This window comes from Flavisphingomonas formosensis (genome assembly GCF_009755815.1).
Lineage (GTDB): Bacteria > Pseudomonadota > Alphaproteobacteria > Sphingomonadales > Sphingomonadaceae > Flavisphingomonas > Flavisphingomonas formosensis.
In genome coordinates this window covers 165,499-220,841 of the sequence record NZ_WRPK01000001.1, presented here as the reverse complement: position 1 = coordinate 220,841, position 55,343 = coordinate 165,499, and the positions used below count along the sequence as shown (strand labels likewise).

The 55,343-nt window shown below is 67.3% G+C and carries 56 protein-coding genes and 1 tRNA gene (2 of these 57 only partly in view); 25 read left to right on the top strand and 32 right to left on the bottom strand.

The window, feature by feature from the left end; all coding sequences use genetic code 11:
• On the top strand, positions 1–455 hold the 3' portion of the coding sequence (locus GQY20_RS01140) for an SDR family NAD(P)-dependent oxidoreductase (protein WP_157215203.1). 379 nt of this gene lie to the left of the window's left edge; 455 of the gene's 834 nt are visible here — the last part of the coding sequence; the start codon falls outside the window, past its left edge; the stop codon is at positions 453–455.
• A 46-nt stretch (positions 456–501) separates the two neighbouring features.
• On the opposite strand, the gene GQY20_RS01135 is transcribed toward GQY20_RS01140, so the two are convergent.
• Genes GQY20_RS01135 through GQY20_RS01120 form a run of 4 tightly spaced genes read right to left on the bottom strand, consistent with a single transcriptional unit; the run spans position 502 to position 4,239 of the window.
• Positions 502–1,761, bottom strand: a complete 1,260-nt coding sequence (locus GQY20_RS01135; protein ID WP_157215202.1) for an adenosylmethionine--8-amino-7-oxononanoate transaminase — start codon at positions 1,759–1,761, stop codon at positions 502–504.
• Positions 1,758–2,384, bottom strand: a complete 627-nt coding sequence (gene bioD / locus GQY20_RS01130) for a dethiobiotin synthase (RefSeq protein WP_157215201.1) — start codon at positions 2,382–2,384, stop codon at positions 1,758–1,760. The genes GQY20_RS01135 and bioD overlap by 4 nt, the downstream gene beginning before the upstream one ends.
• A complete protein-coding gene (locus GQY20_RS01125) occupies positions 2,381–3,118 on the bottom strand; it encodes a methyltransferase domain-containing protein (protein ID WP_157215200.1) in 738 nt (245 codons plus the stop codon). Before GQY20_RS01125 ends, bioD begins: the two co-directional genes overlap by 4 nt.
• Complete coding sequence (locus tag GQY20_RS01120; RefSeq protein WP_157215199.1) at positions 3,115–4,239, bottom strand: 8-amino-7-oxononanoate synthase; 1,125 nt, start codon at positions 4,237–4,239, stop codon at positions 3,115–3,117. The genes GQY20_RS01125 and GQY20_RS01120 overlap by 4 nt, the downstream gene beginning before the upstream one ends.
• A 156-nt stretch (positions 4,240–4,395) precedes the next feature.
• On the opposite strand from GQY20_RS01120, the gene GQY20_RS01115 reads away from it, so the two are divergent.
• Entirely contained in the window at positions 4,396–5,064 is a 669-nt protein-coding gene (locus GQY20_RS01115; RefSeq protein WP_157215198.1) for an esterase/lipase family protein, read from the top strand.
• Between the two features lie 17 nt (positions 5,065–5,081).
• Here GQY20_RS01115 and GQY20_RS01110 read toward each other — a convergent pair whose 3' ends face one another.
• Both GQY20_RS01110 and GQY20_RS01105 read right to left on the bottom strand, forming a co-directional pair.
• Entirely contained in the window at positions 5,082–5,477 is a 396-nt protein-coding gene (locus GQY20_RS01110; protein WP_157215197.1) for an acyl-CoA thioesterase, read from the bottom strand.
• A gap of 186 nt (positions 5,478–5,663) precedes the next feature.
• Positions 5,664–7,718 (bottom strand): S9 family peptidase, encoded by a 2,055-nt coding sequence (locus GQY20_RS01105; RefSeq protein WP_157215196.1) that lies wholly within the window; start codon positions 7,716–7,718, stop codon positions 5,664–5,666.
• A 77-nt stretch (positions 7,719–7,795) separates the two neighbouring features.
• Here GQY20_RS01105 and GQY20_RS01100 point away from each other — a divergent pair, with 77 nt between their 5' ends.
• The 3 genes from GQY20_RS01100 to GQY20_RS01085 all read left to right on the top strand — a co-directional run bounded on the left by GQY20_RS01100 (position 7,796) and on the right by GQY20_RS01085 (position 10,701).
• Positions 7,796–9,577 (top strand): aminopeptidase P family protein, encoded by a 1,782-nt coding sequence (locus GQY20_RS01100; RefSeq protein ID WP_157215195.1) that lies wholly within the window; start codon positions 7,796–7,798, stop codon positions 9,575–9,577.
• Positions 9,578–9,733: 156 nt separating this feature from the next.
• A complete protein-coding gene (locus GQY20_RS01095; RefSeq protein ID WP_157215194.1) occupies positions 9,734–10,348 on the top strand; it encodes a glutathione peroxidase in 615 nt (204 codons plus the stop codon).
• 278 nt (positions 10,349–10,626) lie between these two features.
• Positions 10,627–10,701, top strand: a tRNA-Thr gene (locus GQY20_RS01085).
• A gap of 178 nt (positions 10,702–10,879) precedes the next feature.
• Here the strand turns inward: GQY20_RS01085 and GQY20_RS01080 are convergent.
• A complete protein-coding gene (locus GQY20_RS01080; RefSeq protein WP_157215192.1) occupies positions 10,880–11,566 on the bottom strand; it encodes a hypothetical protein in 687 nt (228 codons plus the stop codon).
• Between the two features lie 689 nt (positions 11,567–12,255).
• Between GQY20_RS01080 and GQY20_RS01075 the strand changes: the two genes are divergently transcribed.
• Positions 12,256–13,086: a hypothetical protein gene (locus GQY20_RS01075; RefSeq protein WP_157215191.1), complete on the top strand. Its 831-nt coding sequence runs from the start codon at positions 12,256–12,258 to the stop codon at positions 13,084–13,086.
• A gap of 144 nt (positions 13,087–13,230) precedes the next feature.
• Here GQY20_RS01075 and GQY20_RS01070 read toward each other — a convergent pair whose 3' ends face one another.
• Positions 13,231–13,830, bottom strand: a complete 600-nt coding sequence (locus GQY20_RS01070; RefSeq protein WP_157215190.1) for a hypothetical protein — start codon at positions 13,828–13,830, stop codon at positions 13,231–13,233.
• Between the two features lie 176 nt (positions 13,831–14,006).
• On the opposite strand from GQY20_RS01070, the gene GQY20_RS01065 reads away from it, so the two are divergent.
• The 3 genes from GQY20_RS01065 (at position 14,007) to GQY20_RS01050 (ending at position 17,667) form a co-directional block, all read left to right on the top strand.
• Entirely contained in the window at positions 14,007–14,975 is a 969-nt protein-coding gene (locus GQY20_RS01065; RefSeq protein ID WP_157215189.1) for a magnesium and cobalt transport protein CorA, read from the top strand.
• A gap of 376 nt (positions 14,976–15,351) precedes the next feature.
• Positions 15,352–16,809 (top strand): hypothetical protein, encoded by a 1,458-nt coding sequence (locus tag GQY20_RS01055; protein WP_157215188.1) that lies wholly within the window; start codon positions 15,352–15,354, stop codon positions 16,807–16,809.
• A 93-nt stretch (positions 16,810–16,902) separates the two neighbouring features.
• On the top strand, positions 16,903–17,667 hold the full coding sequence (locus tag GQY20_RS01050) for a metallophosphoesterase family protein (protein WP_157215187.1): 765 nt from the start codon (positions 16,903–16,905) through the stop codon (positions 17,665–17,667).
• Between the two features lie 3 nt (positions 17,668–17,670).
• Here the strand turns inward: GQY20_RS01050 and GQY20_RS01045 are convergent, their stop codons facing one another.
• The 3 genes from GQY20_RS01045 to GQY20_RS01035 all read right to left on the bottom strand — a co-directional run bounded on the left by GQY20_RS01045 (position 17,671) and on the right by GQY20_RS01035 (position 20,092).
• Positions 17,671–17,967 (bottom strand): hypothetical protein, encoded by a 297-nt coding sequence (locus GQY20_RS01045; RefSeq protein ID WP_157215186.1) that lies wholly within the window; start codon positions 17,965–17,967, stop codon positions 17,671–17,673.
• A complete protein-coding gene (locus tag GQY20_RS01040; RefSeq protein ID WP_157215185.1) occupies positions 17,948–18,472 on the bottom strand; it encodes a hypothetical protein in 525 nt (174 codons plus the stop codon). Before GQY20_RS01040 ends, GQY20_RS01045 begins: the two co-directional genes overlap by 20 nt.
• Positions 18,473–18,601: 129 nt before the next feature.
• Positions 18,602–20,092 carry an aldehyde dehydrogenase family protein gene (locus GQY20_RS01035; RefSeq protein WP_157215184.1) on the bottom strand — a complete coding sequence of 497 codons (1,491 nt, stop codon included), beginning with the start codon at positions 20,090–20,092 and terminating at the stop codon, positions 18,602–18,604.
• A gap of 259 nt (positions 20,093–20,351) precedes the next feature.
• Between GQY20_RS01035 and GQY20_RS01030 the strand changes: the two genes are divergently transcribed.
• Positions 20,352–20,597, top strand: a complete 246-nt coding sequence (locus GQY20_RS01030; protein WP_157215183.1) for a type II toxin-antitoxin system ParD family antitoxin — start codon at positions 20,352–20,354, stop codon at positions 20,595–20,597.
• Between the two features lie 122 nt (positions 20,598–20,719).
• Positions 20,720–20,899: a type II toxin-antitoxin system RelE/ParE family toxin gene (locus GQY20_RS32380; protein ID WP_232475825.1), complete on the top strand. Its 180-nt coding sequence runs from the start codon at positions 20,720–20,722 to the stop codon at positions 20,897–20,899.
• A 20-nt stretch (positions 20,900–20,919) separates the two neighbouring features.
• On the opposite strand, the gene GQY20_RS01020 is transcribed toward GQY20_RS32380, so the two are convergent.
• From GQY20_RS01020 to GQY20_RS01000, 5 genes are all read right to left on the bottom strand, one after another.
• Positions 20,920–22,527 carry a GMC family oxidoreductase gene (locus tag GQY20_RS01020; protein ID WP_198350801.1) on the bottom strand — a complete coding sequence of 536 codons (1,608 nt, stop codon included), beginning with the start codon at positions 22,525–22,527 and terminating at the stop codon, positions 20,920–20,922.
• Positions 22,528–22,534: 7 nt separating this feature from the next.
• Positions 22,535–23,356, bottom strand: a complete 822-nt coding sequence (locus tag GQY20_RS01015) for a class II aldolase/adducin family protein (RefSeq protein ID WP_157215181.1) — start codon at positions 23,354–23,356, stop codon at positions 22,535–22,537.
• Positions 23,353–24,207, bottom strand: a complete 855-nt coding sequence (locus GQY20_RS01010; RefSeq protein ID WP_157215180.1) for an SDR family NAD(P)-dependent oxidoreductase — start codon at positions 24,205–24,207, stop codon at positions 23,353–23,355. Before GQY20_RS01010 ends, GQY20_RS01015 begins: the two co-directional genes overlap by 4 nt.
• A gap of 13 nt (positions 24,208–24,220) precedes the next feature.
• The gene (locus GQY20_RS01005; RefSeq protein ID WP_157215179.1) at positions 24,221–24,541 is read right to left on the bottom strand and encodes a DUF4286 family protein; all 321 of its coding nucleotides are present in this window, start codon (positions 24,539–24,541) and stop codon (positions 24,221–24,223) included.
• Between the two features lie 157 nt (positions 24,542–24,698).
• Positions 24,699–25,916 (bottom strand): DUF1214 domain-containing protein, encoded by a 1,218-nt coding sequence (locus GQY20_RS01000; RefSeq protein WP_157215178.1) that lies wholly within the window; start codon positions 25,914–25,916, stop codon positions 24,699–24,701.
• 165 nt (positions 25,917–26,081) lie between these two features.
• Here GQY20_RS01000 and GQY20_RS00995 point away from each other — a divergent pair, with 165 nt between their 5' ends.
• The 7 genes from GQY20_RS00995 to GQY20_RS00965 all read left to right on the top strand — a co-directional run bounded on the left by GQY20_RS00995 (position 26,082) and on the right by GQY20_RS00965 (position 32,159).
• Complete coding sequence (locus tag GQY20_RS00995) at positions 26,082–27,089, top strand: alcohol dehydrogenase catalytic domain-containing protein (RefSeq protein WP_157215177.1); 1,008 nt, start codon at positions 26,082–26,084, stop codon at positions 27,087–27,089.
• On the top strand, positions 27,086–28,276 hold the full coding sequence (locus GQY20_RS00990) for a sulfotransferase family protein (protein ID WP_157215176.1): 1,191 nt from the start codon (positions 27,086–27,088) through the stop codon (positions 28,274–28,276). The genes GQY20_RS00995 and GQY20_RS00990 overlap by 4 nt, the downstream gene beginning before the upstream one ends.
• A 30-nt stretch (positions 28,277–28,306) precedes the next feature.
• A complete protein-coding gene (locus tag GQY20_RS00985) occupies positions 28,307–29,071 on the top strand; it encodes an SDR family NAD(P)-dependent oxidoreductase (RefSeq protein ID WP_157215175.1) in 765 nt (254 codons plus the stop codon).
• Between the two features lie 101 nt (positions 29,072–29,172).
• Positions 29,173–30,018, top strand: a complete 846-nt coding sequence (locus tag GQY20_RS00980; RefSeq protein WP_157215174.1) for an NAD(P)-dependent oxidoreductase — start codon at positions 29,173–29,175, stop codon at positions 30,016–30,018.
• Between the two features lie 70 nt (positions 30,019–30,088).
• Positions 30,089–31,309, top strand: a complete 1,221-nt coding sequence (locus GQY20_RS00975) for a cytochrome P450 (RefSeq protein ID WP_157215173.1) — start codon at positions 30,089–30,091, stop codon at positions 31,307–31,309.
• Entirely contained in the window at positions 31,306–31,632 is a 327-nt protein-coding gene (locus GQY20_RS00970; protein ID WP_157215172.1) for a 2Fe-2S iron-sulfur cluster-binding protein, read from the top strand. Before GQY20_RS00975 ends, GQY20_RS00970 begins: the two co-directional genes overlap by 4 nt.
• Entirely contained in the window at positions 31,629–32,159 is a 531-nt protein-coding gene (locus tag GQY20_RS00965; protein WP_157215171.1) for a MarR family winged helix-turn-helix transcriptional regulator, read from the top strand. Before GQY20_RS00970 ends, GQY20_RS00965 begins: the two co-directional genes overlap by 4 nt.
• 112 nt (positions 32,160–32,271) lie before the next feature.
• Here GQY20_RS00965 and GQY20_RS00960 read toward each other — a convergent pair whose 3' ends face one another.
• Entirely contained in the window at positions 32,272–33,018 is a 747-nt protein-coding gene (locus tag GQY20_RS00960) for an SDR family oxidoreductase (protein ID WP_157215170.1), read from the bottom strand.
• Positions 33,019–33,280: 262 nt separating this feature from the next.
• Positions 33,281–34,471 carry a cytochrome P450 gene (locus GQY20_RS00955; RefSeq protein WP_157215169.1) on the bottom strand — a complete coding sequence of 397 codons (1,191 nt, stop codon included), beginning with the start codon at positions 34,469–34,471 and terminating at the stop codon, positions 33,281–33,283.
• Positions 34,472–34,561: 90 nt separating this feature from the next.
• Between GQY20_RS00955 and GQY20_RS00950 the strand changes: the two genes are divergently transcribed.
• Together GQY20_RS00950 and GQY20_RS00945 are read left to right on the top strand one after the other, a co-directional pair.
• Positions 34,562–35,413 (top strand): FadR/GntR family transcriptional regulator, encoded by an 852-nt coding sequence (locus GQY20_RS00950; RefSeq protein ID WP_157215168.1) that lies wholly within the window; start codon positions 34,562–34,564, stop codon positions 35,411–35,413.
• A gap of 41 nt (positions 35,414–35,454) precedes the next feature.
• Positions 35,455–37,263, top strand: coding sequence for a UGSC family (seleno)protein (locus GQY20_RS00945; RefSeq protein WP_157215167.1), 1,809 nt, complete (start codon positions 35,455–35,457; stop codon positions 37,261–37,263).
• Positions 37,264–37,384: 121 nt separating this feature from the next.
• Here the strand turns inward: GQY20_RS00945 and GQY20_RS00940 are convergent, their stop codons facing one another.
• The 9 genes from GQY20_RS00940 to GQY20_RS00900 all read right to left on the bottom strand — a co-directional run bounded on the left by GQY20_RS00940 (position 37,385) and on the right by GQY20_RS00900 (position 45,225).
• Positions 37,385–38,239 (bottom strand): SMP-30/gluconolactonase/LRE family protein, encoded by an 855-nt coding sequence (locus GQY20_RS00940; protein WP_157215166.1) that lies wholly within the window; start codon positions 38,237–38,239, stop codon positions 37,385–37,387.
• 19 nt (positions 38,240–38,258) lie between these two features.
• Positions 38,259–39,047 (bottom strand): SDR family NAD(P)-dependent oxidoreductase, encoded by a 789-nt coding sequence (locus GQY20_RS00935; RefSeq protein WP_157215165.1) that lies wholly within the window; start codon positions 39,045–39,047, stop codon positions 38,259–38,261.
• Positions 39,048–39,134: 87 nt separating this feature from the next.
• The gene (locus tag GQY20_RS00930; protein ID WP_157215164.1) at positions 39,135–39,665 is read right to left on the bottom strand and encodes a hypothetical protein; all 531 of its coding nucleotides are present in this window, start codon (positions 39,663–39,665) and stop codon (positions 39,135–39,137) included.
• A gap of 98 nt (positions 39,666–39,763) precedes the next feature.
• Positions 39,764–40,210 carry a nuclear transport factor 2 family protein gene (locus GQY20_RS00925; protein ID WP_157215163.1) on the bottom strand — a complete coding sequence of 149 codons (447 nt, stop codon included), beginning with the start codon at positions 40,208–40,210 and terminating at the stop codon, positions 39,764–39,766.
• A gap of 27 nt (positions 40,211–40,237) precedes the next feature.
• The gene (locus GQY20_RS00920; protein WP_157215162.1) at positions 40,238–41,311 is read right to left on the bottom strand and encodes an acyl-CoA dehydrogenase family protein; all 1,074 of its coding nucleotides are present in this window, start codon (positions 41,309–41,311) and stop codon (positions 40,238–40,240) included.
• Positions 41,312–41,316: 5 nt separating this feature from the next.
• Positions 41,317–42,501, bottom strand: coding sequence for an acyl-CoA dehydrogenase family protein (locus GQY20_RS00915; RefSeq protein ID WP_157215161.1), 1,185 nt, complete (start codon positions 42,499–42,501; stop codon positions 41,317–41,319).
• The gene (locus GQY20_RS00910) at positions 42,498–42,896 is read right to left on the bottom strand and encodes a PaaI family thioesterase (protein WP_157215160.1); all 399 of its coding nucleotides are present in this window, start codon (positions 42,894–42,896) and stop codon (positions 42,498–42,500) included. Before GQY20_RS00910 ends, GQY20_RS00915 begins: the two co-directional genes overlap by 4 nt.
• Complete coding sequence (locus GQY20_RS00905; RefSeq protein WP_157215159.1) at positions 42,893–44,440, bottom strand: FadD3 family acyl-CoA ligase; 1,548 nt, start codon at positions 44,438–44,440, stop codon at positions 42,893–42,895. The genes GQY20_RS00910 and GQY20_RS00905 overlap by 4 nt, the downstream gene beginning before the upstream one ends.
• On the bottom strand, positions 44,437–45,225 hold the full coding sequence (locus tag GQY20_RS00900; RefSeq protein WP_157215158.1) for an enoyl-CoA hydratase/isomerase family protein: 789 nt from the start codon (positions 45,223–45,225) through the stop codon (positions 44,437–44,439). The genes GQY20_RS00905 and GQY20_RS00900 overlap by 4 nt, the downstream gene beginning before the upstream one ends.
• 190 nt (positions 45,226–45,415) lie before the next feature.
• Between GQY20_RS00900 and GQY20_RS00895 the strand changes: the two genes are divergently transcribed.
• Positions 45,416–46,030, top strand: a complete 615-nt coding sequence (locus tag GQY20_RS00895) for a TetR/AcrR family transcriptional regulator (RefSeq protein ID WP_157215157.1) — start codon at positions 45,416–45,418, stop codon at positions 46,028–46,030.
• Positions 46,031–46,062: 32 nt separating this feature from the next.
• Here the strand turns inward: GQY20_RS00895 and GQY20_RS00890 are convergent, their stop codons facing one another.
• From GQY20_RS00890 to GQY20_RS00870, 5 genes are all read right to left on the bottom strand, one after another.
• Positions 46,063–47,781, bottom strand: coding sequence for an N-acyl-D-amino-acid deacylase family protein (locus GQY20_RS00890; RefSeq protein WP_157215156.1), 1,719 nt, complete (start codon positions 47,779–47,781; stop codon positions 46,063–46,065).
• On the bottom strand, positions 47,778–48,560 hold the full coding sequence (locus tag GQY20_RS00885; protein ID WP_157215155.1) for an alpha/beta fold hydrolase: 783 nt from the start codon (positions 48,558–48,560) through the stop codon (positions 47,778–47,780). The genes GQY20_RS00890 and GQY20_RS00885 overlap by 4 nt, the downstream gene beginning before the upstream one ends.
• 8 nt (positions 48,561–48,568) lie before the next feature.
• A complete protein-coding gene (locus GQY20_RS00880; protein ID WP_157215154.1) occupies positions 48,569–48,991 on the bottom strand; it encodes a Zn-ribbon domain-containing OB-fold protein in 423 nt (140 codons plus the stop codon).
• The gene (locus GQY20_RS00875) at positions 48,988–50,196 is read right to left on the bottom strand and encodes a thiolase C-terminal domain-containing protein (protein ID WP_157215153.1); all 1,209 of its coding nucleotides are present in this window, start codon (positions 50,194–50,196) and stop codon (positions 48,988–48,990) included. Before GQY20_RS00875 ends, GQY20_RS00880 begins: the two co-directional genes overlap by 4 nt.
• A 166-nt stretch (positions 50,197–50,362) precedes the next feature.
• On the bottom strand, positions 50,363–51,334 hold the full coding sequence (locus GQY20_RS00870; protein ID WP_157215152.1) for a Rieske 2Fe-2S domain-containing protein: 972 nt from the start codon (positions 51,332–51,334) through the stop codon (positions 50,363–50,365).
• A 208-nt stretch (positions 51,335–51,542) separates the two neighbouring features.
• Here GQY20_RS00870 and GQY20_RS00865 point away from each other — a divergent pair, with 208 nt between their 5' ends.
• The 4 genes in view from GQY20_RS00865 to GQY20_RS00850 are tightly spaced (at most 18 nt apart) and all read left to right on the top strand, a layout consistent with a single transcriptional unit that may run on beyond the window.
• Complete coding sequence (locus GQY20_RS00865) at positions 51,543–53,237, top strand: class I adenylate-forming enzyme family protein (RefSeq protein ID WP_157215151.1); 1,695 nt, start codon at positions 51,543–51,545, stop codon at positions 53,235–53,237.
• Positions 53,237–54,106 carry an amidohydrolase family protein gene (locus GQY20_RS00860; protein WP_157215150.1) on the top strand — a complete coding sequence of 290 codons (870 nt, stop codon included), beginning with the start codon at positions 53,237–53,239 and terminating at the stop codon, positions 54,104–54,106. The genes GQY20_RS00865 and GQY20_RS00860 overlap by 1 nt, the downstream gene beginning before the upstream one ends.
• Before the next feature lie 18 nt (positions 54,107–54,124).
• Entirely contained in the window at positions 54,125–55,228 is a 1,104-nt protein-coding gene (locus GQY20_RS00855; protein WP_157215149.1) for a Rieske 2Fe-2S domain-containing protein, read from the top strand.
• Positions 55,225–55,343, top strand: the 5' portion of a protein-coding gene (locus GQY20_RS00850; protein WP_157215148.1) for an acyl-CoA dehydrogenase family protein. Its footprint extends 1,042 nt past the window's final position; only the first 119 of its 1,161 coding nucleotides appear in the window; its start codon is at positions 55,225–55,227; its stop codon lies off the right edge, out of view. Before GQY20_RS00855 ends, GQY20_RS00850 begins: the two co-directional genes overlap by 4 nt.

Genomic DNA, 55,343 nt, shown 5'->3' with positions numbered 1-55,343 from the left:
AAGCGGTGGCGCAGGACATGCTCGGCCGCCAGCAGGGCAGCATCGTCAACATCTCGTCCAACGCTTCGCTGCTTGGCGAGGCGGCGAACGGCACCGTCAATTACGGCGCGACCAAGGGTTATGTGAACAGCTTCTCCAAGGCGCTCGCCTATGAATGGGCGAACCGCAACGTGCGGGTCAACACGATCGCGCCGGGCTGGATCGTGCCCTATGAGGACGACCAGATGGGCCCGGGCAGCTTCTGGAACCGGTTCGGCAAGGATGTCATCGGCACGCCCACTGCGATGGTGGAGTCGATGGAGCAGGGCACGCTGCACAATATCAGCAACCTGCCGCTGAAGCGGCTCGGCCGGCCGGAGGACATCGCCTATGCCGCGCTGTTCTTCGCGTCCGACCGGTCGAGCTACATGACGGGGCAGCTGGTCAGCGTCGGCGGCGGCGCCTGGATGTTCTGAACCATCGTCCCCCGTTGCCCCGCAGCAGCAGGAGGATGAAGGCCGCTTATGCCCAGTCCCGCTCCGCCGCCTCGCCGATCGCCGCATAGATGCGATCGAGATCGTCCGTCTCGATGCAATAAGGCGGCATGACGTAGATGGTGTTGCCCATCGTCCGCAGCAGCAGCCCCCGATCGCGGAAGAAGGCGGTGAGCCGGGGGCCGAGCCCGGCGAGATAGCCGCCATCGTCCACCGCCATCTCCATCGCCGCGATCGTGCCGCAGCGGCGCAGGTCGACCAGCCGATCGTGGCCGGCAAGTCCCCGCAGCCTCTCCTCCTGCATCGCGCCCAGCGCCGCGATGCGCTCCCGCACCGGCTCCTCGCGCCAGATCGCCAGATTGGCGTTGGCCGCCGCGCAGGCGATCGGATTGGCGGTGTAGCTGGAGGAATGGAAGAACATGCGAGACCGGTCCTCGGAGCGATGCGCCTCGAAGATCGGCGCGGCGGCGAGCGTGACCGCCAGCGGCACCGAACCGCCGGTAAGCCCCTTCGACAGGCAGAGGATGTCGGGCGCGACGCCCGCCTGCTCGCAGGCCAGCAGCGTGCCGGTGCGGCCCCAGCCGGTCATCACCTCGTCGAGGATGAACAGCACGTCGTGCGCGGCGCAGATCGCGCGCATCTCGCGCAGCACGGCGGGCCCGTACATGCGCATGCCGCCCGCGCCGAGGACGAGCGGCTCGACGATGAAGGCCGCCGGCCGCTCGGGCGCGCGGCACAGCCGCTCGAGCGCGTCGAGGGTCGCCTGCTCGGCTCCCGCGACCGGAAAGGGGATGCTGTCGACGTCGAACAGCAGCGGCGCATAGGCGCGATTGTAGACCCCCCGCTCGCCGACCGACATCGCGCCGATCGTATCGCCATGATAGCTCGATTCCATGACGATCAGGCGGTGCCGCGGCGCGCCGATATTGGCCCAGTAGCCGAGCGCCATCTTGATCGCGACCTCGACGCAGGTGGAGCCCGAATCCGAGAAGAAGACATGGGCGAGCGGCGCTGGCATGATGTCGATCAGGCCGCGCGCCAGCGTCTCGGCCGGCTCGTGCGTCCAGCCGGCGAAGATCAGCTGGTCCAGCTGCTCGGTCTGCGCGCGGATCGCCGCCATGATCCGCGGATGGCAATGGCCGTGCGTCGTCACCCACCAGGAAGAGATGCCGTCGACGAAGCGGCCGCCATCCGCGGTGTGGAGCGTCGCGCCCTCGGCATGCGTAACCAGCGGGATAGGCTCGCGCAGGCCATGCTGGGTGAAGGCGTGCCAGACGGGCGAGCTCATGCGGCGAAATCCCCGATGTCGAAATGGACGGCGAAGGCGGCGGCCAGCCGCTCGCGGTTCAGCGGGTCGACGCGCGGCAGCCGGCCCAGCCGCCGGACCCCGCCGATCGCGCAGATGATCTCCTCGTCATCCTGATGCGGCTCGCCGATGAAGGCGAGGCCATGGATGGAAAGTCCGCGTGCGCGTAGCGCCTCCACCGACAGCAGCGCATGGTTGATCGAGCCGAGCCCGGTGCCGACGCACAGCACCACCGGCCAGCCCCAGCGCGCGAACAGATCGGCGAAGAGCGTGGTGCGGGTCAGCGGCACCAGCAGGCCGCCAGCGCCCTCGATCACCAGCAGGCCGGGACAGGACGGCGGCTCCAGCGAGCCGGGATCGATCTCGACCCCTTCCACCGCCGCTGATCTATGCGGCGACGCCGGCAGCTTGAGCCGCCACGCCTCCGGCAGGATGCGCTCCGGCGCGAGGCCGGCGAGCGAGGCAACCGTCTCGCTGTCTGTCGCCTCCTCGAGCCCGGACTGGACGGGCTTCCAGTAAAAGCCATCCAGGGCGCCCACGAGCGCGGCGGAAAACACGGTTTTGCCGATGCCCGTACCGGTGCCGGTAACAACGAAGCCCTTCATTCTCCATCCACCACCACATAGGCGACATGATAGGTCACGCTCGCGCCGCCCGCCTCGAACGCCGCCATCACCCGCCGCAGTTCCGCTGCCGTCGCCGGCCGATGCCCCGCACGCGGGCTCTGCGCGCCGATCCCGCGCAGCGCCGTCAGGAAAGCCCGCGCGTCGGCATGCCGCTCGACGATATGCTCCTCGGCAATGGCGGCGTCGGACAGCGCCGCCAGCTGCGTGATCGACGGATAGAGCGGCGTCGCCGGCTCCAGTCCGGCGAAAACGAAGGCGGCCCGCCATTCCGCGAAGCTCTCCTCCGCCATGGTCGCAAAGGCGATCCGGCCGCCCGGCGCGAGCAGCGCCATGAGCCGCTCGAGCGCGCCCTGCAGATCCGCGAACCATTGGAAGGCGAGGCTCGAACAGATGAGATCGAAGGATTCGGGGGCGAGATCGGGACGCTCACCATCCAGCAGCCGATAGCACAGACCCGGCCCGTCGCCGATACGCGCCCGGCAACGGGCGAGCATTTCCGGCGCGAGGTCGGTCACCGTCCAGTCGCCGCCGATACGCGGGCGCAGCGCCGCGGTGAGGAATCCCGTGCCGCAGCCGATCTCCAGTACGCGCGGCGCCTTCGGGAGGGGCAGCGCGGCGATCCGGCCGGCCAGCGCCTCGGCGACGTGGCGCTGCGTCTGCGCATAAGCGTCATAGGCTTCCGCCCGGCCGAAGGCGGACAGCGGATCGCTCACAGCGCGGCCCCGATCGCCGCCACCAGCGCCGCGACATCTGTTTCCGATACGTTGAGCGTCAGCGAGACGCGCAGCCGCGCGGTGCCGTCCGGCACAGTCGGCGGGCGGATGCCGCGCACGTCGAAGCCCGCCTGCTGCAAGGCACCCGCGACCCGCATGGCGCGGCCATTGTCGCCGAGGATCACCGGCTGGATCTGCGATCCGCTGGCCGCGACGCCCAGTTCGTGCTCGAACAGCGCGGCCGCGGCGGCGACCAGCGCGGCCAGCCGGTCGCGGCGCTCCGGCCGGTCGCGCACCAGCGCCAGCGCGCCGCGGGCGACCGCGGCCATCAGCGGCGACGGCGCGGTCGAGAAGATGAAACCGCGTCCCTGGTTGACGATATAGTCGGTCAGCACGCGCGGGGCCGCGATCAACGCGCCCTCGCAGCCCAGCCCCTTGCCGCAGGTATGCAGGGTGACGACATTCTCGCGCCCTTCCAGCGCGCCGGCGAGCCCCCGCCCATCCGCACCGAACACGCCGGTGGCGTGCGCCTCGTCGATCAGCAGATATGCCTCGTGCCGGTCCGCGATCGCGGCCAGCGCGGCGAGCGGCGCGCGATCGCCATCCATGCTGTAGAGGCTCTCCACCGCGATCCACGGCCGCCCCATGCCGCCCCGCGCGCGCCAGGCGGCGATCGCATCGGCGAAGGCGTCCGCGTCGTTGTGCGCCGCCGGCACGGCTTCGCCGCGGGTCAGCCGCAGGCCTTCATGTGTGCTTGCGTGGATCAGCGCATCGTGGACGATCAGGTCCCCGCGCTGCGGCAGGGTCGCCACCAGCATCGAATTGGCGCCATAGCCGCTGGACAGCCAGAGCGCGCTTTCCGCGCCGAAAAAGGCCGCGGCCTCGGCTTCCAGCGCCTCATGCTCGGGATGGTTGCCGCGCAGCAGGCGCGATCCGCCCGAGCCGAGCGGCACGCCGCGCGCCAGCGCCGCTTCGGCCACCGCCCGCAGCTCGGGGGAAGTCGCGAGGCTGAGATAGTCGTTGGATGCGAAGTCGAGCCCGGCCCGCGGCGCGAGCGCACGCAGCCGATCGCGGCGGGCGAGGCCTTCGAGGTGGCGGCGATGGGGATCGTGCGGGGCCATCGCCGCGCCCCTAGAGCGCTTTTCGCTCCGGCGAAACCATCAAGCCGCATGCGATGCCGGCGGCGGAGATCGGCGGGGCCGGAAAAGCGGGTGCAGCCGGGGGCAAACCGGGCCTCGTTCATTGACGGGAAAGCCGATTTGCCGTTTGAAGAGGCCATGGCCCGTCATCAAATTGTCACTGCCAGGACCGAAAAGCGTCATGCCGTAGCGTCATCGCCCGCCACGGCGCGATTCGCGCCGGCGGTGGTCCGCGGCCGCGGGCAGCCGGTGATGGTGATTCCGGGCTTTCTCGCCACCGATCTGTCCACCGTGCTGATGCGCCGCGCCCTCGAACAGGCTGGCTATCGCGCCTATGGCTGGCGGATGGGCATCAATTTCGGCACGCGCGCCGATACGCTGGTGCGCCTGTCCGCCCGGCTGGACCAGGTTCGCGCCGAAGCGGGCGAGCCGGTCGCGCTGGTCGGCTGGAGCCTCGGCGGCCTGTTCGCGCGCGAGCTTGCCAAGGAGCGCCCCGATGCGGTCACCCGGGTGATCACCATGGGCAGCCCCTTCTCCGGCGATCCGCGCGGCAACCGCGTCTGGCGCCTCTACGAGCTGATCGCCCGTCACCCCGTCGACGCGCCGCCGCTGCCGGTGAACCTGCCGGAAAAGCCGCCGGTGCAGACCGTCGCCATCTGGTCGGCCCGGGACGGTGTGATCGATCCCGCCTGCGCCCGCGGCGAAACCCATGAGCGGGACGCGGCGATCGAGGTCGGCTGCAGCCATCTCGGCATGGTCCGCGCGCCCGACGCGCTGGCCGCGATGATCGGCGCGCTCGCCGGCTGAACCTTATCCGGGACGGGTCATCCCGCCAGGAACGGCGCCGCCACCTCCGCCGGCACCCGCGCGGGCCGGCCGCTCGCCCGGTCGATGATCGCCCACGTCGTGCGTGCCCGCACATGCAACTGGCCGTCGGTGCCGACGAATTCCATATGCCGGTCGAAGCGCGCGCCCTTGGGCGGCTCGGCGATCCAGGTGCGCGCCGTCACCCGCTCGCCCTCGCGCAGCGGGCGCAGATAATCGATCTCGTGCCGCGTCACCACCCAGAGCCACGCCGCGACATGCGCCGGATCGGCGACGGCGAGCCAATGCGCCGTCGCGACGTCCTGGATCCAGCGCACCCACACCGCATTGTTGACATGGCCGAGTTCGTCGATGTCCTCCGCCGCAGCGACGATCTCCTGCTCGAACGGCGTCATGGCAGCGCTCGCGTCATCGATTCGCCTCCAGGACGACTCTCACACCCCACACCCGTTCGGTTCGAGCGAAGTCGAGAACCTCGCCCGAGCGAAGTCGAGGGTTCTTTTCCCTTCTCGGCTTCGCTCGAAGGGGGTTCTCGACTTCGCTCGAACCGAACGGGAGAAGGGGGCGACAGACGTCCACCCTTACCCCGCCATCCCGAGCTGCCACAGGATGAAGGCCTGCTCCTCCGCATCCTCGCGCAGATGCTCGAAGCGGCCGGACTTGCCGCCATGGCCCGCGCCCATATTGGTCTTGAGCAGCAGGATATTGTCGTCGGTCTTGGTCGCGCGCAGCCGCGCGGCCCATTTCGCCGGCTCCCAATAGGTGACGCGCGGATCGTTGAGCCCGGCGGTGATCAGCACCGGCGGATAGGCCTGGGCGCGCACATTGTCATAAGGCGAATAGCTGAGGATCAGGTCGAACGCGGCCTTGTCGGTGATCGGATTGCCCCATTCCGGCCATTCGCCGGGGGTGAGCGGCAGGCTGTCGTCCAGCATCGTGTTGAGCACGTCGACGAACGGCACATGCGCCACCACCGCGCCCCATAGATCGGGATCGCTGTTCATCACCGCGCCCATCAGTTCGCCGCCCGCCGAGCCGCCGGAGATGGAGATGCGCCCCGGCGCGGCGAAGCCCGCCGCGATCAGCCCCTTCGCCACGTCGACGAAATCGGTGAAGGTGTTGGTGCGCTTGGCCAGCGTGCCGTCGCGATACCAGCGATAGCCGAGATCGTCGCCGCCCCGGATATGCGCGATGGCATAGGCGAAGCCGCGGTCGAGCAGCGAGAGGCGCACGGTCGAGAAGCCGGGCGGGATCGCGATGCCATAGGCGCCATAGCCGTAGAGGTGCAGCGGCCCCGATCCGTCCCTGGCGAAATCCTTGCGATAGACGACCGACACGGGCACCAGCGTGCCATCGCGCGCCGGCACGTGCAGCCGCTCGGTCGCATAGGCCGACGCGTCATAGCCGCTCGGTATCTCCTGCACCTTCAGCGTCTCGAACGCGCCCGTCGCCACCGCATAGTCATAGACGGTCGGCGGCGTCACCATCGACTGGTAGGAGAGGCGCAGCGTGCCGACATCATATTCGGGATTGGCGGCCAGGCTCGCGACATAGCTCGCCTCCGGGAAGGGAATGCGCGTCTCGCCGTCGGCATAGCCGCGCAGCAGGATCTGATCGAGCCCGTCCTCGCGGCCCGACACCACGTAGAAGCCGGCGAAGGTGGTGAGCCCGCGCACGTAGAAATGGTCGGACGGCGCCATCACCTCGCGCCAGTCGCCCGGCGCCTCCAGCGGTGCGGCGGCGATGCGGAAATTGGGATGAGTGTCGTTGGTGCGGATGAAGAGCGTGCCGTCATGCTCCTCCACCTCATATTCGCGCCCCGGCTGGCGTGGCGAAACCAGGATCGGCGCCGCCTCGGGATCCGCCAGCGGCACCAGCCGCACCTCGCTGGTGACGTGATCGCCGGTCGAAAGGATCAGGAATCGGCGCGACTGGCTGTGGCCGATGCCCACCTGGAAACCCTCGTCCGCCTCGCGGTAGAGTTCCACGTCGCTGTCCACCGGCGTGCCGATGCGATGCATCCTGGCGACGTCGATCCGCCAATTGTCGTTGACGAGGCCATAGACCAGCGCCGCCGAATCCGCCCGCCAGACCACGCCGCCGAGCGTGCCGGGAATGACGTCCGGCAAATCCTCTCCGGTCGCCAGGTCGCGGATGCGCAGGGTGAAGCGCTCCGATCCATTGTCGTCGACCGCATAGGCGAGCAACCGGCCGTCCGGGCTCTGCGCCATCGCGCCGAGGCGGAAATAGGCCTTGCCCTCGGCCAGCGCCGGCTCGTCGAGGATCAGCACGTCCGGCCCGCCCGCGACGGGGCGGCGATACCAGCGGCGATATTGCTCGCCGGGCCGGTACGCCCACCAGCTCAGCCAGTCGCCATCCTTCACCGGCACGCTGGCCTCGTCCTGCTTCAGCCGGCCCTTCATCTCCTCGAACAGCGTCTCGACCAGCGCCGCGCGCGGCGCCATCGCGCCTGCGAAATAGGCGTTCTCGGCCTCGAGATGGGCGAGGATCACCTTGTCCTCCACCGCCGGATAGCCGGGATCGCGCAGCCAGGCCCAATTATCCTCCACGGTCACGCCATGGCGGGTGAAGCTGTGCGGGCGTGACGGGGCGGTGGGCGGCGCGGGAAGGATCATGGCGAGGGTTCCTTGTCTGGCGCGGCGAGGCGGACGCGCCTATGTTCTATCCCACGCATTTAGGCAGGTATGAGTTCATGTCCACTTACCAGGATCGATTGCAGGCGCTTCGCGAGGAACTGACCAAACGCAGGCTCGACGGCTTCGTCGTCCCCCTCACCGACGAGCATATGAGCGAATATGTCGGCGCCTATGCACAGCGCCTCGCCTGGCTGACCGGATTCCAGGGATCGGCCGGCTCGGCGGTGGTGCTGCCTGCCGAGGCCGCGATCTTCGTCGACGGGCGCTACACGCTGCAGGTGCGCGAGCAGGTGGACGGCAGCCACTGGAGCTACCAGTCGGTGCCGGAGACGAGCGTGGCGAGCTGGCTCAAGGGCCATGCCGCGGAGGGCGCGCGGATCGGCTATGATCCCTGGCTCCACACCAAAGGCTGGGTGAAGCAGGCGCGCGCCGCGCTCAAGGACAAGGGCGCCGAGCTGGTGGCGGTCGACACCAATCCGGTCGACGCGATCTGGCCGGACCGGCCGGCGCCGTCCGAGGCCAAGCTGGTCGTCCATCCCGACGCGCTGGCCGGCAAGAGCGCGGCCGCCAAGCGGCAGGACATCGCCGAATGGCTGACCGCGCAGAAGGCCGACGCGGCCGTGCTCAGCGCGCTCGATTCGATCGCCTGGACGTTCAACATTCGCGGCAAGGATGTCGATCGCACCCCCGTCGCCCTCGCCTACGCCCTCGTCGGTGCCGACGGCACGGCGGACCTGTTCGTCGAGCCGGGCAAGCTCAGCGACGATGTCGCCCAGCATCTCGGCAATGCCGTGCGGCTGCATCCGCGGGATGCCTTTGCCGGCCATCTCGCCGGCCTGTCCGGCAAGCGCGTCATCGCCGATCCCGAGCGCGCCGTCGCCGCGATCTTCGAGGCGCTGGACAAGGCCGGCGCCACCGTGATCGAGGCGCGCGATCCCGCCGTGCTGCCCAAGGCGATCAAGAACGAGGCGGAGATCGCCGGCACCCGCGCCGCCCATCACCGCGACGGCGCGGCGCTCACCCGCTTCCTCCACTGGATGGCGGTGGAGGCGCCGGAGGGCGGCCTCGACGAGCTGACCGCCGCCGCCCGCCTCCAGGCCTTTCGCGAGGAGACCGGCCGGCTCGAGGATCTGAGCTTCGACACCATCTCCGGCGCCGGCCCGAACGGCGCGGTCGTCCACTATCGGGTGAGCGAGGAGACCAACCGGCCGATCGAACCCGGCTCGCTCTTCCTCATCGATTCCGGCGGCCAGTATCAGGACGGTACGACCGACGTGACCCGCACCATCGCGATCGGCACGCCCACCGCCGAGATGCGCGATCGCTTCACCCGCGTGCTCAAGGGCCATATCGCGCTCGCCCGCGCGATCTTCCCGCAGGGCACCCGCGGCGGCCAGCTCGACATCCTCGCCCGCCAATATCTCTGGCAGGCCGGCCTCGATTACGCCCACGGCACCGGCCACGGCGTCGGCAGCTATCTCGGCGTGCATGAGGGGCCGCAGCGCATCGCGACCTTCGGCGGCGGCGACGAGCCGCTGCAGCCCGGCATGATCCTCTCGGACGAGCCCGGCTATTACAAGGCCGGCGAATATGGCATCCGCATCGAGAATCTGGTGCTGGTGACGCCGCAGGCGATTCCCGGCGCGGAAAAGGCGATGCTCGCCTTCGAAACGCTCACCCTGGCGCCGATCGACCGCACGCTGATCGACACCGCCCTGCTCGACCCCGCCGAGCGCGCCTGGGTCGACGCCTATCACGCCCGCGTCCTCGCCGAGATCGGCCCGCTGGTGCCCGAGGACACGCGCGCCTGGCTGGCGGAGGTGACACGGCCGCTCTAGCATGGCGACGAAAACTCACCGTCATCCCAGCGAAAGCTGGGATCACTCTCAACCTCGAGCCGGGCGCGTTTAGAGAGCGATCCCAGCTTTCGCTGGGATGACGAGAAAATCCGCCTGCTGACGATGAAATCGACCGACTTTCGAGAGGAACTGACGATGCGCAAGAAGACCCTGATCCTGTCCGCCGCGGCGGCGCTCATCCTCGGCGGCGGCGCCATCGCCTGGGCCGAATTCCCCGTCGCCCCGCCGACCCCGCCGCTCGCGGGCGCGGCCAGCAAGACGCTGTCCAGCTTCAACCTGGTGGCGATCGACGGCGCGCCGATGCCGCTTTCCAAATATGCCGGCAAGGTCGTGCTGCTGGTCAACACCGCCAGCTTCTGCGGCTTCACGCCCCAATATGAGGGGCTGCAGAAGCTGCAGACCGATTATGCGGCGAAGGGCTTCACCGTGATCGGCGTGCCCTCGGGCGATTTCATGGATCAGGAATATAAGACCAACAAGGAGATTTCGGGCTTCTGCAAGGCGAAGTTCGGGATCAACTTCCCGCTGGCCGAGAAGGGCGACGTGGTCGGCCCCAAGGCGCTGCCGGTCTATCGCTGGGCAGCGGCGGTGCTCGGCCCGGACAAGACGCCGCGCTGGAACTTCCACAAATATCTCGTCGGCCGCGACGGCAAGCTGATCGCCGCCTTCGGCACCAAGACCCCGCCGGGCGACCCCAGCGTCACGGGCGCGATCGAGGCGGCGCTGAAGGCCCCTCCGAAGAAGGCGTAACCTTTCACCCCTCCCCTTTAGGGGAGGGGACGGGGGTGGGGCCTGTCCCAAAGCGCGGCGTTTGCTCATCCCCGCACACGACATCCCGCCCCCGCGCCTGGGCCTTGCGGCGCCGGAGATTCTCCCTGAGCGCCGCGGCGAGCCGCGCGGCGCGTTCCTCATCCTTGGTCGGCATGACCCGTTCGATAGGGCCGTCGACGGCATCGCGGCAAGCGCCTTGACGGACGCGTCCACATTCTCCATAGCGCCGCCTCACCCCGACAGGGGTCGAATCCGGTGCTGCCGTAGCTCAGTGGTAGAGCGCATCCTTGGTAAGGCTGAGGTCGTGAGTTCAATCCTCACCGGCAGCACCATTTTTCCCTAGTAAAACAGTGGTTTAGATCATCCCCGTAGGGGAATCGCCGGTAGGCCCAGCCTCGCCGGTAGGTCACTGCCAAGGACCGGCAAAGGACGTTTCGGCGATTTCCGCGCCAGATACGAAAAAGGGCGAGCCGAAGCCCGCCCTTTTGACGTTCGCGACGATCGCGCCGGTTAGGCTTCGATCTTCAAATCCAGCTTGATCGAATCCGACGACATGCCGGACAGGCGGGCGATTTCGCTTCGGGCGAATGCCAGCACGTCGCCCACGGTTGAGAATGCAGGCGCTTCGTTCACTTCCTCGCGTGCGACAGGCGTTTCAGCAACAGCCTTCTCGGTCGCGACCGGCGTTCCGGTTTCCAGTTCGTCAATCGTGAACCGGACGATTGCGGGATACTCGACAGCCAAGCCCGCCCCCGCCTGCGTGGGAAGATCGGCGTCCGCTGCGTCCAGCTTCACCCACATGCCGAAATCGTCACGAACGGTATGGCCATTTTCGATCCTCGCGGCATAGGATGCGTCGAACCGCTGGCGAACTACGTCCGCCGGGAACAGATACACGTCTACATTCTGCGGGTTTTCGTGATCGTCCACGGCGGACACGATCACAAGTTCAACATCATCCAGCGTCTTCCAACGGGTTCCGTTATCGAGCGGCGGGAAGGCGATCCAACGATCGCGCGTCGTGCGGATGGACGCGACCTTCATTTCGCCGCCCTTCGACGCTTCCCACACGTTGCTCAATCCGCGCCCCGGCTGGCGCTTCATCGAATAGCCCGCCTTCTTCGCGCCTTCGACGGCTGCGCTCACCATCAACCGCCACGAAGCGGTTTCGCCCATTTCCTTCAAACGGTTCGTCATCGTCTTGCCCCTTCGCCAAATCGTTCGGCGCGACCGCTTCGCTCCATATGCGAACCGTATGACTGAATGTGCCGCATACGTCAAACGGTTTGATATGGTATGGCGATATGGTTTGAACCAATTGGTGCGACGAATGCGATCGAACCTCCGGCAAGGCGAAAAAACCCCGATCCCGAAGGACTGGGGGCTGTTGGCCCAACGCAAGCAATTTGGATGCCCCCGGCTCGCACGCATAAAACAAACCGGGGGCACCCATCCCCGCGAGGCAACGGACGAAGGCCCTGCGGGAATTACGGTGACAGTGCACTAATTAGCCCTTAACGGCCTTGCTATCGGATTTGCAGCACTGTTCGAAACAGCGGAGGACGAAACGTGGCTCCTGCGACAAGCCTATCGATCGGCGGTGGCTTCGATCAGGCACAGGCACGCGGGACGGTGTAGGGGCGCCTCCACTCAAGGGCGGCGCGGGCTGAAGTTTAAATAAATGCACGTCACCGTAATAGGTATCTGGATTTCCGGCTTTGCTGTAGCGATGCACAATTCAATGGCGCGAACCGAAGTAGATGCCATTAGCTTGGGTACGCGGCCATATTTGCTTTTAGGAAGCCGGAGCGCTGCGAGTGTATCAAAAGCAGTGCGCACCTGATATCCGACTCCACAAGTCGGAATGACTGCGGCATGATAGCCAGATGGAAGTCAAGAAGCGGCCAACCGCCCTGTTGCTAGCAACGGCTTACGCCGCTTGGCAACTCATCATCCAACCTATCTGGAATCTCAACGTCGAAAATCTGGCTCAACAGGGGAATGTGGATAAGGCCTTTGTTCATGGCCGCGTTGTTGTGACGTGGCTATCAGACATGAGCGCATATGTCCCAAGCTCATTTGGGCTCGGGTTTGTATGTGGGTCTCTGCTGTTCGCATATTGGGATGCGCTTTCCCGGCGCTTCCGAAAACATGTACTAAAGCGAGGTGAGACGGTGTTATCGGACGAGCCGGTAATTCGCGCTTGGCTGGGGAACATGGTCCCACACTTTGACCATGAAGAGAGCGCGTCACCCAGCATTTATCTAACAGTCCTAAACTTCGGAGCGATACCGTTCAAAATTCGCGCGATAGAAGGATTTATTACGCTGTCACATGATAACGGCAATATGGAGAAGGTGGAAACGCGACTGCCACACGCATTCATGAATAAAGAAGATATGGAACGGGAAGTTCCTCCAAATCATCAAATTCTACTAAAATTAATACAACCATTTCCTCCAAGCATTTTGCGGTTAATGCCTGATATATTTAAATCGTCTATACGGCCATATTATGATTTTACAAATTTAAAGATCATACTTTGCTCAGATATTGCTCCGGACAGGGACTTAAGGATTTGGGAGTCTATGCGCCTTACTACTGGAGCATGGTCCGTAAGAGGCGACGAGACTTTCAAGATGTTCAAGACGCCAGAGGAACGAAAACAGTTTGTCGAAAGCTGGACCGCACTGACGAAGTTGCTCATTAAGAGATAAGAGCTGCTAAAGAAAGCATGTATGTGATGGTGAATTCTAAATAACGGTGATGGTGTGAACGGCGCTCTGAGGGAGGTTTGATTCGGTGATGCCGATCCTCCACGGTGTGACTGCCGAAGGTCTGTCACCATAATTACTTTTATCTCATTGCGTCGAGGCCGGAAGATGCCCCGCGACTATATTGATTTCCATCTGCACGCCCTCTGCCAAGCTCGCGTCAAAACCTAGGCTTTTTATATGAGCCCGCCCCAGAAGCGGGGGATTAGCGGCTGCGTCGAGTGTTTTCCGCATGATATATTGTGAAAGGCCATTCGCTGAGGTTGCAGTTCGTGCGACGTGGGTAGCCCAGCCCTGCGAGACCATTGCGTCGAGCAGTTCTTGGTCGGTTTGAGCACCGCGAAACCCGGTTGCGACCACATCGCAGGTCGAGGCTGTGACGACAGACCACGCTTCACCGCCTTCGCCGCCGAAGCGGAAGAAGGTGTTTCTAAAATCGACAGCCGCCTGGGTTCGTGACCGAACATATCGCTTTAGGAGGTCGGGAACAGCCGACAGCGGTTGAGTGCTCCCCGAAGGTGGAAGGTCAACATACATAGTCGCGCCGGCTGGGACGACAACCTGTCCGCCTGCGGCTGACTGCTCGCAAACCGAGATAGCCTTGGAGATTGTCTCGGTGCCTTGCTGCGTCGCCGCTGCCGGAGCGGCCGCAACGACCGCCAGTAAACTCGCAGCGAAAGCTCTCACCAAATGATCCCCTGCCGCTGTGTTCGCGCCTTAGGAGTCTGCCCTGCCAGACGGGAGACGGTTGTCAATCCACAGCATTTTCACCCTCTACCGCGATCGATTCACCTGCCGCGCTGACATTCCCGCATCGCCCGCAACCGGATAGGATCGCCCCTCGAAGAGAATCGGGAGATCCCATGACCGTCGTCGCCGCCTATCTCTACCGTGACGGCAAGCGCGTCCGCGAGATCGCGATCGACGAGAAGGTCGATTGCGCGCACGACAAGTCCGAGTTCATCTGGGTTGGCATCGCCGACCCGCTGGAAAGCGAGCTGCGCACGCTGCAGCAAACCTATGGCCTGCACCCGCTTGCCGTCGAGGATGCGCTCAAGGCGGATCAGCTTCCCAAGGTCGATATCTATGGCGACCAGCTCTTCGTCGTCGCGCGGACCGCGCATCTCGAGGACGATGGCATCGCCTATGGCGAAACCGCGATCTTCGTGGGGCACAGCCATATCATCAGCGTGCGCCATGGCTCGGCGCGGGCGCACACCACGCTGCGCACCGGGCTGGAAGCCGTGCCGACGCAGCTCGTCCACGGCGTCGACTATGTGCTGCACGCGATTCTCGATTTCATCGTCGACGGCTATCTGCCGATGGTCGAGACGATCGAGGACGAAGTGCTGATGATGGAACGCCGGGCGGTCGACACGTTTCTCGAGCGTGAAGAGATCAACCGCATCTTCGCGCTGCGCCGCGAGCTGATGCGCTTTCAGCGCGTGCTCGGGCCGATGAGCGAGGTCGCGGCCAAGTTCGTGCGGATGGAGCTGCCCTGCATCGATGCCGCGGCGCGGCCCTATTTCAGCGACGTGCTCGATCATGTCCGCCGCGTCCAGACGATGGTCGACGATCTGCGCGAGGTGCTGACCTCGGTGTTCGAATTCAGCAACCTGCTCGAGGGGCAGCGCACCGGCGCGATCACCCGCCAGCTCGCCGCCTGGGCCGCGATTCTCGCCGTGCCGACCGCGATCGCCGGCATCTACGGCATGAATTTCGAGCATATGCCCGAGCTCAAGACGACCTATGGCTATTTCGTCGTGCTGGTGGTGATCGCGGTGATCTGCGCCACGCTCTACGCCCGCTTCAAACGGATGAAGTGGTTGTGATCCTGAAACCAGGAAGAGGGCCATCTCAGTCCCGGCGATTGCGCGTGATAACGGCTTCGGCGCCAGCGAGGCATAGCTGGATTCGGGCGCAGCGAAGGCGCGGTCCAGCTCCGCTTTCAGGCGTGCGAACTGCTCCGCCTCGGCCCGCTCCTTGTCGCGCCGGATCAGGTTGCGGACATATTCGCTGACATTGTCATAGGCGCCCTGATCCCCGACGTTCGAAGCGACGAAGTCGCTCAACGCGCCACCGATGCGTATGTTTAGGGTCATGGGCTTGTTCATGCCAACGCACCTTTCGTCCCAATATGGTGGAATATGATGGACGGCCGCAAGGCGCCCTCCCGGCAATCCCCCCGCCCATGCCAGCCTCGCTGCCATGACCGACACGCGTCCCTACAGCCCCGCCCTGATCCCAGCCGCCCGCAACCTCGCCGCGCGCGGCGCGCTCGACAAGGATCTCGCCATCGCCTTCGGCGTCCCCTTCCAGACCATCCGCGCCTGGAAGCAGGTGCATCCCGACTTCGCCGCCGCCTGCCGTCTGCCGCCCGACGCCGCCGACGAAGCGGTCGAGCGCGCCCTGTTCCGCAAGGCCACCGGCTATGACCGCGAGACCGAGCGCGTCTTTCTGCGCGACGGCACGCTCGTCCGCACCACCGTCACCGAGCATGTCCCGCCCTGCGACAAGGCCGCCACCCTCTGGCTGCGCGTCCGCCGTCCCGAGCGCTGGGGTCCGCCCCCGCCGGTGATCCTGCGCGCCGGGGACGACGCCCTCTCATCCACCGAGGAGGCGCTGCGCGACATAGAGGAGGCTGCCTATGAGGCCATGTGCGCCGCGCAGGATGGCGGGCCGGAGATTGACGGCGACGACGACGCGATGGCCCGGATCGATGCGCTCGATCCCGGGCCCGGCGCGCCCGTGGACGAGGGCGATCCTCTCGTGGGTGTCGAGCCCCGAGGCTCTCCCGCGAACGCCGTCTCCACCTTTCCCGTTCGGTTCGAGCGCAGTCGAGAACCCGTTTCGAGCGTAGTCGAGAAAGCCGACGTGGAAACTCTCGACTTCGCTCGGGTTGGATTCTCGACTTCGGCCGAATGGCCGAAGTTTACCCTGAGCGAAGTCGAAGGGCTCGAACCGAACGGTGGAGATAAGTCGACGTCAACGCGCCTTCGCTGGGATGACGGGCAGTGCGCGCCGGATCGCGATACCCTCCCTCATCGCATACACCCCCCGCTGCCCGGCCTCACCCAAGCCATCCCCGTCAACCCGATCGACATCGACCCGCCGCCCCCGCCCGGCCCGCAATATGATCCCGCCTTCATCCCCCTCGCCCGCCAGCTCGCCGATGGCGGCGCGCTCGACCGCGATCTCGCCCGCGCGTTCGGGATCAGCGCCACCACCCTGCGCCAATGGACGCTCCGCCACACCGCCTTCGGCGCCGCCTGCCGCCTCGCCCCTGCCGTCGCCGACGATGCCGTCGAAGCGGCCCTCTTCGCCCGCGCCATCGGCTACACCTATATGCGCGAGCGAGTCCTCCTCACCGACGACGGCGATCTGCTCCGCACCGAAAGCCGGGCCGAGCTGCGACCCTCGCTCTTCGCGGCACGGTTCTGGCTGCTCCGCCGCACCGACCGCTGGTCGCACCACTGCCAGCGCCTCGACCTCGATCCCGCCGAGGCCGCCCGCCTGATCGCCGAGACCCGTGAGCGCGTCGCCGAATATGACCTCCACCGCCGCCACTGGCGCACCCACGGCTGCGCCCCGCCCGGCCGCGCCGAACCCGCGCCCCCGGACGAGGATTGGGACGAGGCCGGCCTCATCGATGACGATGACGAATGATCCTCCGGCATCGAGAATGGCGCTTACCCCCGATATCGCACCCTAAAGAGATGATTCGTTGCAAATCGGCGCGACAGGACGCTTTCTCCATCCATGAGGTTCGCTGCGGTCTCGGATATCCATGGCAATCTGCCCGCGCTCGAGGCGGTGATCGCCGACATCGCCACGCGTGGCATCGGGACGGTCGTCAACCTCGGCGACTGCCTGTCGGGCCCGCTCTGGCCACTGGAGACCGCGCAGCGCCTGATGGCGCTCGGCTGGCCCACTTTGGCCGGCAATCATGAGCGGCAGCTGCTCACCCAGAGCGTCGCGGAAATGGGGATCACCGACGCCGGCACCTTCCCGCAGCTCACCCCCGCGGTGTGCGACTGGATACGCGGCCTACCACCCTCGCTCGCTTATGGGCCGGACATCCTTCTCTGCCACGGCACGCCCGCCAGCGATCATCGCTACTGGCTGCACCGCGGCCGGCGCGGCGCGATGCGCGAGGCGACGCTGCGCGAGATCGAGACGGACGCCGCGGACGTCGCACTCACCTTGTGCGGCCATACCCATCTGCCACGCGCGGTGAGCCTCGCCGACGGGCGCATCGTCGCCAATCCGGGCAGCGTCGGCCTCCCGGCCTATGAGGATGATCTGCCGAGCTACCATGTGGTCGAAATCGGCACGCCCCACGCCCGCTATCTCGTCGCCGAGCGCGTGGCGGGCCGGTGGACGATCGAGCTGGTGGCGACCGCCTACGACTTCGAACGCTCCGCCCGGAAGGCCGAGCGCGCCGGCAGGCCCAGCTGGGCCCACGCCCTCCGGACGGGACGCGTCATGCCCGGCGGCGAAGGCGGGACGGGCAAGGGGCGATAGCCGCTACCGCGAACCGTCCTCCTCGTCTTTCGGCGGGAGACCGAGCGCAGCGCGATCTCGGCGTTCGATCCAGCGATCGAGCCGTCGGAAAACCGCTTTGATGAAGCCCACCGTCGCCAGTTCGAACCCGATGTAGAGCCCGAGGAGAACGATGAGGAGTATCGCTGCGCCGATCGTCATTCTGCTCCGGTCTTGCCAGCGGCTAGAACATCGTGCGGAAAAGTGGGAACCGGTTTTCCGCGCAAACGATGCGACCACAAAGGCCCGCTCGAGCGAGCCGTCAGTGATCGCCCGTGTCATATGTCTCCAGCGCCTGGCGATCCTCGCTCGACACGAACTCGCAGGCGAGCAGCGTCTTGCCCTCCATCGCCGGCCCCTGCCGCGCGACGATCGAGATCAGGCCCATCTCCTTCATCGCCTGCTGATCGTCCGGCAGCGGGCGCGCGAAGCCGAGGGTGGAGGCGCCGAACAGCCGGCTCGTCTCGGGCGCGAGGCCGTAGCGCTTGGCCGCCTGCGCCGCGACCTCGCCTTGCAGCAGCACGCCCACCGCGGTGCCGGCGAACACCACGTCCTGCGCGACGAAGCCGTCCCGCTCGATCGGCCTCGGCAGATGATAGACCGCCGCGCCCAGCCCGGACGTGTCCGGCTTGGCGAGCTTCTCGGCCGCCTCGTAGAGCGCGGTCGCGCTATCCATCGCATAAGGCGGCTGGCACAGCGCCGCCCCGAAGAAGTCCGGCGCGGGCTCGGCGGCCATGGCAGGCATGGTTGCGATCAGGGCGGCGAGCACACAGAGGGGACGAAGCATCCGCGCAATTTGCACCCGCCGCTGTCTTCGATCAAGCGGGGCGATCCTCTCGTCATCCTGACGAAAGTCAGGATCCATTCGCCGCAGCGTCGCGTCCTATCGGCACCGCTGCGGCCCATGGTCCCCGGATCAGGCCAGCGCCGCCAGATCCATGTCCGCCGGCACCGCGATCGTCTTGGTCTCGAGATATTCCTCGAAGCCCTCGACCCCCATCTCGCGCCCGACGCCCGACTGCTTGTAGCCGCCGAACGGCGCGTTGGGCGCGAAGAAGTTGGCGCCGTTGACGTTGAACGTGCCGGTGCGGATGCGCCGCGCCACCTTCATCGCGCGCGCCGGCGAGGCGGAGATCACCGCGCCCGACAGGCCGTAGATGGAATCATTGGCGATGCGGATCGCATCCTCGTCATCCTCGAACGGGATGGCGACGAGCACCGGGCCGAAAATCTCCTCCTGCGCGATCGTCATGTCGTTGGTGACGTCGGCAAACAGGGTCGGCTGGACATAATAGCCCTTGGGCAGGTGCGGCGGACGCCCGCCGCCGGCCACCACGCGCGCGCCCTCGGCCTTGCCCTTCTCGATATAGCCGAGCACCCGGTCGCGCTGCACGGCGCTCACCTGCGGGCCCATGATCTGGGTGGGATCGGTGGGGTCGCCATAGGGGAAATGGGTGAACATCGGCTCGAGGATGGCCAGCGCCTCCTCGTAGCGCGAGCGCGGCAGCAGCAGGCGCGAGGTGATCGCGCAGCCCTGGCCGCTATGGTAGCAGACCACCGCCGCATTCTGCAGCGCCTGCGTAAAGTCCGCATCGTCGAGGATGATCAGCGCGGATTTGCCGCCGAGCTCCAGGAACACCTTCTTGATCGTCTGCGCGGCATTTTCCATGATCCGCCGGCCGACGCCGGTCGAGCCGGTGAAGGAGACGACGTCGACCCGCGGATCGCCGGTCAGCAGCTCGCCCACCGCGCGCTTGTCGGCCGAGGTCAGCACGTTGAACACGCCCGCCGGCAGATCCGGGCACGCCGCGGCGACGCGGCCGAGGATCGAGGCGGACCAGGGCGTCTCGGGCGCGGGCTTCAGGATCACCGTGCAGCCCGCGGCGAGCGCGGGGATCACCTTGGCGATGTTGATCTGGACGGGCACGTTCCACGGCGTGATCGCCGCGACGACGCCCGCGGCCTCCTTCACCACAAGCCGGCGGGTCGGGCCGCCCATGCTGCCGAGATCGTCTATCTCATGCTCGAACTGGTACGTCTCGAGCAGCTCGATCGCATAGTCGATGCTCGCAATCGGCCCGTCGAGCATCGGCCCGTAGGTGACGCCGATCGTGCAGCCGCTCTCGGCCATCACCTGCTGACGCCATTCCTCGCGCACCGCGTGGATACCGTCGCGCAGCTGGCGCAGCACCTTGAGGCGCAGCGCGGTGTCGGTCGCCCAGTCGGTCTCGTCGAAGGCGCGGCGCGCGGCGGCGATCGCCTTCTCGGCGTCGCCGACGCTGGCATCGGCCGCGACGCCGGCCACCTCCTCGGTCACCGGGTCGATCACCTCATAGGTCTTGCCGCCTTCGGCCTCGACCAGCTTGCCGTCGATGAACAGCCGGGTTTCGGGATTGAGGGATGCCATGCCGATCGCTCCAGAATCGATGAACCGCGCCTCCCGACGCGCGGGAAAGCCATGCTCCCGGGCAATAGGTTCGCGGACGCCCGGCGGCGAGGGGACGCAGCTTGTGCCGCGGCGCTTTGCATTTTGCTGCGTAGTCGGGGCCTCCTTCATCCGGAGGGGGGCCGGCGAGCCCGATTTTCTGGCTCCGCCCTTCACAACCCCGGGCAATAACAATAAATGCACAATAGCTGTTATCGATGTGCTGAATCGGGAGGCGGCCATGAACGTATCGATCGGAAAACGTTGGGAGGATTTCGTGGCCGGGATCGTCAGGACCGGCCGCTATGGCTCGGCGAGCGAGGTGATGCGGGAAGGTTTGCGGCTCGTCGAGGAACGCGAAGCCAAGCTGGATGCGCTGCGGGAAACGCTGAACGCATCGATCGCGCGCGGCGGCGAGCGAACGGACGACGAGGTTGCCGACCATCTGGCCAGGGAGATGGAGAAACTGGCCGCCCAAGGCTTCTGAGTGCGTCGGCTCGTCTATCTCCTCTCCGCGCAGGACGATCTGGCCGATATACTTCGTTATGTGACGCAGGAGAGCGGCAGCCTTGCGATCGGTGCTGCGTTCGTAGGGAAACTCCGCGAACGGTGCATGAGGCTGGCGGCCCTGCCGGCCTGCTCGGAACGCCGCGCCCCGAACTGGGGGACGAGATCCGCAGCACGCCGCATCAGGGCTATGTCATCTTCTTCCGCTATGTCGGCGATCGCATCGAGATCATCGCCATTCTGCACGGCCGTCACGATGTGGAGCGGCATTTCGGCCATTGATCGACGGGGGAAAGGAGCTCTTACTTCCCCCGCATCATCGCGGCCGCGCGTTCCGCGATCATCATCACCGTGGCGTTGGTGTTGCCATTGACGAGGTTCGGCATGATCGAGGCATCGGCGACGCGGAGCCCTGCGATGCCGTGGACGCAGAGCGCGGGGTCGGTCACGCCCTCGGCCGCCGAGGGGGCCATGCGGCAGGTGCCGGAGACATGGTAATAATTGTCGGCATGGCGGCGGATGTCGTCGGCCAGCGCCTGGCGGCTGCGCACCTGGGGGCCGGGCACGATCAGCGCGTCGATCAGCTTCGAGAGTGCGGGCACGTTCGCGATCTCCCGCAGCCGCTCCGCGCCCGAGGCGAGCGCGCCGAGGTCGCGCGGGTCGCTGAGATAACGCGGATCGATCGCCGGCGCCTCCGCCGGATCGGAAGAGCGCAGAGTGACGCTGCCGCGGCTCCACGGCCGGCCCTGGTTGATCATCATCGAGAAGCCGTCGCGCCGCGGCAGCTTGCCGAACGCGCCCTCGCCGCCGCCGATCAGCGCTGGGACGAAGAACATCTGCATGTCCGGCTCGGGCAGCGAGGCATCGCTGCGGTAGAAGCCGCCGGCCGCCGAAGCGCCGTTGGACAGGAAGCCGCGGCGCCCGAACAGGTAGCGCAGCCCCTCGACCATGCCCGTCCACGGCTTGGTATAGCGATAGGCGCTGATCGGCTCGCGGATGCCGAACTCCAGCTTGTAGGCGACGTGGTTCTGCAGATGCGCGCCGACATGCGGCTGATCCAGCACCACATCGATGCCGAGCCCATGCAGCGCATCGGCCGGGCCGATGCCGGAGAGCAGCAGCAGCCGCGCGCTGCCGATCGCGCCGGAGGTCAGCGCTACCTCGCGTCCGCAGCGGATCGTGCGCCGAGCGCCGCCGGCGAGCAGCTCGACACCCGCCGCACGGCCGCCCTCGACCAGGATCTTCGAGACGGTGGCGTCGCAGATCAGGCTGAGATTGGGACGCTTCAGCGCGGGCCGCAGATAGGCCGCGGCGGTGCTCGCCCGGCGGCCGTCGTCGATATTCCAGTCGAAATTGCCGAAGCCGTCGGGCTCCGGCACGTTGAGATCGTCGATGCGCGGAAAGCCAGCGGCGGCCAGCGCGTCGAGCACGCGATCGACCACCGGCAGCGGCGATGTGCCGCGCACCGTGCGCACCGGCCCGTCGCCGCCATGCCAGGGCCCGGCGCCGCGATCGCTCGCCTGTGAACGGCGGAACCAGGGCAGCACCTCGTCATAACCCCAGCCGGAGCAGCCGGTCGCGGCCCAGGCGTCATAGTCCGCCCGCGCACCGCGCGTGTAGACCATGCCGTTGATCGAGCTGCCGCCGCCCAGCACGCGCGCCTGGGTGAGCGAAAAGCGGCGATTCTCCATCACCGGCTGCGGCTCGGTCATATAGCCCCAGCTCAGCTTCGGATCATAGGCGACCTTGAGCGCGGCGCCAGGCACGGCGAGCAGCGGCGAGCGATCGCGCGAGCCCGCCTCGACCAGCAGCACGCGCGCGGCGGGATCCTCGGAGAGGCGCGCGGCGAGCACGCAGCCCGCCGTCCCCCCGCCGACGACGATGAAATCGAAACTATCCTGGCTGGTCAAAACGCTCTCAATCGAACAGGTCGGGCTCGTCGCGCACCACCATGTCCCAATAGGGCTTGAAGCCGTATATGCCACTGATTTCCGAACCGACCTGGCCGCGCGCCTTCACAGCGACCTCATGGGGAACCGGGATCGGCTTGCCCGCGGCCTCGGCGGCAAGCTGCACCTGGCAGGCATTTTCGAGGCCGATATAGCGCCACACCGCGCTCTCGATCGATCCGCCGACGGTGAAGATGCCGTGATTCTGGAGGATCACCGCCTTGCCGGTGCCGAGCGCCGCGGCGATGCGGTCGCCCTCCTCGGTCGCGGTCACGACGCCCGAGAAATCGGCATAGACCGCATGGTCCTGGTAGAAGGCGCAGCTGTCCTGGGTCAGCGCATCGAGCGCGCGGCCGAGCGTCGACCAGGTCTTGCCGTGGATCGAATGCGAATGGGCCGCGGCGAGCACGTCCGGCCGCGCCGCATGCAGCCGCGCATGGATGGCGAAGGCCGCGCGGTTCAGCCGGCCCTCGCCCTCGACCACCTTGCCCTCATGATCGACGAGCAGCAGGTCCGACACGCGGACATGGCCGAAGGCGACGGTATAGGGGTTCACCCAGAAGCGGTCGGGATCGCCCGGATCACGCACCGTGATATGGCCCGCCCCGCCCATGTCGAAGCCGAAGCGCGCGAAGATGCGCAGCGCGCCGGCCAGCCGCTGCTTGCGGTAGAGCCGCTCCTCCTCGATCGACTCGCGCGGCGGCGGCAGGGTGCGTCCGACCGGCCAGATCGTCGGCACCATCGCCGCGATGCCGCGCGGCGCGCTGCGATCGATGAGGGTGGCCGTCATGCGATCCTTTCGAGCTGCGGCGGATGATCCGTGCTGCCGAGCGAGCCCACCGGCGTCGCCACCTGATCCGCCCAGGAAGGATGGTGGGCGAGCTGGCCGCCGTCAACGCAGATCAGCTGGCCGGTGATATAGGCCGCCTCGTCCGACGCCAGGAACAACGCGGTGTTCGCGACATTCTCCGGCACGCCGAGCTGCGGCGTCAGTACATGGCGCAGGAACAGCGCGCGGCCGCGGTCGTCCATCGCGGCGCGGGCGCTGGGCGAGAGGATCAGGCCCGGCAGGATCGCGTTGCAGCGGATGCCGCGCTTGCCATATTGGGTGGCGATCGACTGGGTGAGGCTGTTGATCGCCGCCTTGCACGCCGCATAGCCGATGCGCCCGGCATCGCCCGCGATCGAGGCGTTGGACGAGACGTTGACGATCGATCCGCCGCCCTGCCCGATCATGTGCCGGATCGCGGCGCGGCACAGTACGAAATAGCCGGTGGCGTTGAGGCTGAGGCTGCCGTCGAACGCCGCCGGCGAGCAGTCCAGCGCCTCATAATCCTCGGTGAACAGCACCATCGCGTTGTTCGAGAGGATGTCGATCCGGCCGAAGGCGGCGACGGTCGCCTCGACCGCCGCCTCCAGCGAGGCGTGGTCGGCGAAGTCCATCCCGGCCGCCTCGGCCGCGCCCCCGCCCGCACGGATCGTCTCGGCCAACGCCCGCGCCCCGGCAAGATCGGGATCGGCGACGAGGACGCGCGCGCCCTCCCGCGCCATGACGAGCGCGGTGGCGCCGCCGATATTGGGGCCGTCCGGGGTGAGCTTGGCGCCGGTGACCAGCGCCGCCTTGTCTGCGAGCCTCGCCATGCCGCCCCGCCCGTCAGTCGAAGGATTCGAGCAGCACCGGCTTGCCGGTGGCGAGATCGATCGTGTCGCTCATCCGCATTCGCCCTTCGGTGAAGCTGGCGACGAGGCGGTCGAGCACTGCATTGGGATCGCTGCCCTCCAGCTCGTAGAGCGCGGCGTAATTATGGGTACGGCCCGGCGTATGCGGGGAATCGATCACCTTGAAGCGCTGGAAGCTCTTGAAGCCATCGACCGCCATGATGTCGGGGATATGGATGCTGTCATACCAGTCGTTGAACTCGGCATCCTTGCCCTCGGCGGCGTTGGTGAACATCAGGTAGCGATAGGTGGGCATGGGTTTCCTCTCCTGTGGATTGGGGTTTGCCCCACTTCCGCTTGGGCTGAGCTTGTCGAAGCCCTTTCCTTCCTTCTTCGCTTTTCACCCAACGAAAGAAGAAGGGAGGGCTTCGACAAGCTCAGCCCGAACGGGTCGGGGTATAGGCCATCTTACATCACCACCGCCTATGCCGCTGCACGGCGGCGCGGCGGCGGCGCATCGCCGCCTGGCGCTCGTCAGGCGTCACGCGCGGTGTGCCGGCGGGAAGCAGCGCGTCGAGCTCGGCGCGCTTCACTTTGCGCATCGCGGGCGTCGGCGAGGAGCTTGCCTCCAGCCAGCGGCCGACGACGCAGCCCTGCGGGAAGCCGCCGGTATCGAGCCAGTTGGCGATGCCGGGATCACGCGCGGAGATCACCGCGCGGAACTTGCCGTCCTCGTCGACATGCGCCTGCTTGCCGTTGATGCTGCTCTGCCGGTTGGTGAGATCGATGCCGCAGAACAGCGCATCGGCGAGCTGGAAATTCCAGTAGCGTGCCGTCTCGGGCAGCTCGGTCTCGATCAGCAGCGCCTCGTCCTCGGCGATCTCCCAGAAGCCGTCGATATAGACCTGGCTGCCTAGGCCGCCCGAATCCCAGTTGTGGGTGATCTTCAGCGTGTTGCGCGGCGCCTCGTTGCGCAGCGTGTTCATGAAGTCGAGCCAGTATTTGGCGCCGTTCAGCACGAAATTGCCGATCAGGCGCATATTGTCCTCGATCTTCTCCTTCGTCATGAAGGGCAGGCCAATCGGCTTGTCGACGCGGTCGAGCGCGACGAAGGCATCCTCCTCATTGTCCCAGTCGTAGGAGACCTGGCGCACCAGCAGATGGTCGGCACGCGGATCGAGCGCGAGCCAGTTGCCGCGATAGCCGTCGGGCCGCTCGCGGCTGATCAGGATCTCGAACGATCCGTCAGGGCCGCATTCGATCGCGTCGAGATCGGTCTGGCCGACGCAGGCGCCGGGCGAATCCTCCATCCAGATGCCGCGGCCGGTGCCCGCCGACGCGCCGATAGTGACGACGCAGAAATGCACGCTGCCGCGATTGCCGTGCAGCCGGTAGACGCCCTCGCCGCGGATCGCCGAGATCAGGTACACATTGTCCGGATTGGGGCCCATCGAGTTGAAGGTGGCGTTGAGGAAGGGCACCAGATCGGGATGGTCGGGATCCGAATGGAAGATCATCGGATAGCCTTGCGAGAGCGTCATCAGCATGAGCTTTTCGAGCTCGGCGCGCATCTGCGGATCGGACGGATGCTCGAGCAGGGCGGCCAGCTCGCTGCCCTGACGCAGCCTGTCGAGAAGGCCGTGCCATCCGGATGCGGACGCGGTGCGGCTGCGGTCCAGCGCGTCGATCATGGCCGTCTCTCCTTCTCTTCTCTACGGATCGGATCGTACCAAAGGCCCCTGGCCTTGTAATCCGCAATATAGGCGTTTCGGCACAACGAAACCGGGATTCGCTTTGCTTGTTCGGGCCGGAATCCTGTGCGAACGTGCCGTCCTATAAGCAAAACTGGAGAGTCGATGCGCGCGGCGGTGTTCAAAGGCGCGGGAAAGCCCCTTGCGATCGAGACGCTTCCCGATCCCGAGCCCGGCGACGGCGAACTGATCATCAAGGTCGGCCGCTGCGGCGTGTGCGGGACGGACCTGCACATGACCGAGAGCCATGAGGCGAGCTATCCGATCGGCACCGTGGCGGGCCATGAGCTGGCCGGCGAGGTCGCCGCGATCGGCCGCGGTGTCGAGCGCTTCCGGGTGGGCGAGCGGATCACCGCCATCTCGGTCTATGGCTGCGGCGATTGCGACGCCTGCCGCGCGGGCGCTCCGCTGATCTGCGCGGAGATGCGCGGGCTCGATGGTGGCTTCGGCGAATATACGCGCGTGCCCGAGCGCATCTGCAGGGCTCTGCCGCAGACGCTGTCGATGACCGACGGCGCGCTGATCGAGCCGCTGGCCTGCAGCCTGCACGGCGCCAACCAGGCCGAGATCGGCTCGGACACGCGCGTGCTGGTGCTGGGCGCCGGCCCGGTCGGCCTCGGCGCGGTCTTCTGGGCGCGGCAGGCGGGCGCGCGGCGGATCGCCGTCGCCGCGCACTCCCGGCGCGGCGAAACGCTGGCGATGACGCTCGGCGCCTCCGCCTTCCTCGATCCCGCCGCCGATCGGGCGGAGGCCGCGCTCGCTGCGCTGGGCGGGCCGCCCGACGTAGTGTTCGAATGCGTCGGCCGCCCCGGCCTGCTCGGCGAGGCGATCGGGCTCGTGCGCTATCGCGGCACGGTGGTGGTGCTGAGCCTGTGCATGCAGCCCGACACGATCATGCCGAGCCTCGCCTTGTTCAAGGAGGTCATCCTGCGCTTCGCGGTGGTCTATGCGCCCGCGGAGTTCGAGGAGGCCGCGCGCACGCTCGACCGAGGCGCGGTCGAGGCGCGGGCTATGGCGACCGGCACCGTCTCGCTCGATGCGCTGCCGGCGGCGTTCGAGGGGCTGCGCAAGGGCAGTTCGCACTGCAAGCTGATGGTGGATCCCTGGGCATGAGCGCGATCCTGAAGGATGACGGCAGCCGCCTCGCGGTGCCGAAGCGTTTCGTCGACGCGGAGGATGCGCTGCGCGCGACTGCGATCGAGATGAGCGGCTGCAGCGATTTCGGCGATACGCGCTACCTCACGGGCTTGCGCGTGCTGCTCCAGGCGCTCGACAGCGACTGCCGGCTGACGCCGGAAGGCCGCGACTTCGCCTTCTTCGAGCTGGTGCTGACGCTCAACGCCCGCCTCGCCACGCAGCGCGGCTGGACGGAGAATCCCGAGCTGCTGAAGACCGCGATCCACGCACCGCTGGTCATCACCGGCCTGCCGCGCAGCTGCACCACCGTGCTGCACCGGCTGCTCGCGGTCGATCCGCAGTTCCAGGGGCTGGAGAGCTGGCTCACCAACGCTCCCATGCCGCGCCCGCCGCGGGAGGAGTGGGAACGGCTGGCCGCGTTCCGCCGCACAGGCCAGCGGCTGCAGCGCTGGTTCGACACCGTGCCACAGTTCCGCATGGTGCACGACATGGCGGTCGACGACATGGAGGAGTGCATCGAGGTGCTCCGCCAGGATTTCGTCAGCAACCGCTTCGGCTGCAACTTCCCGGTGCCGAGCTATGATCGCTGGTGGATGGCCGAGGACGATACCGCCTCCTTCCGGCGCTATGCCGACGTGCTGCGCCTGATCGGCGGGCGCGAGCCCGACCGGCGCTGGCTGCTCAAGAATCCCGGCGACATCTACGCGATCGACGCGCTGCTTGCGGTCTTCCCCGATGCGCGGATCATCTACACCCATCGCGATCCCCTGAAATCCATGCCTTCGGTCGCGAGCCTCATCCACATGGCGCACCAGATGGCGGAGGGGCCGGCGGCATCGAAGAACACCGGGCCGCGCGAGGTGGAGGTCTGGTCGCGCGGCACGCAGCCGATGCTCGCCGCCCGCGCGCGCCATCCCGACCAGTTCCATGACGTCACCCATGGCGACTATGTCCGCGATCCGCTCGCCGTCGTGCGCGGCATCTACGACCGCTTCGGCCTGGTGCTCATCCCCGAGGTGGAGCGCGCGATGCAGGCCTGGGTCGCCGCCAATCCGCCCGGCAAGCATGGCGAGCATCGCTACACGCTGGAGGAATATGGCCTGACCGAGGCTAGCGTGCGCGACTGCTTCCGGGATTATTACGACGCCTACGGACCCTTTTGAGCATCCGGGGCAGCAGAGGAGAGCGAAGGCATGACGGACCGGCGGTACGAGGGAAAGGTGGTGCTCGTCACCGGCGCGGCGGCGGGGATCGGCCGCGGCGTCGCCGAACGGCTGGCGACGGAGGGCGCGACGCTCGCGCTCGGCGACGTCCAGGGCGATCGGCTGGAGGCACTGGCCCGCGACCTGGAGGCGCAGCATGGCATCCGCGCGCTGGCCATCCGCTACGACGCGGGTGATGCCGACTCCTGCCGCAGCCTCGTCGACCAGACGATCGCCGCCTTCGGCAAGCTCGATGTGCTGATGAACATCGCCGGCATCCTCGCCTGGGGGCATTTCACCGAGACCGACGACGCCACCTGGCAGCGGCTGATGCGGATCAACCTGGACGGCGTCTTCTACGTGACGCGCCACGCCATGCCGCATCTGATCGCTACCAAGGGCGCGATCATCAACACCTCGTCCACCTCCGGCCTCACAGGCCATCCTTATTATGTCGCCTACGGCGCCACAAAGGGCGCGCTGATCATGTTCAGCAAGGCGCTGGCGGTCGAATATGTGAAGCAGGGCGTGCGGGTGAACGTGATCTGCCCGGGCGCGATCGAGACCGAGATCACCAAGGACGTGCCGCACCCCGAGGGGATCGACAATGAGCTCTGGCACCGCATCTTCCCCAAGGCCGGGGTATCGGGAACATCCCAGGACATGGCGGCGGCCTATGCCTATCTCGCTTCGGAGGAAGCGCGCTACGTCACCGGCGCGGTGCTCTCCGTCGATGGCGGCATGACCGCGGGATAGCACAAAGACAAACTAGTCAACCGAAGTTGACGGATTTGTCCGGCGCCTCCCGCCGCGGCAGAAAGGCCCGGCGGAGAGGCGCGAGAGAGCGAGGCGACGAGATGAAGTCGGGATATATCGGCCTCGGCCATATCGGCCGGGACATGGCGCGCGAGCTGGTGAAGTCGGGCCGCGACACCATCGTGTTCGACATCATGCCCGAAGGGCCCGCCGAGCTTGCTCAACTCGGCGCGAAGACAGGCGCCTCGCCAGCAGAGGTCGCCGCCGCCAGCGAGGTGATCGGCCTCTGCGTGCGCACCGATCAGCAGGTGCTCGACGTGGTCTCCGGTGACAACGGCATCCTCGCCGGCGCAAAGCCCGGCACGGTCATCACCATCCACAGCACCGTGCGCCCGAGCACCGTGCGCACAGCCGCCGAGCGGGCCAGGGCGAAGGGCGTGCGTATCGTCGATGCGCCGGTCAGCCGCGGCTCGCTGGAGCGCGAGGGCAAGATCATCATCTACATGCTCGGCGGCGATGCCGCCGACATCGAGGTGGCAAAACAATTCGTCGAGCCCTCGGCCAAGCAGATCGTCGTCGCCGGCGGGCTCGGCGCGGCGATGGCGCTCAAGATCTGCAACAATCTCGTCACCTATCTCGAATTCATGGCGTCGGTGGAGGCCGACCGGCTGGCGCGGCGCAGCGGGCTCGATCCCGCGCTGCTGCTCTCGGTGATGGCGGCCAACGGCAATGCCACGCCCTCGATGCAGGGCTTCATGAAGAACCGGTCGGCGATGAGCGACCAGCCGGCGGCGCGCGCTGCCTTCGAGGGATTCACCGCCATTGCCGAGAAGGATCTCGACTGCGCTCTCGAGGTGGCGGCCGAAATCGGCCTCGACCTGCCGGGCGCCAGACTGATCCGCGAGCGGATCCGCGACATCTATCTCGGCGGCCCCGACGACACATGATCCGCCAGGCTTCGCCGCGATGAGCCTCCCGCCCAATTCATTGCCACCGATCAGGGATAGAGGAAGATCCATGTGCGTCGCCGAGGCCGACCCGATCCTGAACCAGCCGCAGATCTACGATCCGTACGAATATGCGCTGCATGACGATCCCTATCCGGTCTATCGCCGGCTGCGGGACGAATTCCCCCTCTATTACAACCGGAAGCACGATTTCTACGCGGTCTCGCGCTATGCCGACTGCATGACCGTGCTGCGCAACTTCAAGACCTTCATCAACGGCAAGTCGACCACGCTGGAGAAGGAGGTGATCCCCGGATCGCTGCCCTTCATCCTCAGCATGGACCCGCCGGACCACACGCGCCTGCGCCACCTGATGGTCAACCAGTTCCGCCCGCACAATGTGGCGCCGCTGGAAGAGGTGGTGCGCGAGACGGCGCGCAAGCTGCTGGCGCCGCACGCCGGCACGGGACGGATCGACATCATCGCCGATTTCGCCGCCAAGCTGCCGATGGCGATCATCTGCGCGCTGATGGGCGTCGATCCCGCCGACGAGGACATGCTGCGCGGCTGGACCGACGATATCGTCCACCGCGAGGACGGATCCAACGAGATCGTCGAGGTGAACATCACCGGCACACGCAACCTGCTCGGCTATTTCGAGGAGATGATCCAGGGCCGGCTCGCGCGCGGCGAGGTAGGCGAGGATATCGTCGGCCAGCTCATCGCCTTCGAGCAGCAGGGCAAGCTCAACCACGCCGAGGTGCTCGGCTATCTCTACCTGCTCGCCATCGCGGGCAATGAGACGACCACCAAGCTTATCGGCAACTTTACCTATCAGCTCTGGGAGAATCGCCACGAGCGCGACCGGCTGATCGGCGATCCGTCGCTGGCGGCGGGCGCGGTCGAAGAAACGCTGCGCATCGATGGGCCGACCCAAATGCAGGGCCGCGAGACTGCCGAGCCGTTCGAGCTCCATGGCCACACCATCCCCGCCGGATCCAAGGTTGCGGTGATCCTGACCTCGGGCAATCGCGACGAGCGTCATTATGACGACCCCGAAACCTACAGGATGGATCGCGGCAGCCGCGACCATCTCGGCTTCGGCGGCGGCCTGCACAGCTGCCTCGGTGCTGCGCTGGCGCGCCTCGAAGGGCGCATCGCGCTCGAGGAGATGCTCGCCACCATGCCGGATTGGGACATCGATCTCGCCAGCACGCGCCGCATGCATTCCGCCTATGTGCGCGGCTATACGCACCTGCCCCTCACCTTCACGCCCCGGAGTGCCGCATGAGCGACGTCGATTTCACCTACATCCAGCCTGACGGCGAAGAGAAGCAGGTCGAGGCCATGGAGGGCATGACCCTGATGGAGGCCGCGCTGTTCAACGGCATCGACGGCATCCAGGGCCTGTGCGGCGGCATCTGCAGCTGCGCTACCTGCCATGTCGCGCTGGACAAGGAACTCTACGACAAGCTCGACGCGCCGTCCGAGGGCGAGGCGGAGATGATCGCGATGCTCGACGACCACGGCCCGACCAGCCGGCTCGGCTGTCAGGTCTCGATCAGCGAGGCGCTGCGCGGCGCGCGGATCCGCGTTCTCGGCACGGAAGCGTGAACGGCGGCGCCGAGGGGGATACGCGCCCGGGCACCACGCTGCAGGAGCTGGACCGCATCTATTCGACCAACCTGCCACGCCAACTGATGGACGTCAGCCAGGTGCTCAACCGGCGCCTGCTGGAGAATAATGCCGCGCTGGGCCACAGCGGGCTGAAGATGTCGTTCGCGACGGTGATGTCGCACGCCGGTTTCCCCGGCACCCGCCTGTCCGACATCGCGGCGATGCACGGCCTGTCCAAGCAGGCGATCAGCCAGACCGCACGCGAGCTTTGCGACCTCGGCTATATCGAGCTGCTGCCCGACCCCGGCGATGCCCGCGCCCGCCTGATCGCGCTCACGCCGCGCGGGCGCGCGTTGATCGCGGATTCGCTACGCTCGATCGAGGCGGTCGAGGCCGAGGCGGAAGCGCTGATCGGCAGCGAGCGCCTCGCTCTGTTCCGCGAGGTCGCGGCGGAACTGTGGGATAACTTGGGACGGCGGGAACGACCTATTCCTCCCCCGCAGGGGGAGGGGGACCGTCCGTAGGACGGTGGAGGGGCCGCCGGCCGAAACGGGTGTTTCGCTTGATGTGAGCGGCCGCCCCTCCACCACCCTGTGGGTGGTCCCCCTCCCCCTCGCGGGGGAGGATGAGGCAGCGTCACGGCCGCATGAAGTTGCCGCCGTCGATGTTCAGGATATGCCCCGTAATCCATGACGCCTCGTCGGACAGCAGGAAGACCAGCCCCCTTGCGAGATCCGCCGGCGTACCGAGGCGTGCGATCGGCATCATGCCGACCATCGCGTTCAGCGTCTGATCGTCGACGGTGGTGCTCAGCGCCTCGGTCTTGGTCGGCCCCGGCGCGATCGCGTTGATGCGAATGCCACGCGGCCCGAGCTCGCGGGCGAGCGAGGTGGTGAGGCCGTTCAGCGCGAGCTTGGCGACCGAATAGATGCCTGCGTTCATCCAGGCCGCGGTCGAGGTCTGGTTGACCACCGCGGCGCCCGGGCGGCCCATCATGTGCGGCAGGCAGGCGCGGATACAGAGCAGCGAGCCGTGCACGTTGATCGCCATGAACTTGTGATAATAGGCCAAGTCCATGTCGAGCATGCCCTCGATCCGCATGCCGCCGAACAGCGCCGCATTGTTGACGAGGAAATCGATCCCACCGAGCTGTGCCGCGACCGTGTCCGCCATCGACTTGACCGAGGCCTCGTCCGACACGTCGGCGCGCACGAAGATCACCTTGCCCTTGGCCGACAGCGCCTCGACCGCAGCCTTGCCCTTCTCCTCGGCGATGTCGACGATCGCGACCGCGGCGCCTTCCTCCAGCAGGCGCTCGGCATAGCCATAGCCGATCCCCTGCGCGCCGCCCGTCACGATGGCGACCTTGTTCGCGAACTGCATCACCTCTCCTCCGTCCAAAAGGCGCCCGAGACGCCGATATGCCTTCGCGGCGTGGCGGTGGGTCCGCATTCGATCAAGTGGCGTTGACCATTTGGCAAAAGCGAAGGCCCGGCGGCGATATCCTTGATGTCATGCCGGGTTGCGGTGATCCCATTCACCGTTCGGGCTGAGCTTGTCGAAGCCTCTTCCTTCTCTTTGCCGCTTCCGATGAAAGAGGAAGAAAGGGAGTGCTTCGACAAGCTCAGCACGAACGGAGTTGGGGTCAAGCGTGCTGCCCCAGCCGGATCGGCAGGCTGGCGACGCCCCGGACGTTGCTGAGCACCAGCCGCGTCGCCCGCTCCGGATCCACCTGATAGTCGGGAAAGCGATCGGTCATCTCACCGAATGCGATCGCCAGTTCCTGCCGGGCGAGATGGATGCCCAGGCATTTGTGCACGCCGAAGCCGAAGAAGACCGAGCGGTTGTCGAGCGGCCGGGTGATGTCGAACCGATCGGCATCTTCGAAGGCGCGCGGATCGCGGGTCGCGCTGCCGGTGAGCAGCATCACCCGCTCGCCCGCGGGGATGGTGACGCCGTGCAGCTCGACGTCACGCGTCGTCGTGCGCCCCTGGAGCTGCGAGGGCGGATCGAAGCGCAAAATCTCCTCCACCGCGCCGGGCAGCAGCGACCGGTCTGCAGCCAGCTTCGCCCGCTCCGCGGGGAAATGGTGAAAGGCCATCGCGCCGTTGGGGATCGCCTTGGCCACCGTCTCGTGCCCGGCAAATCCCATCTCCATGAAGCGCACGCCGATCTCATAATCGCTCATGCTGTGCTTCACGCCATGCTCGTCCTCCACCTCCTCGGCGATGATCATCGAGATGACGTCATCGCGTGGCCGCGCCCGCCGGTCGCGGGCGAGTTCGGTGTAGATCTCCATGATCTTCGCCGTGCCCTCGGCAAAGGCGTCGTCCTCGCCCTCGCCGCGCATCACGATCATGTTGCTGAGCCGGTGGATGTCGTGTTGCAGCGCGTGCGGGATGCCGAGCAGCTCGCCGATCACGTCGAGCGGCAGGCGCACGGTGAATTCGCTGACGAAGTCGAACTCGGCGTCGGGACCATAGTGTGCATACAGCCCTTCGAGCAGCTCGATCGCCCGGCGGCGGATGAAGGCGTCGAGCGCGACCATGCGGTTGCGCGCGAACATCTTCACGACGAGGCCCTTGGCCCAATTATGCTCGGGCTGGTCCTTGACGATCAGGAAGGGCATCGCCGCCTCATAACCTTCCAGCGAGACGCCGTTGGCGCTGCTGAAGGTCGCGGCGTCGCGATGCGCCATGACGACATCGTCATAGCGGGACAGCGCCCAGAAGCTCATCTCGGGATTGTGATAGGCAGGCGCCTCGTCGCGCAGCCGGGCATAGAGCGGATAGGGATCGCGCCCATAATCCGGATCATAGGGATTGAAGCTGATCATCGGCCGCGTCCTTGCAAGTCCATGAAAAACTCGCACCCCGAGGGTATCGCCTCAAGCCGGGCGGAGCGTGACTGACGGACAACTCTTGTTATGAACGCACTCGAAGCGCGGGAGGACGGATTGGCGGCCGGATCGGACAGCACGCAGAAGGCGGCGATGCGGCTGGCGCGCAGCATCGTGCGCACCATCCAGGAAGAAGGGCTGCAGCCCGGCGACCGCTATCTCTCCGAGGCGGACGCGCTGAAGCGCCATGGCGTCGCCCGCGCCACCTTCCGCGAGGCGCTGCGCTTCCTCGAGCTCCAGGGTGTGCTCACCGTGCGTGCCGGGCCGAAGGGCGGGGCGGTGGTCGCGCGGCCGAGCTGGCCCAGCCTTGCCTCCACGCTGGCGCTGCTCATGCAGTTCGAGAACGCCCCGCTCCGCCAGGTGCTGGAGGCGCGCAGCGTGATCGAGCCGGGCATGGCGCCGATGGTGGTCGAGCATGCGACCGACGCCGAAGTGGCGGCGATGGGCGCGGCGATCGTGGCGGCCGAGGCGGCGATGGGCGATTATCCGGCCTTCTCGCATCATTATCACCGCTTCTGGGCGCTGTTCGCGCAGGGCACGCACAATGCGGTGCTGGCGATGCTCTCGCCGGCGCTGCGTGCGATCGTCGACAGCGGCGGCTTCGTGCCCGACGAGGTGCAGCGTGGCCTGCTCGTCGAGCGGCTGCGAGGACTCCATGACAGGGTCGAAGCGCGCGACGCCGACGGAGCGCGGGCAAAACTGGCCGAGATCGAGGACGCTTTCCTCGATCGCCTGCGAACCGGCTATCCGCAGCGCATCGCCCAGACCGTCGCCTGGGCGGACGTCGGGGCGGAAGAATCCCCTCTCCCCGGCGGGGAGGGGATTCCTGTGCGCACCCGTCGCGCACAATCCGATGACGTTGCCAGCCGCGATAACTAGTATACTATATAGGGCGATCGATAATCGGGAGGATCCCCCGCATGCACGGCACCGTCACCCAGGCGAGCCTCGCCATCGTCAACCCGGTCGCCGAGCCGCAGGCAGACGTCGATCCGTCGCTGCGCCACAGGCCCGCACCCCGTCCGGCGACGCTCGCCGGCAAGACCGTGGCGCTCTACTGGAACGGCAAGCAGAACGGGCTCGATGCGCTCGCCCAGGCCAAGATCCGCCTCGCCGAGCGGTTCGAGGGGGTGCGCTTCATCGAGCTGACCGGGGAACTGGGCGGCACCAACCGCTATCTCTCGCCCGAGCAGCTCGACCGGCTGGCCGCCGAGGCCGACGCGGCGGTCTGCACCTCGGCCGATTGTGGCAGCTGCACCAGCTGGCTGATGCGCGACCTGTGCGAGCTCGAGAAGCGCGGCGTGCCGGCGATCGGCTATACCGCCGCGATCTTCGACGAGGATTCGCGCTTCTCCTGCAAGACCTTCGGCGTGCCCGAGGCGGTGCCGCTGATCGTGCCGCATTGCTTCTCCAACAAGACGCCGGCCGAGATCGCGCAGATGGTAGACGACAGCCTCGACGCGCTGGTCGAGGCGCTGACCATCGACCGCAAGCTCTTCGACGCGCCGCCGCAGTTCGAGCGGATCGTGCTGGAGAGCGCGCCCGAGCTGGTCTTCCACGGCGCCGACCTGATGGATGCGTTCGACGCGCTCCAGGCCGGCTTCATCCGCAACGGCTGGTCGGACGGCATGCCGCTGATCCCGCCGACCCATGCGAAGGTGGAGGCGATGATCGCCGCATCGGGCCGCGACGGATCCGAGGTGGTCGGCCTGTTCGCCCCTGGCTTCGGCGTCGGCACGGTGCGCAAGATCGCGGCCAATGCGGTGATGGCGGGATGCCGGCCCGAGGCGATGCCGGTGATCATGGCGATGATGGAGTGCGTGCTGGAGCCTTCGATCGGCCTTCGCACCTGGGCGATGTCGACCGGCCCGCAGGCGCCGATCGTCTGCGTCTCCGGCCCGATCGCCGACGCAATCGGCATGAACCGCGGCATCTGCGCGATGGGCCCGGGATCGATCAGCCAGGTCAATGTCGCGATCGGCCGCGCGCTCAGGCTGATCATGATGAATGTCGGCCTCTCCTATCCCGGCGTCAGCGACATGGACACGATCGGCACGCCGATGAAATTCTCCGCCTGCGTCGCCGAGAATGAAGAGCGCACGCCCTGGGCCTCGTGGCGCGAGCAGATGGGCTTTGCGAAGGACGAGAGCACCGTCACGGTGAACGTGCCCTACGGCATGACCGAATTCTTCGATTTCAAGAACATCACGCCCGAAGGCCTGATCGAGACCTGGGCGACGCTGACCGCCAATGCCTGCGGATCCCCGGCGATGGGCGCCTGGCTGATCAAGAAGAACGCGCCGCTCTCGGAAGGCTATCCCTTCCACGGCGCTTTCTCGAACCTGCTCCTGATGGCGCCCGACCATGCCGACGTCTTCGCCCGCGCCGGCTGGGGGCCCGGGGACATCGCCGAGGCGATCCACCGCGCGACCAAGCTGCCCTTCCGGAAGATCATGCTCAACCAGGAATATGATGCTTTCCGCCAGGCCCATCCCGAGCTCGCCTGGCTGGAAGATGCGCCCGAGACGCTGGTCAATGTGATGCCGTCGGTGGAATGCTGGGAGTTCTTCGTGGTCGGCGCGTCGGCGGGGCGCAGCCAATATTGCTTCGGCGGGACGAACTCGGTGACGAAGGCGGTTTCTTGTCCTCCCCGGCACGGGGAGGGGGACCGTTCGCAAAGCGAATGGTGGAGGGGCCGCCGCTCACAACCAACGACACGCATGCAGTGAGCGGGTGCCCCTCCACCGCGCTACGCGCGGTCCCCAGTGTCGGGTCGATCGTGCCCCCGGCACGATCTTGAATTGCCGGGGGCAATTCAACCCGACACTCCCTTTGGGGGAGGATGAAGAATCAAGGAATCCCACTCCCCGCATAAGGCGCGCGTATCGTTTCGATCCGCCCCGTGCGGCCCTGCTCCATCACCGCCGGATCAAACGGTCCGGCCGAGCAGATGAACAGCGTCCGTCCGTCCGCGCCACCCAGAGCGCAGGCATAGGGGAAGCGGTCGCCCGCCATCGGGATGAAATGGGTGATCCGCCCGCCCTCTTCCACCCGCACCAGGCCGGGCCCGAGGCAGCAGGTCACCCAGATGCCGTCCTCGGCATCGCCGCAGATGCCGTCGGGATAATGGCCCTCGGGCAGGTCGGCGAAGATGCGGCGGTTGGTCGGCGTCCCGTCTGCCGCGAGATCGAACACCGACAGGCGGCTCGCCGCGCTCTCCGCCACGATCAGCCGCTTGCCGTTGGCGGTGAGTACCAGGCCGTTGGCGACGTCCAGCGGCTCGCCCGCTTCGCGCCATGCGCCGTTTTCGTCGACGAACAGCAGCGGCTCGCGCGGGGGAGGGATGTCGTGGCAATATTTGCCGGCATAGGCGCGGCCCTCGCGGCTCACCACCATATCGTTGACGCCCGTCGCGGCGGCCGAGGCCATGTCGGCATAGGGTTCGAGCCGGTCGCCGGAGCGACGCAGGATCCGCGCCTCGTCCATCGCGACGATCAGCATGTCGCCGCCGGGCAGGAAGCCGATCCCGCCGGGCCGTGCCTCGACCCGGCAGACCGTCTCCAGGGTGCCGGCCTCGTCGATGCGGTGCACGGTGCGGCCATGCATGTCCGAGAAATAGAGCCAGCCGTCCCGCCAGCGTGGGCATTCGGTGAAGCGGAAGCCCTCGGCGAGGATCGTCGGCGGCGTTTCGATGGTGATCGTCATGCTGGCTCCCGTGCGATGATCAGTCGCCGCGCATCGCCGCGGCGGTGCCGCTGACCAGCGCCACCGCCTCCGCCGGAGGCAGGCTGCTGAGATGAGCGGCCATGGGCTGCGCCTCGCTCACCACCCACAGCGGCTCGCGGCCGAGCTGTTCCAGCCCCTCGCGCGCGACCAGCGCGGGCTCGGAGGCGACGATGGCGCCCGCGCCCTCCTCGGGCAGGCCGAATTTCAGATAGGCGGGCGTCTTGGTGGCGCTCACCACCAGGCCGAGCACATCGACGCCATAGGGTTTGAGCTCATGCCACAGGCCCTTGGCGAAGGTGTGGCAATAGGCCTTTGCAGCGGCATAGACGCTCATCCCGCCGCCGCCGGCATAAGCGAGCAGCGAGCCAACCAGGATGATCCCGCCGCGCCGCCGCTCGCGCATCGGCCCGCCGAAATGATGGGCGAGCAGGGTCTGGCCGATGACGGTGAGGTCGATCGACCAGCGCAGGCTGCGCATCGATCGATCGAGCACGTCTTCGGCGTGATTGTCGACCCCGGCATTGTAGACGAGCAGGCCGATTTCGAGATCGTCGGTCTGCGCCCGGATCGCATCGATCATCGCCTCGCTGGTGAGATCGACGGTGACGATCCGCGTCTCGACCGGCAGGCTCGCCGCCAGCTTCTGCAGCGGTTCGGCCCGGCGGGCGAGGAGCACGAGGTTGATTCCGGCGGCGGCGAGCTCCCGCGCGAACATCTCGCCTATGCCTTCGGAGCCGCCCGCGATCAGCGCCCAGGGGCCATATTTCGCCTTCAGATCGTCGCGCACCGCTCAGTCTCCTCGCCTTATTTTTTTTGGGCGGCAGCGTGCCGCCCGCGGGGAGGCACGCCTAGCGCGTGGGATTGTGCGAGCCGGTCAAATGCTCACGGGTTCGGCTGACGTCGCCTTGGCCTGGCGCCGCTTACCGATCTGCGCGCCGATCAGGCCGAGCGCGCCGAAGAACACCGCGCCGCTGGCGATGCCGAGGAAGATGCCGGCAGGCTCCGCGCCCTTCTCGACATAGGGGATGGTTCCCACCGTCAGGAACACCATGGTGGTGGTGTTCACGCCTAACGCGAACCAGCCCATGACGATCGCATAGATCAGCAGCAGCACCACGCCGAGGAACAGCACCATGCCCCCCGTCGGGCCCATCATCTCCGGCCCGACCTTCATGAGCGCGGCCGTGCCCGCGCCGATCAGCGCGCCGACGAGGGCGTGCGCGAAACGATCCAGGCTGCCTTTCTCGATCATCGACCAGCACAGCAGGAACAGGAAGCCGGCCCAGCCCTCGGCGATGCCGAGCGCCATGTTGAGGCCGACATAGGCCCCGACCACCACGACCACCGCCAGCACGATGCCGAGCCCCATCACGGGCGACATCCCCTTGCTGCCTTCTTGCGCCATCTCTCTTCTCCTCGCGGGACCGGTCCCTTCTGTCACCGGCCGGACGCGTCCCCCGCCCGGACGGCTTCCCTTTCGTTCGAAATCTCAGCCCAGCCGGATCAGTCCGGCAGCACGCCCTTGGGGATATTCTGGGTGTAGGTCGCTTCCTCGACGCGCGACTTGATCCGCCAGCCTTCGGCCGTGCGCACATATTCGTCGATGTAGAAGAGGCCGAAGACCATGATCGGGCGCGTGCCGCCCTCGTCGGGGCCTTCCATCGGATTGAAGCACATCACGCGCCCGGTGGCGCGGTCCCCCTCGATCACGAAGCGGTGGTTGGCGACCATGTGATGGGATTCGCCGAACGCGTTCATCCCCGTCTTCAGCCAGTCGCGCACATAGGGGAAATCGCCGGCCGGCCCGCCGAACACGCTGTAGTCGACGAAGGCGTCGGGCGTGAACACATCGTTGAGGAGATCGAAATTCCGGGTGTCGATGGCATGCGCATAATCGTGGGTGAGCTTCTCCAGCTCGAGCCGGTCCGATATCTCCTGCAGCGTCATCATGGCCTCGTGTCCTCTCCTCTTCGCGTATCATTCCATACGGCACAGCTCCGCGAATCGCTGCACCTGTGCCGCAGCAGTACCATGACGCGTGCTGAAAGCGATGAGTCGCTTGAAATAGTGGCCCACCGGATATTCCTCGGTCACGCCGATGCCGCCATGCAGCTGAATGCCCTGCGCGCCGACGAAGCTGCCCGCCTGGGCGACCCTCGCACGCGTCGCTGCGGCGATCCGTGCGCGCTCCGTGGGATCGCCCGCGGTCAGCGCCTCCAGTCCGCGCAGCACGATCGAGCGCGCCTGCTCCAGCTCGATGAACATGTCGGCGAGACGGTGGCGCAGCGCCTGGAAGTCGCCGATGCGCTGGCCATATTGCTTGCGGGTGAGCAGATAATCGCGGGTGAGGTCGAGCGCGGCCTGCATCGTGCCGACCGCCTCGGCGCTTTCCAGCACCAGCGCATGGTCGTGCGCGGCGAGGATCGCCGCGGACGCCCGGTCCGGCCCGGCGATCAGCGTCGCGGGCGTGTCGGCAAGCCGCAGCTCGCCCGCGGGCCGATCGTCGACCGTCCTGAATGCCCGCAGCGGGGCACCCTCCGCCGGCAGGTCGAACAGGGCCAGCCCCTCACCCTCGATCGTCGCCGAGACCAGGAAGCCGCTCGCCAGCGGCGCGCCGACCAGGCCGGTCTTGCGGCCGCTGAGCCGCCAGCCGCCATCGTGCCGCACCGCGCGGGTGGCGACCCAGGCGGGATCGCCGCGCGCCTCGGCCTCGTCGTGGGCGAGGATCGGCCGCGCGTCGCCCGACGCGATCGCCGCCACCCGCTCGGGCGCGATGGCGAGCAGCGCCTGCGCGGCGACCACCGCCACCTCGACGAAAGGTGCGCGCACGATGCCGCGGCCCAGCTCCTCGGCGATGATCGCGGCGTCATAGGCGTCGCCGCCGAGCCCGCCGGCCGCCTCTGGCAGGGCGATCATCAGCCAGCCCATCTCGGCGAAATGTGCCCAATGGGCTTCGGCATCGCCCTCGGCCTGATGGTCCTGCACGACCCAGCGCCGCGCGCTGTCGCGCACCATGGTCTGTTCTTCGGTAGGGAGGAAACGGATCGCCATCGCCCTTAGCCCCGCAGCAGCTGCGCTGCGATGATGTTGCGCTGCACTTCGTTGGTGCCGCCGTAGATCGACGCCGAGCGCCGGTAGAAGGCATCCGCCACGACGCCCGGCGCCAGCAGCACGCCCGGCGCGTCGGGGGGCGTCGCCAGCAGATAGTCGCGCTCGGGATAGGCGGGCAGCGCATCGTCGCCCAGCGCCTCGATCGAGAGTGCGCCGAGCCGCTGGACGAGCTCGGTTCCGCGTACCTTGAGGATCGAGGATGTGGGCACCGCGCCGGCAACGCCCGCCTCTTCCTCGGCGACGACGCGCCACAAGGTGGCCTCATGCGCCAGCACCTCGATCTCGAGCTCGGCGAGCTGGCGGGCGAAATGCGGATCGTCGATCAGCGGCCGGCCGCGCACTTCGGTCTCGGCCGCGATCCGCTTGATCCGGGCGAGCAGCCCCTTGCAGCGCGGCACCTCGGCCGAGAAGGTCCGCTCGGCGCCGAGCAGCTCCTTGGCATAGGTCCAGCCCCTGTTCTCCTCGCCGATCAGATTCTCGACGGGAACGCGGACATCCTCGAGGAACACCTCGTTCAGCACATGGCCGCCGTCGATCGAGACGATCGGGCGGATGGTGATGCCGGGCGTCGCAAGGTCGACCAGCAGGAAGGAGATGCCGGCCTGCGGCTTGCCGGCGCTCGAGGTGCGCACCAGCAGGAACAGCCATTCCGAATAATGCGCCTCGGACGTCCAGATCTTCTGCCCGTTGACGACATAGTCGTCGCCGTCGCGGATGGCGCGGGTCTGCAGCGAGGCGAGGTCGGAGCCGCTGTTGGGTTCGGAAAAGCCCTGCGCCCAGAATATCGCGCCGCTGCGGATGCCGGGCAGGAAGCGGTCCTTCTGCGCCTGGTTGCCATAGGTGTAGATGATCGGGCCGACGAGGGTGAGGCCCTGCGGGCTGACCGCCGGACAGCCGGCGAGGAAGCATTCCTCCTCGAAGATATGGCGCTGCGTCACCGTCCACCCCGGGCCGCCATATTCGACGGGCCAGTTGGGCACGGACCAGCCGCGCTCCTGAAGCTTCGCCGTCCAGTAGAGCACGTCGGGCTTGTACGGATGATAGCCGAGCAGGGTACGGCGCGCCATGTCGGGCGGCAGGTTGGCGGCGATGAAGGCGCGCACCTCCGCGCGGAAATCCTCGTCGGTCATGCTTTCTTCTCGAAGGGGCGGAACAGGCCGCCGACGCGCATCAGCTCGTGCCGCTCGGTGCGGATGATGGCGTCGGCGAAGATCAGCACGGAGGAGCGCTTGCGCTCGACGACCGTCGCCTGGATCCAGTCGCCCACCCGCGCGCCGCGGATGAAATCGGCGCTGAGATTCAGCGTGACGCCCTTCACGATATAGCTCAGCGCGAAATCGGCGAAGGCGAGCAGGAAGCCGCCATGGGCGAAGGCCTCGCTGTTCGCCTGGTCCTCGCCGATCCAGCAGCCGACGGTGCGCGCGCCGTCCGGCTCGATCCGCACATAGAAGCGGCCGGCACGGTTCACGAAGCGGCCGGGCGGATGGAGCAGGGCGAAATCGGGTGGTGGAGGCGTATCGTTCACGCGTCGGCCAGCTTGAACTTCTGGACCTTGCCGGTCGCGTTCATCGGCAGCGCGTCGAGGAAGGCGATGGAGCGCGGCACCTTGAAATTGGCCATGCGCTCGCGGCTCCAGGCGATCAGTGCCTCCTCCTCCAGCATCGCACCGGGCTTCAGCACGACGAAAGCCTTGCCGACCTCGCCCATCCGCTCGTCGGGAACGCCGGTGACGGCGACCTGCTGGATCGCCGGATGGGCGAGCAGCATCTTCTCGATCTCGGCGGGATAGCAGTTGAAGCCGCCGACGATGAACACGTCCTTCTTGCGGTCGGTGATGCGCAGATAGCCGGCATCGTCGAGCACGCCGATGTCGCCGGTGTGCAGCCAGCCGTCGGCGTCGATCGCCTCGGCGGTCGCCGCCGGATCGTCGAGATAGCCGAGCATCACGTTCATGCCGCGCACCAGCACCTCGCCGGCCTCGCCGATCGGCAGCGGCTTGCCCTGCTCGTCCGCGCAGATCACCTCGATCCCCTCGATCGCACGCCCGCAGGAGACGGTGACGATCTCGGGCGGGTCGCTCGGCGAGGTCATGGTGACGGTGCCGCAGGTCTCGGTGAGGCCGTAGCCGGTGAGCACCACCGGAATGCCGAGCTCGCTGCGCATCGCCTCGATCATCGAGGGCGCGACCGCGCTGGCGCCGGTGATCGACACGCGCACCGAGGCGAGCGCGCCCGCCTTGCGCTCGGGCATGGCGAGCAGGGTCTGGAACAGGGTGGGCGGGCCGGGCAGAAAGGTCACCCGCTCGCGCTCCACCTTGGCGAGCAGCCGGTCGACGTCGAGCGTCGGCTCGGGCAGGGTGGTGGCGCCGATCGCGAGGTTGACCAGCCAGCCCGCCTTGTACCCCGCGCAGTGGAAGAAGGGATAGAGGATCAGGAAGCGGTCGCCCGGCCCGATGGTGGTGGCCTTCGACCAGAGATAGGCGGTGCGCACTGCCTGGCCATGCGTCGCCATTGCGCCCTTGGGATCGCCGGTGGTGCCGCTGGTGAACATGATGTCGGCGAGGTCATGCTCGTCGAGCGCGGCGAGCCGCCGTTCCGCCTCGGCGCGCGATGCCGGGTCGGCGCCCGCGAGGAAGGTCGCCCAGCCGTCCGGCGTATCGACGCCGAGCCGCACGATCCGATGGACGGTCGGGATGTCGACCTCGGCGAGGATGTCGCCGTAGCGCGTGCCGAGGAATTCGTCCGCGACCACTGCCATCGTCGCGCGGGCGCGATTGAGGATGAACTGCGCCTCGCTGCCCTTGAAGCGTGTGTTGAGCGGGATCAGCACGCCGCCCGCCGCCTGCAGCCCCAGGCAGGCGACGATCCAGTCGACGCTGTTCTGCGCCCAGATCGCGACCCGGTCGCCCGGCTGGAGGCCCGCGGCGACATAGGCGGCGGCGGCCTGCGTCATCCGTTCCTCGAGCGCCGCGAAGCTCAGCCGGACGTCGCTGTCGATCACGGCCAGGGCATCGGGCCAGTGTGCCGCGGCGGCCTGCGCGCAATGGGGAATGGTGAGCGCCTGGCTCATGCCTCTGCCTCCCGGACCTTGCGCGCTTCGATCAGCGCGTTGCGCGCCAGCATCATGTTCAGCGATTCCCGATCGAGCGACTGGCTGAACGTCTCGATCGGCGCGGCGTTGAGATTGGCCTTGGCATAGGCAAGGCCGGTGGGCGGAAGCATGGCGAGACGTGCCGCCAGCGCCATCGTTTCCGTGCGCAGCTCCGCATCCTCGTAAATCCGGTCGACGAGACCGAATGCCAGCGCCTGCTCGGCGTCGCGCTTTTCCTCGATGAGATAGAGCTGGCGCGCCTTGGCCGTGCCGAGAATACGCGTCCAGAGCCAGCTTCCGCCATAATCGCCGGGCATGCCATGCGTCGTGAAGGACGGGATGAAACGCGCCGATGCCGCCGCGAAGCGGAAGTCGCAGGCTGCCGCCAGGCTCATCCCCGCGCCCGCGCAGGCGCCATTGATCATCGCGATGGTCGGCTTGGGCATCTCGTGCAGCAGCCGCGCCGCCTCCACGTTGCGGCGCAGCCAGCGCGTGCGATTCTCGACCGTCGCCTTGGTGGGCGCCGTGCCCGCCGCCTTCTCCTCCGCAGCCTTGGCGATGGCGCGCACGTCGCCGCCGGCGCAGAAGCCCCGGCCCGCACCGGTGAGCACCACGCAACCGACCGCATCGTCCTCCGCCGCCCGGCGCACCCCCTCCAGCAGACGCTTCATCAGCGGCGGATTGAGCGCATTGAGGCTCTCCGGCCGATTGAGCGTCAGCAGGGCCACCCGCCCATCCCGTTCCTCGATCAGGACGTCGTCCAAATTCCTCTCCAGGGGATGCTTCCCGTTCGTCCGATCTTCTATATAGAGTTACCTCTAATGCAAGATGTGGAGAGGGGTCGAAAATGCGTGAAGCGGTGCTCCGCGCCTTCCCGCCCTTGCGGCGAGGGGAAAAGCGCCGCCTGTTTCGGCAGCCATTGGTATGCGCCAATTAAGTGCTAAGGCGTCGGAGGTGACCGAGATCCGTTTCGACCGCGAGCGGGTGCTGGATGCAAGCGGCGGGCTGTTCGCAGCGCGCGGCTTCGACGGCACCAGTTTCCGCGACATCACCGCCGCCACGGGCGCCAAGCGATCGCTGCTGCTCTACCATTTCGGCAGCAAGGAGGAGCTGTGGCGCCTGGCGATGAAGCAGATCGTCGCCAAGCTCGACGCGGCGATCGCACGACGCGGCATGCCGCCCGTCGACTGCCCGGACGCGGAGAAGATCGGATCCTCGCTGCGCACCTATATCGATGCGCTGGTCGAGGTACCGGAATATGGCCAGGTGCTGCTGCGCGAGGGCGTGACCGCCAGCCCCCGGCTCGAATGGCTGATCGCCGAGTTCGTGCCGGCCTTCGCGTTCGATTTCGTGCTGAAGGATCAGGCCGCCAATGCCCGGCTGCGCGGCACCATGCTGCGCGACATCACGATCGGCGCGCCCCTGTTCGCGACGGCGCTCGGCCCCTTCCTCGAAGCCTCGATGGCCGCCGCCAGCCACACGCCCAGCGTCGGCATCCACCCGATGAGCCCCGCGCGGCGCGACGAACTGATCGATATCCTCGTGCCGCTGGTTCTGGGCAGGAACTGAGATCCTCCCCGGAGCGGGGAGGATGACAGGGATTAAGCGGGCTCAGCCTGACGACCGCGGATCAGCCGGCCGGGACGCGCGTCGGTCGGGTTTCCGTTCTCGTTGATCAGCTCGCCCGCGACGATCGTCGCGACATAGCCGTCCGCGGTCTGATCGAGGCGGCGGCCGCCCGCGGGCAGATCATGGGTGATGACCGGACGGTTGAGGCGCAGCGCTTCATAGTCGATCACGTTCAGATCCGCCTTGTAGCCGGGGGCGATCCGGCCGCGATCGTTGAGGCCGGCGACGCGCGCGGGATCCGCGGTGAGCGCCTTCACTGCCTCGGCCACGCTCAGCCGGCCGCTCTCGCGATCGCGCGTCCAATGGGCGAGCAGGAAGGTCGGGAAGCTGGCATCGCAGATCATGCCGTAATGCGCGCCGCCGTCGCCGAGACCAAGCACTACATCGTCCCGCCGCATCAACGTGCCGATGGTATCCAGCGACCCATCCTGGAAATTGCCGAGCGCCACCATCAGCATCGCATGTCCTTCATCGTCGAGGATGCGGTCATAGGCCTCCTCCTCGGGCGAGACGCCGCGCGCCGCCGCGCGGGCGGCGATGCTGGTCGAGACGTCGGGCTCATAGTTCGGCACCGGGGCGAGCGGGAATATCCAGTCCCAATTGCGGGTCATCTTCACCAGCGGATGGCCCTCGTCCGGCGCCTCCGCCAGGATGCGCGCGCGTGTCTCGGGCTTGCGCATCTCGGCGACGCGCTCGGCGAGCGGCAGATCGGCGATCGCCTTGTAGCTCTGGCAGAGTACGAACGGATTGGCCGACAGCTCCAGGCCGATGATCAGGCCGATCGGACGCGGGAAGACCTGCGCGGTCACGGTGCCGCCCGCCCGGTTGCTCTCCTCGACCAACTTCATCGCGGCCGGCCATAGCGGTGCACCGCTGTTGCCGGTGCCGAGCGTGAAGGTGACGGGCAGGCCAGCCTCGCGCGCGATACGGAAGAGCGGGCCGAGCACCGGTTCATAGCCCTGCGACGGAATCTCGGGGACAAACTGGAAGAGGCCGCCGCCAGCATCCACCATTCCCTGCGCAATCGCGGCGATCTCATCATCGCCCGCGTCGTGCGTCGGGATCAGTTCTCCGCCCTCGGTGCGGTGATAAGAGAGGCGCGAGGAGGCGAAACCGAGCGCGCCGGCCTCGATGGCCTCCCTGGTCAGCGCCCGCATCTTCTCGCGATCCGCCTCGGTCGCGGGCTCGCGCGCGACGCCGCGTTCGCCCATCACATAGACGCGCAACGGCGAATGCGGGAGGAAGGCGGCGACGTCGATGTCGCGCGGGCGGGAATCGAGCGCGTCGAGATATTGCGGGAAAGTCTCCCAACTCCACGGCAGGCCCTCGGCCATCACCGCGCCGGGAATGTCCTCGACGCCGGCCATGACGTCGACGAGGACGTCGTGGTCCTCCGCACGGCAGGGTGCGAAGCCGACGCCGCAATTGCCCATCACGACCGTCGTGACGCCATGGCCCGACGAAGGATTGAGCCGATCAGACCAGATCGCCTGGCCGTCATAGTGGGTATGGAGGTCGACGAAGCCGGGCGTGACGAGCAATCCCGCGGCATCGATCACGCGGGCTGCATCGGCCGCGACGGTTCCGACCGCGGCGATGCGCCCATCCTTGACGGCAACGTCGCCGACGAACGGTGCGCCGCCGCTCCCGTCGACGATCGTGCCGCCGCGAATGATGAGATCATAGGTCATTGGGCATTCTCCAGATTGCGCGCGCCGCGACCCGATCTCTCTGCAAGATCGCGGATCGCGACGACGTTCAGAATTTCGGCCAGGGCATCGACATGGCTGAGTTGGGGCGAGTGGTCGGTCGCCATCGAATGGACGGCGATCGGCGGGGATTGGGCGATCATCGCCCGCTGCGCCGCGATCGGCACGGTCCGGTCCTTCGTCGTCTCGATATAGACGCGCGGGATGCGACCGTAGCGGTCCGGGCTGAGCGACACCGGCGTCGCGAGCGGCGCCATCACCTCCGCCTTCACCTGCGGCGCCGCCCAGGCACGGGTTTCCGCCGTGCATTCGGCGAAGAACAGATCCTCCGAATCCGGCGGCGGGAGCATCGACAGGCCGTCCTCGTCGATACGGACCTCCAGCGAAGGCCCTTCGATCGCCTGCTCTGCCATCAGCTGCTGCAGGCCGACCGCGCTGACCCCGTCGGGCAGCATCAGCGCGGTGAGATAGACGATGCCGGCCACCGATTCGGGGCCGGCGACCTCGGCCGCCTGGCTGACGACGAGACCGCCGCGGCTGTGGCCGACGAGGATCACCGGCTCACCCGCATCCGCCGCCAGCGCGGCGATATCGCGCGCCCAGCGATCGAGCGTCACCTCCGATGCGGGCGTGCAGTCGGCGCCGCAGCTCGCAAGATCGGGGGCCAGCACGCGATGCCCGTCCTGTTCGAGCCGGGCCTTGAGCGGCTGCCAGCACCAGCCGCCGTGGAACATGCCGTGGACCAGAAGAAATGTCGCCATGGTTCCTCTCAGCTTTTGTCTTTGACGCAGTGTAACACGAACAGCGGCGCGATTACGGCCGTTTCCGGGCCGGGCGTGCCGAGATCGGTGAAACGGACGATGACCGGCGCGCCGATCGTCAGCCGGTCGGGCGCCTCGAGCAGGCGGGTGACGAGGCGAACGCCAGGAGCGCCGTCCAGCTCGACCAGCGCGGAGACATAGGGTGTGATGCCGGCGTAGCCGGAATGAAGCGGGCGTTCGACCACCGACCAGGTGAAGAGCCGGCCGGTGCCGGGCAGGCGCACCCATTCGACCTCGGCACCGCTCGGATACCAGTCGAACCCGGTGCCGTGGACACGGCGCGGCAGGCGGAGCTCGCCCTGCGCCGCTGCCTCCCAGAAAGGCGCGAGACGCGGATCGGTCGTGTCGGGAAGCGGGAAACCGGCGGTCATGCGCACACCATCAGCAGGGTCGAGGCATCGCCGCCAGTGAAGCCGCCATAGGCGGCGACGCGCGCGTCCGCGACCTGGTTCGCCGCCTCGCCACGCAGCTGCCGGACAAGCTCGACGACATGGGCGATACCGAGCAGATAGGCATGGCTGAGCAGGCCGCCATGGGTGTTGAACGGCAGGCCGCCCTTCGCGCGGCCGCGGGCGTGGCTGAGCCGGTCGCCCGCGACGAAGCCGCCGCCCTCGCCCTTGGCGCAGAAACCCATATCCTCGATCTGCATCAGGGCGACGATGGTGAAGGGATCATAGACGGCGAGCACGTCGACATCCGCCGGCGAAAGGCCCGCCATGGCGAAGGCGGCGGGAGCGGCGAAGCGCTGCGGCGTCGCGGTGAAATCGCCCTGCTGACTGAAATAGGTGCCTGCGCGCGAAACACCCTCGCCGACGCCCTGCACGATCACCGGCGGCTTCGCCAGATCGCTGGCGCGCTCGGGCGTGGTCATCAGATAGGCGGCCGCGCCGTCGGAAATCAGGCAGAAATCCTCCATGCGCAGCGGATCGACCAGCATCGGCCGGGCGAGATACTGATCGAGCGTCAGCGGCTTCTCGCGCATCACCGCGCCGGGATGGCCGTTGGCATGGACGCGCTGCGCGACCGCGATCGCGCCGAGCTGCGCCTCGGTGGTGCCATATTCGTGCATGTGGCGGCGCGCGACGCCCGCGAAATAGACCGGCTGCGGATAATAGCCAAAGGGCAGCTCATAGCCGGCCTTCATCCGCTCTCCGGCATGATAGTCGCCCGGGCCGCCGGTGCCCGCCGCCTTCTGCGAGGCCCAGTCGATCGCGAAGACGTTGAGGATGTGGCGCGCGCGGCCGGTGCGTAGCGCGGCGGCGGCGGCGTAGGGCGCAGTGCCGGCCCAGGTCATCGCGCCGCCCGCTTCGGACACCCAGAGATCCTGGCGGGTGCCGAAGCGGGCGTGGAAGGCGGCGGCGGAATATTGGCCGGCCATGCCCTTCTGGATCATCAGGCCGTCTATGTCGGCGGGCGTCAGGCCGGCGTCGGCGATCGCCGCTTCGATGGCGGCGCCGGCCATGTCGAGCGCGCTGCGATCCGAGCGCTCGGAGGCCGGCGCCTCGCCGACCCCGGCGATGGCGACCTGCCCCGCAATCGATTCGAGCGGCGTCGCCCAGCCCCAGTCGAGACTCACGCGAGCAATCCGTCGTGCACAATTTCCGTTCGGTTCGAGCGCAGTCGAGAACCCGGCCCGAGCGAAGCCGAGGGTTGCCGAGCATGCCCCTTCTCGACTTCGCTCGAAGGCAGTTCTCGACTTCGTTCGAACCGAACGGGAAGGGCCATCAATCCTTGCGCTGGAATCACGCCGCCACGCCCTCATGCACCCGGGAGGGCGTATCGACGTAGAATTGCTTCGCCCAGCGGCGGAACTTGAGGAACGGGCCGTCGCCGTCGCACAGATACGGCTTGTCGCGGTAGATCTTGGCTTCCCAGATCGGCTGGTCCTGGCGGAGCTGGCGGTTCACTTCCTTGGCGAAGGCGTGGCCGATGCGGTCGATCTGCTCGTTGCGCTCGGGATTGCGCCAGTAGACGCGGAACAGCTGCTCGGTCACGTCCGCCTCGACCGGCGCGTTGACGGTGAGCATGCAGATGCCGATCACCGTTTCGTAGCGCACGATGCCGAAGCCATAGCCCCAGCTCTCGCTCGACAGCGTCCCTTCCACCGGCCCGCGCGAGGACGGGAAGAGCTGGGTCGAGTCCATCCGCATATAGGGACCTTCGAAGCGGATGCCGTCATAGGCGGCGGCGCCGGGGTGGCCGTGGACCGACTGGAAGTGGGCGCCGTCCACCGTGTTCTCCGCCATCTCCTGCAGGCAGGTGCGGATCATGTGTGCCTCGACCAGCGGGCCGACATAGGCGTCGCTCTCGTCCAGTTCCGGCACGCGGGGGAGATCGAAGAAGGGGGCGACGCCAGCGGGGTGATACCAGCCCATGACGAAGCCATAGAGCTCCTGCACCGGATAGGTGGTGAGGCAGGCATAGGGGTTGAGCTTGCTGGCATAGGGGATCGCGGCGACCGAGCCGTCGCCGTTGAACGACCAGCGGTGGAAGGGGCATTCGACGGTGTCGCCGACGACCCGGCCGCCGACCGCGATGTTGGCGCCGAGATGGGGGCAGTAGGCGTCCTGCAGATGGGCGGCGCCCTCGGTGCCGCGCCAGAGGATCAGATCGCGGCCGAAGCGGCGGACCTGGCGGATCTCGCCGGGGGCGAGATCGGCCGATTCGGCGATGTAGAACCAGCCGTAGGGCACCGGGAAATCAAATCTCTTCATGCCACGTCCTCTCTCGCGATATGCGTCCTGACAGATCTGTCAGCGGCTTACAAGCGGGCTCTTCGCGCCGTCAACGACGGCGGCTTGTGCGGGAGCGATGGCGGCTTGCCGCATGCGCCGATCAGGTTTCACAATGCGCGTGCATCCGCCGCACTTGCGAAATGCGGAAAGCACGATCTATAACGCATTATAAATTTCAGGAGAGAGCATGGCCACGGCCTCCTTCGACGTACTGGGCGCCTATGCCCGCATCTGCGAGACGCTGACGGCGGACGGCGCGCCCTTCGCGGTGAAGCGGGCGACCGTCGGCGGGCACGCCATCAAGGTCTATGCCGAGTGCGACGAGAATGTCGTGGACGTGCTGCTGCGCAACGAATCGCGCTTCGGCCCTCTCGACCTGGTGATCGAGGGCGACCGCCGGCTGACCTATGCCGACGTCGCCGGCGCTGCCACGCGGCTGGCCGGCTGGCTGCAGGACGTGCACGGCGTGAAGGCGGGCGACCGGATCGGCATCGCGATGCGCAACCGGCCGGAATGGTTCGTCGCCTTCACCGCCATCCTGCGCGCGGGCGCGGTGGCGGTGCTGCTCAACAGCCGCGGCGCGGGCGCGGAGCTGGCGGCGGCCGCGGCGGACGTGCCCTGCACGCTGATCCTGGCGGACGAGGAACGCGCCGAGCGGATGCGCGAGGCCGGCATCGCCGCGCCGATCGAGACGCTCGGCCCGGTCGAGGCGGCGCTGGCCGGCGAGGGACGCGCGGCCGAGCCGGTGCGCGTCGATCGCGACGCGCCCGCGATGGTGCTGTTCACATCAGGCACCACCGGCCGGCCGAAGGGCGCGGTGCTGACCCAGCGCAACATCACCAACATGGCGCGCAACCTGGATTATCTGACCGCGCTGCAGGTGGAGCTGGCCGCCGCGATGTACGGCGTGCCGGTGGAGACGCTGCGCACGATGATGCCGCGGGTTTCCAACCTGCTGGTCTTCCCGCTGTTCCACATCTCCGGCATCACCGCCTTCTTCATGACAAGCGCGTCGGGCGGGCAGCTCGTCACCATGCGGCGCTGGAGCCCGGCGGCCGCCCTGGAGCTGATCTCCGGCCATGCCGTCACCACCCTTTCCGGCCCGCCGCTGATCCTCGGCGACCTGCTGGACCACCCCGAAGCCGCGGCACATCTGAAATCGGTCACGGCGGTCGGCGTCGGCGGCCAGGCGACGCCGCGCAGCCTGATCGACCGGGTGCGCCAGGCGCTGCCGACCGCGACGCAATCTTCCGGCTGGGGGATGACCGAGGTGTCCGGATCGGTGACGGCGATCGCGGGCGCGCCCTATCTGCTCAAGCCCTCTTCCTGCGGCGACAGCTCGCCGATCGTCGAGCTGCAGGTGCGCGACGAGGCGGGCAACGTGCTGCCGCAGGGCACGGCCGGCGAGCTGTGGGTCCGCGGCGCAGTGGTGATGCAGGGTTATTTCAACGCGCCCGAAGCCAATGCCGCGGCTTTCGACGGCGCATGGCTGCGCACCGGCGACGTCGGCTACATCGATGCCGAGGGCTTCGTCCACCTGGTCGACCGCAAGAAGGACATGGTGATCTCCGCCGGCGAGAATATCTACTGCGCCGAGGTGGAGCGCGTGCTGAGCGCGGATCCCGACTTCGTCGAGGTATCGATGTTCGGCGTGCCCGACACGCGGCTGGGCGAGCGCGCCATCGCCGCGGTGACGCTGCGCGAGGGCGCCAGCCGCAGCGAGGCGGAGGTGAAGGCTTTGGCCCGCGCCAGCCTCGCCGACTACAAGGTGCCGGCCGCCGTGGTGTTCGACCTCGGCCCCTTCCCGCGCAACGTCACCGGCAAGGTCGACAAGGCCAAGCTGCGCGCACGCTATCTCGAAAAAGCCGGAGAGCCCGCCTGATGCCCTTTCCCGAAAAGCAGAAGGTCATCGATCTGATGATGGCCATCCCCGTCTCCGGGGACAACAGCGAATGGTATGAGGCGTTCAAGCCGCTCCTCATGGACGAGGAAAGCCGGCAGGCGTTCAAGATGCCGGCGCAGTACATGTTCAAGGACATCCCCCAGGTCGGCCCGGTCGAGGACAAGGTCGCCTGGACGATCGGCCATATGGACAAGCATAATATCGAGCGCGCGCTGATCGGCTTCATCGAGGGCGAGCCGGGCTCGATGGCCGCGCAGGGCAAGTATCGCGACCGCTTCCTGTTCGACATGCCGGTGAACCCGAATGACGGGATGGAGGCGGTGCGCGCCATCCGCCGCGCCAAGCGCGATTTCGGCATCCACGCGGTCAGCGTCTTTCCGGCCGGCATCAACCCGCAGGTGCCGATCAACGACAAGAAGATGTACCCGATCTACGCCGCCTGCGTGGAGGAAGGGCTGCCGATCTTCGTCAATGCCGGCGTCTGCGGCCCGCGCTTCCCGAGCCTGGTGCAGAAGGTGGAGCTGATCGAGGAGGTCGTCTGGTTCTTCCCCGAACTCAAATTCGTGACACGGCATGGCTGCGAGCCGGACGAGGCCTTGGCCTGCAAGCTGATGCTCAAATATCCGAACCTCTATTATTCGACCTCCGCCTTCGCGCCGAAACATTATCCGAAAGCCGTCATCAACTTCATGAACAGCCGCGGCGCCGACAAGGTGATGTACGCCGGCTATTTCCCGATGGGCCTCAGCCTGGAGCGCATCTTCGGCGACCTCCGCAACCTGCCGCTGAAGGACGAGGTCTGGCCCAAATTCCTCTACGAAAACGCCAAGACGCTGTTCGGCATCTGAATCCGAAGGAGACCCCTCATGGCCGACCAACCCAATCCCGTCAGCGCCCGGACCCCGCCGCCGGCGGTGTGGCATTATCTCGAGAACCTCAAGGGCGAGGAGCGGCTCGCCTGGCGCAAGGCGGACGTGACCGATCGCCCGAACCCGGACGAGCGCAACCTGCCGCACGAATATCCGTTCGGCTGGTTCGTGGTCGACTATTCGGACGAGCTCGCGATCGGCGAGGTCAAGTCGATCCGCTATTTCGGGCAGGAGCTGGCGCTGTGGCGCGGCGAGGACGGGGTAGCGCGCGTGCTCGACGCCTATTGCGCCCATTATGGGGCGAACATGGCGCATGGCGGCAAGGTGGCCGGCAACCTGCTCGAGTGCCCGTTCCACGCATGGCGCTATGACGACCAGGGCCGCGTGCTCGACATCCCCTATGCCAAGGTGATCCCGCCGCAGGCGAAGCGGAAGGATTGCGTGCCCAGCTGGCCGACGGCCGAGGTGAACAACCAGATCCTGGTCTGGTACCATCCCGACCGCATCGCGCCGATATGGGACCCGGTGGTCTATGCGGAGACCCAGGATCCCGACTGGACGCCCTACGCCAAGTTCGAATGGTTCGTGTACACCAGCCTCGAGAACATGGCCGACAACGGCATCGACATCTCCCACTTCAAATATGTCCATGGCGCGCCGTTCGTGCCGGAATATCGCATGACCTTCGACGGCCGCTCCCGCGCCGTGGTGGCGGACATCAAGTTCAACACGCCGCGCGGCCATGTCGAGGGCGCGATCACCTCGATCACCTATGGGCCGGGGCAGAGCACCAGCCGCTTCACCGGCATCTCCGAGACCTTGCTCGTCTCGGGCGTGACGCCGGTGGACCGCGACGTGCTGAAGGTGCGCTTCGCCTTCACCCAGCCCAAGGCCCAGGCCGAGGGGCCGGGGGCGAACCTCGCCAGGGCGCTGATCCGCGACATCTGCACGCAGCTCGATCAGGACAAGGTGATCCTCGACCGGCACAAGCGGATGGAGCCGCCCTTGGTATGCGACGGCGACGGGCCGTTCGGGCGCAACCGCCAATATTACAGCCAGTTCTTCGCCAGCCGGAACCCCTCGCCCAAGATCGCCGCATGAGCGACCTCGACGCGTTCCGGGCGGAGGTGCGCGCCTGGCTGGAGGAGAATGCGCCGCCGTTCATCCGCCAGCCGGAGAGCATCGAGACCGCGATCTGGGGCGGCCGCAAGCCGAG

Coding starts and splice junctions, on each gene's coding strand:
- GQY20_RS01135 (WP_157215202.1), bottom strand. CDS start 1,761: ATGAGCTCGCCCGTCTGGCACGCCTTCACCCAGCATGGCCTGCGCGAG.
- bioD (WP_157215201.1), bottom strand. CDS start 2,384: ATGAAGGGCTTCGTTGTTACCGGCACCGGTACGGGCATCGGCAAAACC.
- GQY20_RS01120 (WP_157215199.1), bottom strand. CDS start 4,239: ATGGCCCCGCACGATCCCCATCGCCGCCACCTCGAAGGCCTCGCCCGC.
- GQY20_RS01115 (WP_157215198.1), top strand. CDS start 4,396: ATGGCCCGTCATCAAATTGTCACTGCCAGGACCGAAAAGCGTCATGCC.
- GQY20_RS01110 (WP_157215197.1), bottom strand. CDS start 5,477: ATGACGCCGTTCGAGCAGGAGATCGTCGCTGCGGCGGAGGACATCGAC.
- GQY20_RS01105 (WP_157215196.1), bottom strand. CDS start 7,718: ATGATCCTTCCCGCGCCGCCCACCGCCCCGTCACGCCCGCACAGCTTC.
- GQY20_RS01100 (WP_157215195.1), top strand. CDS start 7,796: ATGTCCACTTACCAGGATCGATTGCAGGCGCTTCGCGAGGAACTGACC.
- GQY20_RS01095 (WP_157215194.1), top strand. CDS start 9,734: ATGCGCAAGAAGACCCTGATCCTGTCCGCCGCGGCGGCGCTCATCCTC.
- GQY20_RS01080 (WP_157215192.1), bottom strand. CDS start 11,566: ATGACGAACCGTTTGAAGGAAATGGGCGAAACCGCTTCGTGGCGGTTG.
- GQY20_RS01075 (WP_157215191.1), top strand. CDS start 12,256: ATGGAAGTCAAGAAGCGGCCAACCGCCCTGTTGCTAGCAACGGCTTAC.
- GQY20_RS01065 (WP_157215189.1), top strand. CDS start 14,007: ATGACCGTCGTCGCCGCCTATCTCTACCGTGACGGCAAGCGCGTCCGC.
- GQY20_RS01055 (WP_157215188.1), top strand. CDS start 15,352: ATGACCGACACGCGTCCCTACAGCCCCGCCCTGATCCCAGCCGCCCGC.
- GQY20_RS01050 (WP_157215187.1), top strand. CDS start 16,903: ATGAGGTTCGCTGCGGTCTCGGATATCCATGGCAATCTGCCCGCGCTC.
- GQY20_RS01045 (WP_157215186.1), bottom strand. CDS start 17,967: ATGACACGGGCGATCACTGACGGCTCGCTCGAGCGGGCCTTTGTGGTC.
- GQY20_RS01040 (WP_157215185.1), bottom strand. CDS start 18,472: ATGCTTCGTCCCCTCTGTGTGCTCGCCGCCCTGATCGCAACCATGCCT.
- GQY20_RS01035 (WP_157215184.1), bottom strand. CDS start 20,092: ATGGCATCCCTCAATCCCGAAACCCGGCTGTTCATCGACGGCAAGCTG.
- GQY20_RS01030 (WP_157215183.1), top strand. CDS start 20,352: ATGAACGTATCGATCGGAAAACGTTGGGAGGATTTCGTGGCCGGGATC.
- GQY20_RS01015 (WP_157215181.1), bottom strand. CDS start 23,356: ATGACGGCCACCCTCATCGATCGCAGCGCGCCGCGCGGCATCGCGGCG.
- GQY20_RS01010 (WP_157215180.1), bottom strand. CDS start 24,207: ATGGCGAGGCTCGCAGACAAGGCGGCGCTGGTCACCGGCGCCAAGCTC.
- GQY20_RS01005 (WP_157215179.1), bottom strand. CDS start 24,541: ATGCCCACCTATCGCTACCTGATGTTCACCAACGCCGCCGAGGGCAAG.
- GQY20_RS01000 (WP_157215178.1), bottom strand. CDS start 25,916: ATGATCGACGCGCTGGACCGCAGCCGCACCGCGTCCGCATCCGGATGG.
- GQY20_RS00995 (WP_157215177.1), top strand. CDS start 26,082: ATGCGCGCGGCGGTGTTCAAAGGCGCGGGAAAGCCCCTTGCGATCGAG.
- GQY20_RS00990 (WP_157215176.1), top strand. CDS start 27,086: ATGAGCGCGATCCTGAAGGATGACGGCAGCCGCCTCGCGGTGCCGAAG.
- GQY20_RS00985 (WP_157215175.1), top strand. CDS start 28,307: ATGACGGACCGGCGGTACGAGGGAAAGGTGGTGCTCGTCACCGGCGCG.
- GQY20_RS00980 (WP_157215174.1), top strand. CDS start 29,173: ATGAAGTCGGGATATATCGGCCTCGGCCATATCGGCCGGGACATGGCG.
- GQY20_RS00975 (WP_157215173.1), top strand. CDS start 30,089: ATGTGCGTCGCCGAGGCCGACCCGATCCTGAACCAGCCGCAGATCTAC.
- GQY20_RS00970 (WP_157215172.1), top strand. CDS start 31,306: ATGAGCGACGTCGATTTCACCTACATCCAGCCTGACGGCGAAGAGAAG.
- GQY20_RS00960 (WP_157215170.1), bottom strand. CDS start 33,018: ATGCAGTTCGCGAACAAGGTCGCCATCGTGACGGGCGGCGCGCAGGGG.
- GQY20_RS00955 (WP_157215169.1), bottom strand. CDS start 34,471: ATGATCAGCTTCAATCCCTATGATCCGGATTATGGGCGCGATCCCTAT.
- GQY20_RS00950 (WP_157215168.1), top strand. CDS start 34,562: ATGAACGCACTCGAAGCGCGGGAGGACGGATTGGCGGCCGGATCGGAC.
- GQY20_RS00945 (WP_157215167.1), top strand. CDS start 35,455: ATGCACGGCACCGTCACCCAGGCGAGCCTCGCCATCGTCAACCCGGTC.
- GQY20_RS00940 (WP_157215166.1), bottom strand. CDS start 38,239: ATGACGATCACCATCGAAACGCCGCCGACGATCCTCGCCGAGGGCTTC.
- GQY20_RS00930 (WP_157215164.1), bottom strand. CDS start 39,665: ATGGCGCAAGAAGGCAGCAAGGGGATGTCGCCCGTGATGGGGCTCGGC.
- GQY20_RS00925 (WP_157215163.1), bottom strand. CDS start 40,210: ATGATGACGCTGCAGGAGATATCGGACCGGCTCGAGCTGGAGAAGCTC.
- GQY20_RS00920 (WP_157215162.1), bottom strand. CDS start 41,311: ATGGCGATCCGTTTCCTCCCTACCGAAGAACAGACCATGGTGCGCGAC.
- GQY20_RS00915 (WP_157215161.1), bottom strand. CDS start 42,501: ATGACCGACGAGGATTTCCGCGCGGAGGTGCGCGCCTTCATCGCCGCC.
- GQY20_RS00905 (WP_157215159.1), bottom strand. CDS start 44,440: ATGAGCCAGGCGCTCACCATTCCCCATTGCGCGCAGGCCGCCGCGGCA.
- GQY20_RS00890 (WP_157215156.1), bottom strand. CDS start 47,781: ATGACCTATGATCTCATCATTCGCGGCGGCACGATCGTCGACGGGAGC.
- GQY20_RS00885 (WP_157215155.1), bottom strand. CDS start 48,560: ATGGCGACATTTCTTCTGGTCCACGGCATGTTCCACGGCGGCTGGTGC.
- GQY20_RS00880 (WP_157215154.1), bottom strand. CDS start 48,991: ATGACCGCCGGTTTCCCGCTTCCCGACACGACCGATCCGCGTCTCGCG.
- GQY20_RS00870 (WP_157215152.1), bottom strand. CDS start 51,334: ATGAAGAGATTTGATTTCCCGGTGCCCTACGGCTGGTTCTACATCGCC.
- GQY20_RS00865 (WP_157215151.1), top strand. CDS start 51,543: ATGGCCACGGCCTCCTTCGACGTACTGGGCGCCTATGCCCGCATCTGC.
- GQY20_RS00860 (WP_157215150.1), top strand. CDS start 53,237: ATGCCCTTTCCCGAAAAGCAGAAGGTCATCGATCTGATGATGGCCATC.
- GQY20_RS00855 (WP_157215149.1), top strand. CDS start 54,125: ATGGCCGACCAACCCAATCCCGTCAGCGCCCGGACCCCGCCGCCGGCG.